Below are 56,469 nucleotides of genomic sequence, written 5' to 3'. Positions count from 1 at the left end.
CTTTCCAGATCGCGGAAGTGTTCAACCACGGTGGTGTTTTGACGGATCAGCGCCAGCTCGTGGCGGCTTTGCTCAACCAGCTGCTGGAGCGGATCGTGAATGAGGACGGCATTTTCCAGATCGAGACGCCATGCGCGCGGATTCAGGTTATTCCCGGTAATAAGCAGCCATTCGTCATCTACCCACATGCCTTTAAGATGATAGCTGTTCTCGCCGTCTTTCCACAGGCGAACCGTCAACTGGCCGTTAGTGACGTAATATTGCAAACGGCTCAGGAAGCGGCGCAGGTTGATCTCATACAGGTAAGGCAGGGCACCGATAATCTTGAACGGCTGATCTTCAGGGATGTAGAAGTCATTCGCCGTTTTATCCCCGACGATGATCTCAACTTCGCGGCCCTGACGCAGTAACCAGATAATGTTGCGCACCAGGATGGCGGGCATATTGAAGTACGGAGTACAGAGCGTCAGCTTTTGCTCAGCACAAGGCATCAGGTGGAAGATGGTTTTGTTGAGCAGGCTGCGTTTGCCCAGCCCAACTAACGGAGTCACTGCCAACTGTTCATTGTTGGCATCGCCTTCGAACTCATAATCAAACCCGCGCAGATCCTGGCGGAACTGACGAGTTTCATTTTTGATTTCCGGACTTTTTGGCCGCTCATGCTGATCGAGACGATGCACCGCTTCAGCCTGGATAAGGTTGGTTTCTATCCAGTCGAACATGGTGTTAGCCAGCGTGGGATTGGTAATCAGCTGATAGCGGTCATAACGGTATTTATCATGCTGATGCAGATAGACGTCATTGAGGCTGGCACCGGTATAGAAAAGGGTATCATCGATGATCGACCCTTTCAGATGCAGCACGCCTAAGGCTTCACGGGTATTTACCGGCACGCCATAAACGGTGATGTGAATGTCAGGGTGAGCGTCTGCCAACTCACAATACCAGTCGGCATTGGTTGCCGTACGCGCTGCGCCAATACGACCACGCTGTGCGCGGTGCCAGTCCACAAGGACACGGACATCCAGCTCAGGGCGAAGGCGTTTGGCTTCATACAGCGCGTTGAGAATGCTGCGACCACCGTCATCGTTTTCCAGATAAAGCGCCACAATACAGATACGATGTTTCGCACCGGCGATTTTCTCAAGCAAAGTCTTACGGAAATCAGCCGCTGAATACAGCGTCGTGAAGTCAGCAGCCGACTGAGACAGTTTTGGCAGTTGCGCAAGGTGCTGTTGGTGTTTATTACGTTTGAATTTAGACAACATCACAGTGCGTATCTTCTCTGTTCATAGAATGGCCTTTTGCCATAAAATCATCACCCTAACCGCGAATATTACCATTAGTCGGGCCCGATGGTTTTAGTTTTACGTTTCCAGACATTATCAGGGTGGCGAAAAAGGCAGCGAAAGGGCCACAATGCCGTCTTCAATCTGCACATCAACCCTAAATCCCAGTTTGCGTGCCAGCGTAATCATCCCCTGATTGCCCGGCATGGTAATACCGTTTAACTGCTGTAACCCATGTTGACGGGTATAGATAATCATCTTCTCCAGCAGCCGCCGACCCAGGCCCAGCCCTTTAAGATCGGAACGTACCAGCACGGAAAACTCTGCATCGATGTTATCGGCATCGGAAATAGCACGCGTCACACCAATGATCTCATCACTGCCATTTTGCTGACGGACAGCAACAAAGGCCATCTCTCGATCGTAGTCGATCTGCGTCATGTTAGCCAAATCGTCATGAGTGAACTCATTGATCTCACTGAAATAGCGATAATAAAGATCTTCCTTCGTCACCCGGCTAATGAACTGGCGCAACAACGGCTCATCTTCCGGCAGAATCGGTCGGAACAGGCAGCTCTCGCCATTTTTCATCTCTACCCATTCTTCAAGCGCATGAGGATAAGGGCGAATAGCCAGACGCGCTTCGGGATCGCCGACAAAATCAGCCAGTTGCATGGTGACATCCAGCAGTGAGAATTCAGACCCCGACGCCAGTAGAGGATGAATGTCCAGCCGCACGATCTCAGGGCAATCAACGATCAGGTTGGAAACCTGCACGAGCACCTGGCTGATGCCGGCAATATCCAGCGGCTGGAGCGCGCTGCGGCTGCGGATTTTACCGCTCTTGATGGCCTGAATAACCAGATAGCGCGCCAGCGTCATATTCAGCGGCGGTAAAGCAACCACCGCCTGTTTGTCGGCTTGCCACTCAATGCCACCTTCTCCCAGCATGATCATCGGTCCAAACACCGGGTCCTGTTCTACCACAATTCTTAACTCCTGGGCTCCGGCACGGTTGGCCATGCTTTGCACTAAAAGCCCATGAATATTTGCCTGCGGCAAGGCCAGTTTGACGCGATCGATAATGGCTTCTGCTGCCTGCTCAACTTCGCTGGCGGTGCGCAGATACAGCATCACACCCTGAACCTCCGACTTATGGGGAATGTCCGGCGACCGCAGTTTCAGCGCAACGGGATAGCCAATCTGACCGGCGATGTGCACCGCTTCGGCACTGTCGCTGGCAATCCAGGTTGGCAATGTATTGAGCCCATAGGCGCGTAAAATGGCCTGAACTTCATGCGTGTCGAGCGTAATGGCGCCATCTTCCAGCGCCTGGCGGATCAAATGATGAGCCTCAGCGGTATTCGCCGTCAGGTTCGGCGGCAGAGCCGGCGTTTCACGCAACTGCTTCTGGTTGCGACGGTACTCCACCATATGCATAAAGGCGGTGACCGTCCCTTCAGGCGTGCGGTAGGTTGGGATACCGGCATCACTGAACAACCGGCGCGCATCCAGTGAAGAGAACTCTCCGCACCAGTTGGTCAACAGAGAAATCTGTTTGGCGCGGGGATGTTTAAGGATGGTTTCAATCAGCCTTTGTGCAGTCAGCGTGGCGGGTGCGACAGCGCTGGGAGCGTGAATAATCATCAGCGCGTCAATGTCCTGGCTATCCAGCAAGCGCGAGACCACCTGAAGATAGCGATCCGGTGTGGCATCATCCTTTAAATCCAGCGGATTACCTGCGCTGATCTCATCAGGCAGCAGGCTTTGCAGGTCAGTGAGCAGTTCCTCACTTAATTGTGCCAGCTTGCCGTTTCTGGCATCCAGCGCATCAAGCGCAAGTGCCGCGGGGGCCGCGCCATTACTGACGATCATCAACCGCTCGCCGCGCAACGGGCGCATATGGCTAAGCGTTTCTACCGCTGAGAACAGCTCATGGGTGTCCTGTACCCGCAACAAACCCGCGCGCTGGATAGCGGCATCCCAGGCGGCATCAAGGCCGGCATGGGTTTTCAGTAATTGTTGTGCCTGCTGACTGCGACCGCTTTTGATCACCAGAATCGGTTTATTCCTTGAAGCACTGCGCGCCGCAGAAACAAAGCGCCGGGCGTCGCTGAGATGCTCCAGATAGAGCAGGATCGCGCTGGTTTTGCCATCTCTGGCGAGGAAATCCAGCAGGTCGTCGGCATCAATATCCAGGCTGTCGCCAAGTGCAATAAACCAGGAAAACCCGAGTTGCCGTTGCTGAGCCCAATCCAGAATAGTATTAGAAACCGCGGCAGACTGAGAGATAAAGGCGAGTTTTCCCTGTTGAATCGGGACAGGTGAGAAGCTGGCGTTTAAGCCCTGCCAGGGAGCCAGCAGGCCAAGACTGTTGGGGCCAAGCAGACGAATTTGCCATTCGCTGGCGCACTGTTTTAACGCATCAAGCTGACTGGCGGGCGCCGAAAGGATGATGCAGGCCTTACAGCCGCGTTCACCCAGCGCTTTCAGCAAGTCAAGGTTGCGGCTGGCATGGGTACAGAGGACCGCAAGATCGGGTGATAAGGGCAGGCTGGCGATATCAGGCCAGGTGAGCACGCCACAAACGGCTTGGTATTTCGGGTTGACCGGCAGGATTGGACCGTTAAAACCGCCCGCCAGCAGGTTACGCATCATCAGATACCCTGCGCGATCCGGTCGTGAAGAGGCACCAATCACCGCAATCGATTTAGGTCTTAACAGCGCTTCTAATCCGCGTTGGCTCATTTCCCCTCCCTTCGAAAAGATTCATCCTGATTCTAACGCTTTCTGGCCAGTCTGCCGCACTCAGCCGGTAAACACCGTTAAGGATAAAGCGATCAGGGAATAACTTCCTCGTGCGAAGCCGCATTTTGATGAAGTGGGTGATGCGGTTTGCCGGCTAAATAGCGATGGCGGAACAGGTCGAAATGGCGGAACAGCGCTTCACCGGCCGCAGTATCACCTGCCTGAAGCAGCAGCTCGGCCGCCACTTCCGCGGTACAGTGCTGACCTTCGCCATGCACTTCACGCAACTGATAGTTCGACGGTCTGGTCAGCGTCAACGACATCACCGGGAAGGTATCCAGCCAGGGGCTTTTACGGAACATCTTACGGGCTTCAGTCCAGGTGCCATCGAGCATGATAAAGAGGGGCGGTTTGCCTGTCATCGGCGGGATGTTCATCACCGGACGCCCGGCATCGGCATAGGACTCGGGGAAAACGACTACCGGCTGAACATCGGGATTTTGCACCGCCGCCAGCAGTGCCGGATCGGGATCGATGCGTGACCAACCAAAGGCTTGCGTGTCCGGCAGTATATCAGCAATTAAGCGACCGGTATTGCTTGGCTTCATTGGTTCTGTATCAAACATCACCAGACAGAAACGGCTGCGGGCTTGCTGCGGCGCCATCGTTGCGCACAGGCAGTTTTTCCTCGGCAGCAGGCAGCGTTGGCAACGAATGGTACGGTTTCCGCGTGCCAGGAAGGGGCGAGTGGCGCGAGCAAGGCGTTCGGCGCGCAGGCGCAGGACAGCGTTTTCAGTCATGAGCGTTAATCTGAGGAAAACGTCATTCTAACGGAATTGGCGGTTAAGCAGTAGTGGCCAGGCAAGCCTGACCACGGAGGGAAGATCAGATGTTTTCGTTCAGCCATTCATCGAATTGCGTCTTCGGCATTGCGCCATTGAGCATATCGACCATCTTGCCCTGCTTATACACCATAATGGTAGGAATACTGCGGATACGGAAACGGGCGCTAAGCTCAGGCTCCGCTTCGGTGTTCACCTTAATAAAGCGCACTTTACCGTTACGTTCGTCAGCGACGTTTTCATAAACCGGGGCGAAGTTGACGCAAGGGCCACACCACGGCGCCCAGAAGTCGATCACCACAGGCAGTTCATCCTGCAGATATTTATCCAGCGTGGCGGCAGTGGCGTTAACCACTTCACCGGTAAATAATTCGCTGCCGCAGCGGCCGCATTTCGCGCCATCAGTGATACGCTCTGGCGGAACGCGATTCGTCGCCTGGCATGAAGCACAAACCGTATTCATTGATTCACCTCGGTGATGAGTAGGGGGTAAGCATTCACTTACCGCATTCCTGAGTAAAAGTGACGATAATTATGGTTGAGAGAGTCTCAGCCAACAAAGTGGTTTGTTCAATGGGTATAATAGGCTGTGGCTGACAGAATTTTCAGCATCTTCAACCCGGGAGAAGCGCGCTCTCTGCCCGGATAACGCGTGCAACGCGGTTTTAGTGGAAGTTGATAGCTAAGCGCCGCCACATCAGGTACTCTGCGCGCTTCGCGCTCAGCCAGGTGGAGGGAAAATGAACGACGAATTTAAAGGTAAAAGCGGCAAAGTCAAAGTGATGTATGTCCGCGGTGATGACGAGAGTAGCAAGGGCGGGCAAAATCCCCGCACGGGTAAAGGTGGACCTCGTCAGGATGGCAGTCGTCGTCCTTCTTCACGTAGTAACACAGACAGCAAACCGCGTGGCGGGCGCGATCGCGACGTAGCACCGGGTGATTCACCATGGCGTACGGTTTCACGCGCTCCGTCTGCAATTGATGACAGCAAACCGGATCACGGTGGCATCAGCGGAAAAAGCTATATCGACCCGGAGCAGATCCGCCGTCAACGTTTGGAAGAGACGCGTGTGTATGGCGAAAACGCCTGCCAGGCCCTGTTCCAGAGCCGTCCTGACTGCATCGTGCGTGCCTGGTTTGTCCAGGAAGTGACCCCGCGTTTCCGCGAGGCGCTGAAATGGATGGCGGCTAACCGTAAGGCTTATCATGTGGTGGACGAGGCCGAACTGGTCAAAGCGTCCGGCACAGAGCACCACGGTGGCGTCTGCTTCTTGATCAAAAAACGTGTCGGAATGCCAGTCAGCGAATGGCTTTCAAACGCGGGCGAGAAAGATTGTGTTGTTGCTTTAGAGCAGATTGGTAATCCACACAACCTGGGCGGCATGATGCGCAGCTGTGCGCACTTTGGTGCGAAAGGGTTGCTGGTGGATGATGCTTCTTTACTGGAGTCCGGTGCCGCAGTGCGCACGGCAGAAGGTGGAGCAGAGCATGTTCAGGCCATCAGCGGCGAAAGCTTTGCTGAAGGGTTGAATGCATTCCGTAAAGCGGGCTATACCATCGTCACCACGTCAAGTCATAAAGGAACCCCGTTAGCGCAGGCTGAACTGCCAGCGAAAACGGTACTGGTTCTGGGGCAGGAACGTGATGGTCTGTCAGACAGCACCTGGCAACAGGGCGATCTGAGCGTCTCTATCGGCGGCACCGGCAACGTTGAGAGTCTTAACGTTTCGGTAGCGACCGGCATTCTGCTGGCAGAATGGTGGCGTCAGAACGCTTAAGCTGTTGCTCTAAAGAAAAACGGGCCCCGCAAGGGCCCGTTTTTTTTGGCTGAAACTCAGCAATCGTCAGTGTGCGCCACTGCCGCCACCGCCAGCACCAAATGGCGGACGGGCGAACCAGATCAATACCAGCAGGAACAGGAACACCGCCGCCGACGCCCAGAAGATCTCATTGGCCGAGATAATCAGCCCCTGATTGGTGATCTGTTGGGCAATCCAGGCCGAGGCCTGATCGTGGGTCATTCCCAGTTGCTCCAGCTTGGTATACATCTCCTGCGAGTTAACGTTGTAAGCGTTCACTGACTCGCTAAGGTAGCTGTGGTGCATCGATTCCCGATCGGTCCACATGGTTGTGGTGATCGAGGTGCCGATGGAGCCCGCCAGGGTTCGCGTAAAGTTCGACAGGCTTGAGGCCGCCGCCATCCGATCGGGAGGAAGCCCGGAAAGGGTGATGGTGGTCAGTGGCATAAAGAAGCAGGCCACCGCAAAGCCCTGAATAAATTGCGGCCACGCCGAGGCGCCAAAATCCATTCCCGGTTCAAACGTATACGCTCGCCAGTAGAAGCAGACGGCATACATGATGAAGCTGAAGGTCACCAGTTTTCGCATATCCAGCTTATGCGCGAACCGGCCGATAATCGGCGACAGGATCACCGGCAATATCCCCACCGGTGCCGAAGCCAGCCCCGCCCAGGTTGCCGTGTAGCCATAGACTTCCTGTAGCAACTGCGGCAACAGGACAATCGAGCCGAAATAGAGCATATAGGCCAGACTGATCGACAGGCAGCCAATGGTGAAGTTTCGCGATTTGAACAGCGATAAATCCACAATCGGATGGTCATCCGTCAGCTCCCACACCAACAGGACAAGCAAAGCGATGACCGCCACCACCGTCAACACAACTATTTCTGGTGAGCTGAACCAGTCCAGCTCTTTACCCCGGTCCAACATCACCTGCAGGCAGCCTATGCCAACGACCAGCAACACCAGCCCGACGGTATCTATCGGCCTGATCACGGTCTCCGTTTCCCGGTTTCGCAAGGTTTGCAGCGTCAGCATCACTACCACCACGCCAATCGGCACGTTGATAAAGAAGAACCAACCCCAGTGATAGTTATCACTGATCCAGCCACCGAGGATCGGCCCGCAAATGGGCGCCACAATCACCGTCATCGCCCATAACGACAGGGCGACGCTTCGCTTCGCTGGCGGATAGTTGTTGAGCAGCAAACTCTGTGAAAGCGGGATTAACGGGCCTGCGACCACACCCTGAACCACGCGGAAGAAGATCAGCATGGTCAGGCTGTCGGACATGCCGCACAGCCAGGAAGCCACGGCAAACGCCGCCGTGGACCACAGGAACAGCTTCACTTCGCCTACGCGCTTGGCCAGCCAGCCGGTAATCGGGATGGAGATGGCGTTAGCCACCCCAAACGACGTGATAACCCAGGTTCCCTGAGAGTTTGAAGCGCCCAGGTTACCGGCGATGGTCGGGATAGCCACGTTGGCGATGGTGGAGTCCAACACCTGCATAAACGTGGCCAGCGACAGCGCGATGGTCATCAGAACAAGCTGAGTACCCTCAAGCGGTTTTTGTGCCATAACAGCCTCCCGCTTGCTTAACCTGCATTGGCGCGGATGATTTCAGCAATCATCTTGTCCGCAGGCGCCAGATCCAGAGCCAGCGCATTGGTTTCATAAGCTGGCGCAGAGCGCACGCTGGTGGCCAGCACGCCGCCATCGGTATTGGTGGTATCGACCGTCACCAGCGTAGACAGACCTATACGCAGTGGATGCTGGGCGACTTCCTTCGGATCCAGCTCAATACGCACCGGCAGACGCTGAACCACTTTGATCCAGTTGCCGGTGGCGTTCTGTGCTGGCAGCAGCGAGAAGGCGCTACCGGTACCCATGTCCAGACCGACCACTTTGCCGTGATAAACCACGTCGTCACCATAAATGTCGCTGACAACGGTGGCAGACTGACCGATGCGAACGCCGGCTAACTGAGTCTCTTTGAAGTTGGCATCGACCCACAAATTGTTGGCCGGAACGATGGCTAACAGCGGCGTGGTGGAGGAGATTTGCGAACCAACCTGCACGCTACGGCGGGAAACATAGCCATCAACCGGACTAACCACTTCGGTACGTGCTAATGCCAGCCAGGCATCACGCAGTTCAGCCGCGCTCTGTTTCACCGCCGGCTGATTTTCCAGCGACGTGTTGAGGATCATTGCCTGATTTGCATTGTATTGCTGCGTGGCAACATCCAGCTGAGCTTTCGCGGTGGCGACGGCATCACGCGCATGTTGCAGGTCCTCACGGCCAATCAGGTTCGCAGCCCCTAAAGGCTCGCGACGTTTTAAATCTGACTGAGCCTGTTCCAGCGCGGTCTTTTGCAGATCGATGGTGGCCTGATACTGCTTACCATAAATGATTAGCTGGTGAGTCTGACGAACCGTTGTCGCCAGAGCGGTCTGCGCTTTTTCAAATGCCTGTTGAGCATCGGTTTTATCCAGCGTGACCAGCACATCGCCTTTTTTGACATAGTCGGTATTGTCGAACCACACCTTATTGACGCTACCTGAAACCTGCGCCATCACCTGCGCCTGGTTGCCTGCAACATACGCATCATCGGTATCCTGATAATGGCGCAACACCATAAACCAGTACACCAGGTAAGCCACCCCGATAACAATGAACAGCACAGCAAGAAAAAGTAACGCTATTTTACGTGTTTTCTTCTTTTTAGCCGGCGGTTGCGGGTTTTGGATCTCCGCATTTGCACTCATGGTCTTCTCCACTTATCCATGCCAACCGGGCATGGCTCAAATGAGTCATGCCCGGATTCTAAAATGCCAGCGGGTTAGCGCTGGCATAAATCAAAAATTTGCGGTCTAAAATAGCGGTTACTGGCAGGCAGGTTGTCGCACAATATGCTATTGAAGGAAAGGTTATCTGGAAAGGGCGGTGACCACTTCCTCTTCGTCCATTTGATCCAGTCGGGTCAATAGCTTACGGGTGATCCCTTCGAGCTGAGATTTTTCTGAAGGATTCAGTGAAGACCACAACAGCTGCAGACATTTATGCTGAGGTGGCAGCAACTGACGCAGGAACTCATTCCCTTTATCGGTCAGGTGCAGGTGCAGGCAACGGCGATCGCTGTCGCTTTCACGGCGTTCAATCCAGCCGCGTTTTTCCAGTTCATCGGCAATGCGAGTCGCGTTGGTGCGGGATGATCCCAGCGCAGCGCTAAGTTCTGAAGGCTGAATGCTGTGATTTTCCTGCGCATCAAGGGTAATCAATGCCATAAACAACGTCTCGTTAATTCCCTGAGCCTTGAGCATTTTGTTGCGGTTTTCCAGCAGTTTGCTCTGCATGTGCATGCACAGACGCGTCAACATGATTTCCTGCAAAGGGAAATCTTTCTGGCGGTTAGCGCGGAAATTTAGCATCTGTTCAATGGGAGAAAACGAACTTTCCATCTGGGACCTCATAAGTTGCAACTGGTATCGTATCGATGGTGATAAGTCAAAACATCAATCCTGTCGGCAGGGGTTGTTCACATGCCGGTGGACACCATCAGTAATTTCCAGGTCACTCCATAACCCAGGGCGCTCAGCAGCATCAAAAAGGGCGATACTGCTGGTGTTATAAAAGGTAATACCTGATAAGCCTAAGCCCCTGAGGGTAAGCTCAAACGGTCATCAATCTGAACAAGCCCGAAAACGCCAGTTAACAGCACTCTGCTGGTTGGCGCGACTCGGGCTCTGCTCAGTTGCAGACCGGTAATCCCCCACCATCACGGCGGAGTTGATTTATTGGTGTGCGGTAATACCGCAAAGAGCGAATCAAACAGCGACGCTCCAACCCGCACACTCAGTAACAAGATGGTCGTATTCTTGCCGGGTCCTTTACTCTGCTGTGGGGATCGACACCACCGCTCAACGCAAAGCACCGGGACGCAATAATGTGGTTAAAACAAACAGGCTGGTTGCTGCGAGCAACACACAATAGAAGAAGATCACGTGCAGCGAGCGGGGCAAATTGTCGGGACATTCTGAACGTCTTCCTGCCTGTGACTTAATAGTTTCATACGAAAAAATAACTAACCTGTATAAGTGCAGACTAACCATACCAGAGTGTGTAAACGCATAACAGGGCAGTCACCCTGAAATTTACGCAATTTACTATTTGCAGGCTAAGAAGTAGCCTGCTCATTATGTGCGCCGCGCCACCAGCTTAAAATATTAAGCAAAGTTAACAAAGCACCGGCACTACAAACGCCATACCAGCCAGCATGTTGAAACGCGGTCGCGGAAACCAGCGAGCCCACGGCACCGCCGATAAAGTAACTGGTCATATATCCGGCGGTTAAGCGGTTGCGTGCTTCGGGCATCTGCCGGTAGATAACACTCTGATTTGTAATGTGAACGGCCTGCACCGCCAAATCCAGCAGGATGATACCAATGATTAATGCAATCAATGAGTGACTTCCCAGCGCGGTGATCCCCCAGGAACACAGCATAATCGCCAGCCCGACGGTGGTGGTTAAGCGGGCTTTGCCTTTGTCGGCCAGCGTGCCGGCTTGTCTTGCCGCCAGTGCGCCCGCTGCACCCACCAAACCCAGTAACCCGATGGTCCCTTCAGAATAACCATAAGGCGGAGAAGCCAGCAGGAAGGCCATCGATGTCCACAGCACGCTGAAGTTGGCAAAGGCGAGGCAGCCGGTGATGGCGCGGGTTCTTAACAGAGGGGAATGCGCATACAGGCTGAAAATAGAGTTGAGCAACTGTCCGTAGTTTAACGGAACCGATTGCTTGTAGCGCGGTAAAAAGCGCCATAAGGCCAGGGCCATCAGCACCATAAGGACGCTGGCGACCCAATACACCGTGCGCCATCCTCCGAGTTGGGCAAGCCCACCGGCGACGGTTCTGGCTAACAGGATCCCCAGCAGCAAGCCGCTCATCACCGTGCCAACCACCTTGCCGCGTTTTTCCGGCGCGGCCAGCGTGGCGGCTAAAGGCACCAGAATCTGCGCCACCACCGAGAAGAGTCCGGTGAGCACGGTGCCCAGTAACATTAAGGGAAGTGTCGGAGAAAGGGCGGTGATCACCATTCCTCCCGCTGCCAGCAGGCTCATGATGACAATCAGGCCACGGCGTTCCAGCATATCTCCCAGCGGCACCAACAGCAGGAGTCCGGCGGCATAGCCAAGTTGGGCGGTGGTAACGATAAAGCCGGCTTGATTAACGGAGAGGTGAAACGTGCGGGCGACGGTCTCCAGCAAGGGCTGTACATAATAGTTACAGGCAACCGACAGACCTGTTGCTACGGACATCAGGGCAACCAGAGAGGGAGTAAGACCAGCTTGCGGGGATTTCATCGCGCTCAGTATGGTAGTAAAAATCTGAGGGGCAATGGTAACTCAAATTACTATTTCACTCACAGATTAATTAACAGGACAAACCAGTACGAAAAAGGGGCGACGCCAGCGCCACCCCTTTCTACCGCGAAGAATGCAGTTTATTTCGCTGCAGACATCGCGTCTTTCACCCAACCATCAAACTGTGCCTGGTGACCTTTGATCCAGCCATCAACGTGCGCGTTAATGTCGGCTTCAGAAGACTGGCCCTGATGCATACGGGAGTTCTGTGCATTGATATCCGCAATAGGCAGCTTCATCTCTGAGAACAATTTCGCCGCTGCCGGGTTTTTCTCAGCCCAGGCTTTGTTGGCGACGATATGCATGGTGTTGACCGGGAAACCGTAGTTCGCGCCGTTCGGCAGCTTGGTATCCACATCTTTCTGTGCGCCAGGCATAGAAGAGAAGGGTACCTGCAGCCAGACGGTATCGCGGCCCGGAACCAGCACATCGCTCACCCAATAAGGCGTCCAGGTGTAATACAGGATCGGTTTACCTTCTTTGAAACGGGTGATGGTATCGGCAATCATCGCCGAATAGTTACCCTGGTTATGCACCACGGTATTGCTCAGGTCATAGGCTTTGATCTGGTGGTTAATCACCGCTTCACAGCCCCAGCCTGGCGTACAACCCGTCAGGTCAGCCTTGCCATCGTCGTTGCTGTCGAACAGCTTCGCCAGCTTAGGATCTTTCAACTGATCGATACGGGTAATGTGGTATTTCTCGGCGGTTTTCTTGTCAATCAGGTAACCCTGTGCGGCACCCTGAACATAGGTGCCTTCACGGAAGAACTTCTTATCGCCGCCGGCTGCGTTGTACATATCATCATGCAACGGCTTCCAGTTAGTGGCGATAAAGGTGCCGTCACCCGCAGCGATAGTGGTATAGGCGACGTTGTAATCCACTTCACTTGGCTGATCAACGGTGTAACCCAGTTTTTCCAGCGCACGGCTGACCAGCAGGGTCTGGAAGGTTTCTTCTGAAATGGTGCTTTGAACCGGCTTAACGGTAATGCCTTTGCCTGGCAGATCGGCGGCGGAAACCTGAGTGGCGACCAGGGTAGTCAATGCGGCGGCTAACAATGCTGTCTTACGCATGGGATATCCTTTTTTGAGTTATCGTAGCTTGGGCTGCCGGTGGCGCGGCGGGCACGCCACCAGCAGCAGAAGGTGTTACTTGATAAACGGACGGGTAAACAGGCCCAGTGGTCCGGTGTTGTACCAGCGGCGAGCGCCCCGGCTGCGGCTGTCGCGGCCAACGGACTGCGTCAGACGGTCAAGGATAATGGCGAGGATAACGATGCCCACGCCACCGACGGTAGCCAGACCCATATCCAGACGACCAATTCCGCGCAGAACCATCTGGCCCAGGCCGCCGACTGCGATCATCGAGGCGATTACCACCATCGACAGTGCCAGCATCAGCGTCTGGTTTACGCCAGCCATAATGGTGGGCATCGCCAGCGGCAGCTGCACTTTAAACAGCATCTGACGTGGGCTGGCACCAAAGGATTCACCGGCTTCAATCAGATCGGCGGGCACCTGCTTAATCCCCAGGATGGTCAGACGAACAATCGGCGGCAGTGCAAAGATAATGGTGACCACCACGCCCGGCACGTTGCCGATACCGAACAGCATGACAATCGGCACCAGATACACGAAGGCCGGGGTGGTTTGCATCGCATCCAACAGCGGCCGGATAATTTTCGCCGCGCGGTCAGATCTCGCCAGCCAAATGCCTAAGGGCAAACCGATCAGAATACAGAACAGCAGGGCGGTGAGAACCAACGCCAGCGTGACCATCGCCTGTGACCAGGCACCAATCGCCCCAATCGCAATCAGTGAGACCAGGGTGGCGATACCCATTCCAAGGCTGGACATCTGCCAGGCAATCAGGGCAAAAATCACTATGGCGACCGGCGCCGGCATACCCAGCAGCAGTTGCTGGAAAGCGCTGAGGATGTAATCCACCGGCACACGAATGCCCTGGAACACCGGACGGAAGTGGGAAACGATCCAGTCGATACCGGTGGTCACCCAGCTGTCCAGCGGGATCAGCGTTTTGTGGAACGGGTCGAGAATGTTGAAGTGCTCGGCTTGTGGCGCCGGCGTGCTGTTTAACCAGTCGCTGCCGCTGGCCGCCGCAGCATCATGACCCCCTGATGGCGTTCCCCATGCATCGCCACCGCCTGTGGGTGCTGCGTCTGTTGGGGCAGACGTTGCGGAACCGCCGTCAGCAGGGGCTGAAGACGTGGTGCCACCATCAGAAGGCGCGGCGGTAGACCAGGGATCGCTGCTGCTGGCGGCAGACTGGGTGCTGTCAGTCGCCGGTGCGCTGGTGGCTGCAGGGGCGTTCGTCGCAGGCGTGCTCGAGGCCGCCCATGGATCGGTTGCGGTTGTTTGTTCACTCATTGCTGGCTCCTTCGCGGTCTAATGCCTGTAGTAACGTGCCTTTGGAGATAATCCCGATGTACTGATGGTCTTCACCGACAATCGGCACGGCACACGGTGCCTGAGCCACGTGAGTCAGCAAGTCGCTCAGCGAGGTATCGCCAGGAACGGCGGCAGGAGTTGCAAGGATGGCGCCATCCAGACCCTCACCGGAAGCCAGCGCGGCTTTCAGGGAGTCGGTGGAAACCACACCAACGAAGCGTTGTTTTTCAAGAATGTAGCCGTATTCACGGTCAGCATCCTGCAACAGCTTAAGCGCAGAGCGAGGGCCAAAGCCGGGGGCTTTACGCATCAATGCGCCCGCGCTGCGACGGGCAATATCTTTCGCGCTGTACACGTGGCTGATATCCACGCCGCGGAAGAAGGTGCGGACATAGTCATTCGCCGGATTATTCAGGATCTCATCCGGGGTTCCCACCTGGATGACTTCACCGCCCTGCATAATGGCAATTCGGTCACCAATGCGCATGGCTTCATCAAGGTCATGGGAAATAAAGACGATGGTGCGCTGGTGGCGCGACTGCAGTTTCACCAGCTCATCCTGCATTTCGGTACGGATTAACGGATCAAGTGCTGAGAAGGCTTCATCCATCAATAAAATATCCGGATTAATTGCCAGAGCGCGGGCTAATCCAACACGCTGACGCATACCGCCAGATAATTCGTCCGGGTAAGCATGAGCATAATTATCCAGGCCCACCTGACGTAGTGCATCAAGCGCTTTTTCCTGACGCTCCTGCAGCGGAACGCCAGCTAATTCCATGCCAAATGCGGCATTATTCAGAACTGACATATGCGGCATTAATGCGAATGACTGGAATACCATGCTGATTTTATTTCTGCGAACTTCACGCAGCGCGCTGTCGGATATTTTGGCAATATCGACGCCATCAATGATGACCTGACCCCTGGTGGGTTCTATCAGACGATTGAGAAGGCGAACCATGGTTGATTTTCCTGAACCGGACAACCCCATGATCACGAATATCTCGCCTTCTTCAATGGCCAGACTGGCATCTTTCACCCCGAGAGAGAGTCCTGTTTTCTCGAGCAGTGCTTCTTTGCTGATCCCCTTCTCGATGTGCTTAAACGCACGATCGGGATTTTCCCCAAATACCTTATATAAATTCTTAACTTCTAGTTTAATTGCCATGCAATATTTAAATTCCTTGTTAGCGGTTAATTTCTTATATTTCTTCTTTTACCTGGTTGAATATTAGCGGGCTATACCGTAGCACACTGAGATTCTGAGACAACCCTTCAGGCGCAGTGCGAAAATTATCACTGAGACAGCGATCTCCGAAAAATTCAGTAGGGGTAAGGGATTGCGGCGAATTGAGGTGCGGGAAAATAAATGAATATTTCGCTCAGGATCATCCGGCAAACCGCCGAATTATTGCCTCAGCAACAGTGATTTGTTGTCAAATATGCCACACAAAACTGCCATTAATCTGTCATTCAATTTTTGTTGAACGACTGATTAATAAAAAATAAATGACGGGTGATGAGAGGAAAGATGGCTGCCGGGCGCAGCCATCTGGCAGGCAGTTAAAAATTCCAGTCTTCGTCTTCCGTATCGACCGCTTTGCCCATCACATAGGATGACCCCGATCCGGAGAAGAAATCGTGATTCTCATCGGCATTAGGCGATAGCGCGGAGAGGATGGCCGGGTTCACGTCGGTCATTTCTGCCGGGAAAAGGGCTTCATAACCGAGGTTCATCAGCGCCTTGTTGGCGTTGTAATGCAGGAATTTTTTCACCTCTTCGCTCCAGCCCACGCCGTCGTACAAGGCTTCGGTATAGGCCAGTTCGTTTTCATACAGCGCCAGCAGTAACTCTACGGCAAATTGCTGCAGCTCATCCTGACGGGCTGGGCTCTCTTTTTCCAGCGCTTTCTGGTACTTATAGCCGATGTAATAACCGTGCACCGCCTCATCTTTGATGATCAGACGGATCAGGTCGGCGGTGTTGGTGAGCTTGCCGCGGCTTGACCAGTACATCGGTAAATAGAAACCGGAATAGAACAGGAAGGACTCCAGGAACACGCTGGCAATCTTCTTCTTCAGCGGATCGTCATGATGGTAATGTTCCAGAATGATTTCTGCTTTGCGCTGAAGCGGTTGATTGTCCTCGCTCCAGGCATAGGCGGCATCCACATCGGTGGTATGACAGAGCGTTGAGAAGATCGAGCTGTATGAGCGGGCATGCACGGCTTCCATAAAGCTGACGTTAGACATCACCGCTTCTTCATGTGGCGTGACCGCATCCGCCATCAATGCCGGTGCGCCAACGGTATTCTGAATGGTGTCCAGCAAGGTGAGCCCGGTAAATACGCGAATGGTCAGCTGCTGTTCATCCGCATTCAGGCTGTTCCAAGCGGGAATATCATTGGAGAGCGGCACTTTTTCTGGCAGCCAGAAGTTGGAGGTCAGACGGTTCCAGACCTCCAGATCTTTATCATCTTCGATCTGGTTCCAGTTAATAGCGTGTACACGTTTTAAGGTCATATTTTTTTCTTCCGGGGCGCGTTTTCCGCCCCTTAGGGTGAGCTTACAGCGAGCAGGAAACGCAGCCTTCTACTTCAGTGCCCAGCAGGGCCATCTGACGCAGGCGAATGTAATAAAGCGTTTTAATGCCTTTCTTCCAGGCGTAAATCTGCGCCTTGTTGATATCGCGCGTGGTGGCGGTATCGCGGAAGAAAAGCGTCAGAGAAAGCCCCTGATCGACATGGCGCGTGGCCTCGGCATAGGTGTCAATAATCGCTTCGGGACCGATATCATAGGCATCCCGGTAGAACGCCTGATTGTCGTTATTCATAAACGGTGCCGGGTAATACACGCGGCCAGTTTTACCTTCTTTACGGATTTCAATCCTCGACACGATCGGGTGAATGCTCGACGTCGCATGATTGATATAGGAGATAGAACCCGTCGGTGGGATCGCCTGAAGATTCTGGTTGTAGATCCCGTGCTTCATCACCGCTTCACGCAGTTCCCGCCACTCTTTCTGGCCCGGTAAGGTAATTCCCGCGCGGGCGAACAGCGCGGCGACTTCTGGTGTTCGTGGCTGCCAGCGTTGCTCAACGTACTGAGCGAAGTATTCACCGCTGGCGTAACGCGATTCTTCGAAACCGGCAAAGCGCTCTCCACGCTCCTGAGCAATCAGGTTAGAGGTGCGCAGGGCGTGATAGGTGATGGTATAGAAATAGAGGTTGGTGAAGTCCAGCGCCACCTCAGAGCCATATTGAATGCCTTCGCGTGCCAGATAGCCGTGCAGGTTCATTTGCCCCAGACCAATGGCGTGCGACTGGGCATTGCCACGTTCAATGGAAGGAACCGAATGGATATGGCTTTGATCGGACACCGCCGTCAGACCCCGCACCGCAATTTCCACCGTGCGTGAAAAATCTGGCGAATCCATCGTGTGAGCAATATTCAGTGAGCCAAGATTACAGGAGATATCCTTACCGATACGGCGATAGCTGAGGTCGTCATTGTATTCGGTTGGCGTGTTCACCTGCAGGATCTCAGAGCAGAGGTTGCTCATGTTAATCCGGCCTTTAATCGGGTTCGCGCGGTTTACCGTGTCTTCAAACATGATGTACGGATAGCCGGATTCGAACTGGATTTCCGCCAGCGTCTGGAAGAATTCACGCGGATTGATAAAGGTGCGGGTGATACGGTCGTCCGCCAACATCTCTTCGTATTTTTCGCTGATGCTGATATCCGCGAACGGCAGGCCGTAAATACGCTCAACGTCATACGGCGAAAACAGCGCCATCTGCTGGTTAGTCTTGGCCAGATGGAAAGTGATATCGGGAATCACCACGCCCAGCGACAGCGTTTTAATACGGATTTTTTCGTCGGCGTTTTCGCGCTTGGTATCCAAAAAGCGCAGGATATCCGGATGATGAGCATGCAGATAGACCGCACCTGCACCCTGACGCGCGCCAAGCTGATTGGCGTAAGAGAAGGCGTCTTCCAGCATTTTCATCACCGGGATCACGCCCGATGACTGGTTTTCGATACGCTTTATTGGCGCACCCGATTCACGCAGGTTGGAAAGCAGAAAAGCGACGCCGCCACCGCGCTTGGAGAGCTGTAAAGCGGAGTTCACCGAGCGGCCAATTGACTCCATATTGTCTTCAATACGCAGCAGGAAGCAGGAAACCAGCTCGCCTCGCTGCTGTTTTCCACAATTGAGGAAGGTCGGCGTGGCCGGCTGGAAACGACCAGACAGCATCTCTTCCATCAACGATAAGGCCAGCGACCGTTCGCCTTTGGCCAGCGTCAACGCCACCATGCAGACGCGCTCGGTAAAGCCTTCCAGATAGCGTTTACCATCAAAGGTCTTCAGCGTGTAGCTGGTATAAAACTTCCACGCGCCAAGGAAGGTCTGGAAGCGGAAATGGCGTTGATACGCCTGCTCAAAAAGTGAACTGACAAATTCAAACGGATAAGCATTCAGCACGTCGGCTTCGTAGTAGCCCTCTGAAACCAGGTACTGTAAGCGCTCACCAACGGAATCAAATTTCACGGTGTTCGGCAGAACATGTTGCAGGTAATACTGACGCGTGGCTTCTTTATCTTTCTCAAACTGAATGTTGCCGTCGGCATCGTACAGATTGAGCATCGCATTCAGCGAGTGATAATCCAGCGCGGCCGGATTCGGGGTTATGAGTGTGCTTTCTGTCGCTGCCAAAATTCGGTTACTCCCTGATAAACGTTGGCGATGTCGTCGGCGGTGCCCAGTAGCTCGAAGCGGTACAGGCATGGCACCTGGCATTTCTGCGCAATGATGCTGCCGGCCAGGCAATAGGCTTCGCCGAAATTGCGATTACCGGCGGCAATCACTCCGCGGATAAGTTGGCGGTTACTGACATCGTTTAAAAACTGGATGACTTGCTTAGGCACCGCGCCCTGACTGGTGCCGCCGCCGTAGCTGGGCACCACCAATATATAGGGTTCATCCACCTGCAAACGCTGCGCGGCATCCAGTGGAATGCGGCGCGCAGGCAGGCCGGTGCGGATGACAAAACGGTGCGTGTTTTCAGACTGGCTGGAAAAATAGACCAGCGTCGACATCGTCTTAACCCTGCATCGCCGTGAGTGGGCGAAGCGCGGAGATTTTGTCCGGGCGGAAACCGCTCCAGTGATCTTCTTCCGCCATCACGACGGGCACCTGGCGATAACCCATGGATTTCAGCGTTTCAACGGCAGCCGGCTCGTGGTCGAGGTTAACCAGTTGGTAATCGAGGCCGTGCTTGTCCATGGCGTTTTTTGTCGCATTGCACTGGACACAGTTGTTTTTTGTGTAAATAATAATGCGCATGATTCGTATTTACCTTGTTGTCTGGTTGACGTCTCGTCTGGCACGCTTTTTGCTGCAATCCGCTGCCGTCGTTTAACCACATGTAGTGGCTGAGTTGATGGGGTAAATACTAGATATAGTGTTTAGATATTGCAACCACACAATATCCAGGTATAAGAATTTTCTTGATGAGGAAAACGGACAGGCCTTGTCAGGCGCGGGATGCAGCGTTTTAAGACCGGCAAAAAAAAAATCCCCACACCATCAGGTGCGGGGATTTGTCTGAAAAGTAAACGAAACTAGTTACGCGATGAGGTGGTCGTTGCAATCAACGCCCCAACAAAAATACCTAATGCAGTACCAATCCCAACTCCATGCCACGGTTTGTCACGCACATAAGAGTCAACTTGCCCACCGGCATCTTTTGCCGCCTGGGTCACACGGTTATTGCCGTGGAGTTTGGCGCGAGTCTCTTTCAACATCGCTTCTGCGCGGGAACGTGCACCGTCGACTTCATCTTTAGTCTTACTTCCGTAAGATTTCAGCAGATCGTCAAGGGTATCGGCCAGCTGATTGACGTCCTGATTGATATCAATGTCTTCATTTTTAGTGTTTCGGTTAAACATTTTTCTCTCCCTTGGAAATGAAACGTACTATTAACTATAGACCATCATGCAGATTTTTAGTGACCCGGACCGGAAAGCAGGGCGTTTATGGATTATTCCGAAAGCGCTTAACCTTCACGCTGTTGTAAGGTTGCAGGGTTGGCACGTTTTAGAGGAATGAGTATGTATTTACGCCCTGATGAAGTTGCTCGCGTACTGGAAGGTGCGGGATTTGAAATGGATGCGGTCACCGCAAGAGCCTATGGTTACCGTCGAGGCGATAACTATGTCTACGTTAATCGTGAAGCGCGCATGGGCCGTACCGCACTGATTATTCATCCTACCCTGAAAGAAAAAAGCCACGGCTTTGCGCATCCGGCCTCCGATATGAAAGCCTGTGAAGAGTACGTGCAGTTTCCGATGTATCTGGCTGGAGATAACCAGGATCACTACGGCATCCCCCACGGTTTTAGTTCCCGCGCGGCGCTGGAACGCTATATCGTAAACATGTTTGGCTGAGTAATCAGCCCGTTGAGTTTTCGGCGCACGCGTTGGTCGCGCTGAAAATCTCGCCCCCGCACGATCATCCCTCACACTCAGTAACGTTGCTTTCACCGGCCAGAATCGGTATAACGCTGACCCCATGTAGAAGTTTAGACGTCTAAACGGATAAATCAGCGATGCAGCAAAGCAAGCCCGAGACAACTCAACAATTCAAGCGCAGCATGAAAGCCCGCCATCTGGTGATGCTCTCGTTAGGCGGCGTGATTGGCACCGGCCTGTTCTTCAATACTGGCTATATCATTTCCACCACGGGTGCAGCTGGCACCTTGCTGGCCTATATCATTGGGGCGCTGGTGGTCTATCTGGTGATGCTGAGCCTTGGCGAGCTGTCGGTGGCGATGCCAGAGACCGGGGCTTTCCATGTTTATGCGGCCCGCTACCTGAGCCCGGCGACGGGTTACACCGTTGCATGGCTTTACTGGCTGACGTGGACGGTCGCCCTTGGCTCAAGCCTGACCGCTGCGGGTTTCTGTATGCAGTACTGGTTCCCGCAATCGCCGGTGTGGCTGTGGTGCTTACTGTTTTGCGCGCTGATTTTTATGCTGAACGTGGTCTCTTCCCGCTTCTTCGCGGAAGGGGAGTTTTGGTTCTCGGTGATCAAAGTGGTCACCATCCTGGCCTTTATACTCCTCGGCGGGGGAGCCATGTTCGGTTTTATCCCGCTGAAGGATGGCAGCAGCGCGCCGTTCTTCCACAATCTCACCGCCTCTGGCTGGTTGCCGCACGGCGGCCTGCCGATCCTGATGACGATGGTGGCCGTCAACTTTGCATTCTCGGGTACCGAGCTGATTGGCATCGCGGCGGGTGAAACCGAGAATCCGCACAAAGTTCTGCCAATGGCGATCCGCACCACGGTCGCACGGTTGATCATTTTCTTTGTGGGTACAGTACTGATCCTGGCAGCGCTGATCCCGATGGATCAGGCGGGGATCGTCAAAAGCCCGTTTGTGATGGTCTTTGAAAAGATCGGTATTCCGTATGCGGCCGATATCTTTAACTTTGTGATCCTCACGGCGATCCTCTCGGCGGCGAACTCAGGATTATATGCTTCGGGCAGGATGCTCTGGTCGCTGTCGAATCAGAATACCTTGCCGCGCTGCTTTGCCAAATTGACCTCCCGCGGTATCCCGCTGATGGCGATTTCAGTCAGCATGCTGGGAGGCTTGCTGGCGCTGTTTTCCAGCGTGATTGCGCCGGATACGGTGTTTGTCGCGCTGTCGGCTATTTCGGGTTTTGCGGTGGTGGCCGTCTGGCTGAGCATCTGCGCTTCCCATTTCTTCTTCCGCCGTGAGCATGTGCGGGCGGGTAAACCGCTGACAGACTTGAAATACCGCGCGCCCTGGTATCCGGTGACGCCGATCCTCGGCTTCCTGCTTTGCCTGCTGGCCTGCGTTGGGCTGGCGTTCGATCCGGAACAACGCATTGCGTTATACTGCGGCCTGCCTTTCGTAGCGCTGTGCTACGCGGCCTATCATTTCACTCAGAGACTGAAAAATCGCGAGCTGGCAAAGGAGAGTGTGCGTGTTACCGAATAAACTTTCTGTAGAACAACAGGTGGCCGCGGGGCTGGTGCTGGATGGCGCAATGGCCACCGAACTTGAAGCGCGCGGCTGCGATCTGACCGACGCGCTGTGGTCGGCCAAAGTGCTGATTGAGAACCCTGAACTGATTTATCAGGTGCACTACGACTATTTCAAGGCGGGCGCGCAGGTGGCCATTACCGCCAGCTATCAGGCAACCCCGCAGGGCTTCGCCAAACGTGGGCTGAGTGAAGAACAGTCGCTGACGCTGATTGCCCGCAGCGTGGAGCTTGCCAGCCGTGCCAGAGCGGATTACCAGGCTGCTGAACCGCAGGCCGGCAATTTGCTGATTGCCGGCTCAGTCGGGCCCTACGGCGCCTATCTGGCGGATGGATCCGAATACCGGGGTGACTACAGCCTGCCGCAAGCAGAGATGATGGCTTTTCATCGCCCACGTATTCAGGCATTGGTTGCAGCTGGGGCGGATATCCTCGCCTGTGAGACGATGCCATCCTTTGCAGAGATTCAGGCGCTGGTGGCCTTGCTGGCCGAGTTTCCCGGCACTCCAGCCTGGTTCTCTTTCACGCTGCGTGACGGGGAACACCTGAGTGACGGTACGCCATTAAGCCAGGTCGTCAGTGTGCTGGAGAGTTGCCCGCAGGCCGTTGCGCTGGGACTGAACTGTATCGCGCTGGATAAAGTGACGGCTGCGCTGCAGACCCTCAGCTCATTGACCAAAAAGCCGCTGGTGGTCTATCCCAACTCCGGCGAGCAGTACGATGCGATCAGCAAAACCTGGCACAGCGATGCCTCAACCTGTACGTTGATCGACAATCTTTCTGCCTGGCAGTCTGCCGGGGCTAAATTGATCGGTGGTTGCTGCCGGACAACGCCAGCTGATATCGCCGCGATCGCCCAGCGCTGCCATTCACGATAAGCCGCTAAAAATTTGTCTTATTACGCCCGCAATGGTCGGGCGTAATTAATGAAAACCCGTCAGACTCCGCTTAGACTATTCTGAATATTTAAATTGGCAGGAATGCATATGAGAAGGCTTTTGCTGGCGCTGGCTTCAGCGTGGTTATTGAGCGGATGTGCCACCATCGTTGGCGATCAGACCCAGGACGTTTCCATCCAGACCTGGCCTCAGGGCGTGAAATTTGTGGTGCAGGATGAAACGGGAAGGGCCGTTGCAGAAGGAATTACCCCTAAAACAGTCTCACTGCTGAAGTCTGACGGCTCGTACCTTGGCAAGAAAAAATATACGCTGCAACTGGAGCGCGCGGGTTATGTGCCGCAGACGATCCCACTGGAAGAGAGAGCCAACCTCTGGTACATCCTCGGCAACATTCCGCTGGGTGGCATTCCTGGCTGGCTGTTTGTCGATCCGTTTAATGGCGGCATGTACAACATCCATCCGGAAAAGGTGAATACCATTATGAATCCGGTGGGCGCACGCGGCTAGATGCGGACAACCAGAGGAAGATCGCTCTTCCCCTGATAGCGCGTTCTGACGGGTTCAAAACCGTCCCGACGCTATTGCGCCGTCGGGTTCAGCATCACGTGTGCGGGTTTATGTTTTGCCAGATACTGCTGTTGGAAAATGCACATGCGAATGGTGTTACGGTATTCGCCGTTAATAAAGAATTCGTGGATAAGTTCGCCTTCAATATCGAAGCCTAATTTGGTGTAGATGTGAATGGCTTTCTTATTTTCTTTATCGACGATCAGGTAAAGTTTATACAGGTTCAGCACGGAAAATCCGTAATCCATCGCCAGCTTGACGGCTTTACTGGCAAGGCCTTTCCCTTGATGGCTGGGGGCAATGATAATCTGAAATTCAGCACGTCGGTGAATATGGTTAATCTCAACCAGTTCAACCAGTCCCGCTTTATCCCCTTCAAATTCCACCACAAACCGACGTTCGCTCTGATCGTGAATATGCTTATCGTAGAGATCGGACAGTTCCACAAACGCTTCGTACGGCTCTTCAAACCAGTAACGCATAACGCTGGCGTTGTTATCAAGCTGGTGAACAAAACGCAGATCTTCACGTTCGAGAGGACGCAGTTTTAAGCCATCTTCGGCAGGCATGGGAGACATATAAGTTCCTTTTATCAGATGCAATATTGCTGAGGAATTATACGTCTGACGGGAGGAAATGGCACGGCGTAAGCGTAGAAACAATGACGCCAGCACGGTTTCCGGTGCTGGCGTTTAGAATGTGTTTAAGGCATCAGAAGTTGTAGCCAGCGACCAGGTAGTAACCCCAACCGGTGGATTTCACTTCAAACTGACCGTTACCGAAGTTCAGCTCCTGGCCATCAGCCCACTGTCCGCCGTTGTGGAAGTAACGCGCCACGAACGAGTAATGCCAGTGATCGTAACCCAGCGAGAGGATATGGCTGGAAGCGATAGAGTTGCTGGTACGGGACGGGCCGGTCTCATCACGCAGATCGGAGCCCCAGTCAAAGTTGGTGAAACCGATGTAGCTCAGATTTCCGCCCCACAGGCTGGTAATCGGCACGAAGTATTTCACCTTAAAGCGATAGCCATCCCAGCTGTTTTCGTTCGCTGCACCGTAGTTTTCCCACTGGTATTTGGCATACACGTTCAGTGAAAGGCCAACATCTGAGTGGGTATCGATATCGGTACCCAGACCCATAAACCAGGTGTTCTGGCGGTTATCGCTGTTACGGCCCATATCGTAGATATAGTTGTTCGCGAAGTACCACTCTTTGAACGGGCCGAAGCTCAGGTCCGTGTTGGTCAGCTTGTCGATAGAGAAACGAGGTTCGATTTCCATAAACAGCGGGGAGCCATGGTCAAAGATACCGTTAGCATTGGAGTTACCCACGCCGAAGAAGTTAGTCGCATCGATATAGCCGTAGAAATCGAACCAGTCTTTTTTAGCGAACGCTTCGTATTCCAGATACACGTCGTTATTGAACTGAGGTCCGAAACGGGTGTGGTAGCTTCCCACCACGTTGACGCTCTGATGCCACCAGTCGGAAACATACTCCGGCGAATCGGTAGCAGCAGTTGAAGAGGCACTATAAGAGAGCGCTGCGAGTGCGCCAGCCATCAGAATTTTATATTTCATTATATTACCACAGGCTTAATGACCCTTTTATGAAGCCACTGCGAAGGTCTTATTAAGTCGTCAACAGAAGAGGAAAGGGTGACTGTTTTCACAGCAAAAAACACCCGCGATGAATGCTGCGGCAGTGTGCCGTCATCCGCGCTTAAGGAAATAGATATCGCTCACACTTGTCAAACCTTGTTTCATTTCACTTTAGGTAAAGTGTGATGGGTGTCACAAATATGTTTGACCGGATGGTCTGAAAGAGGATTGAGGACAGGAAGGGGGTTTTTTGAGCCAGGTAATCGTTTGCATCGCTGTTTAAGGTAGAACAGGCAAAAAGCGGAGGTAGAATTAGCGATTCTGCCGTGGGAAGAGAAGGGGAATGGCAGCGGCTTATAATAAGGTAAGCTTATGGATAGTGGCGTTTTTAGCGTCGCGTCATCCCTGGCGAGATGAGCCCTTTTTGGTTTCATTAAGAAGATCGCGGGGAGTGATCTCCTTAATAACACCTGCAAAATAGCCGCAGAATTTTACCGGGGCAGAATCATCTACTCTTCGTCGCGTTCTTTATTTGCCCGCTGACGTTCGTAATAGTCATCTTCCGCCGTAATGATTTCATCCATCAGCGAGTCCATATCGACTTCATGAATCTCTTCAACGAACAGTCCTGTCAGCGGCGTTTCTGGGGTTAACTTGCCGTCTTCATACAGCAGCCAGATTTCTTTCGCATAACGGGTTTTAAGCAACTGCGGAGCAAACTGACCGTAGTACGCCGTGATGTTATTCACGTCACGCTCGAACATGGCTTCAGCATGGTTATTCGCTGCAGCATCGACAGCCTGAGGCAAGTCGATAATGACCGGGCCTTGCGCATCGAGCAGTACGTTAAATTCCGACAGGTCACCATGCACGATACCGGCACACAACATGCGTACGATATTACGGATCATGGTATGGAAATCAGTCACCGCGCTTTCTTCGGACATAGTCACATCGCTAAGACGTGGAGCCACCATGCCGTCTGCATCCGTCACCAGTTCCATCAGGAGCACGCCGTCGATACAAAGATAGGGCTGAGGGACACGTACGCCCGCTTCTGCCAACCGGAACAGCGCATCCACCTCTGCGGTTTGCCAGGACTCTTCCTGCTGCTTGCGGCCGAATTTAGAGCCTTTCTGCATCGCACGGGAGCTACGTGAGTTACGGACCTTGCGGCCTTCCTGATACTGCACGGCCTGCTTAAAGCTGCGCTGTGTCGCTTCCTTGTACACTTTGGCACAATTGATCTTGTCACCGCATAACACAGTGTAAACGTCGGCTTCCTTTCCGCTTTTAAGGCGTTGGAGCACATCGTCTATCAGGCCATCATCAACCAGAGGTTGGATTCGGTTTGGGATTTTCATGCGGCTTTATACCTTATTTCAGCCAGGTTACGAAAGATATCAGGCACAAAAAAACCCACAAGGTTTTCACCGTGTGGGTTCTCAGGACTTCATCGAGTGGGTCTGGTAACCATCGACCAAGAATTTGGTGGAGCTGGCGGGAGTTGAACCCGCGTCCAGAATTACTACACCGTCGGCACTACATGCTTAGTCCAGTCTTTACATTCGCCGGTTAGCTGCGAACGGACACGCCACTAACCAACTAGCCTGATTAGATTTAGTGTTTCAGCCCCAGGCAGGACATCCACACGAGTTCTTTTGTTTTTGACCTCTCTTGATCCCCGTCCTAAGAACGGAGGCTAGGGAGAGAGGGCTCTGAGCAGGTTATTAAGCTGCTAGTGCGTAGTTTTCGTCGTTTGCAACTATTTTTTTGCGGCTTTTAACGAGGCAAACCGCCCCTCGGCATGCTCCTAGGGCTTCGCAAATCCTGTCGAATCCAGAATCAGCCCCAAGTACTACTGTGAAGCAGTATAACAGAAAAACCTGTCGCTACGCCATAGGCTTAGCGATTTGCGTGTTTCATAATACGTGCTTTGTCGGTCTTCCATTCGCGATCTTTGATGTCACCGCGTTTGTCGTGCTCTTTCTTACCTTTGGCTACGCCAATCTTCAGCTTGGCCCAGGCATTTTTCCAGTACAGCGATAATGCGACAATGGTGTAACCATCGCGGTTGGCTTTATCGAACAGGATTGCCAGCTCGCGCTCCTTAAGCAGAAGCTTGCGGGTGCGGGTAGGGTCGCAGACCACATGCGAGGATGCGCCAATCAACGCCTGGAAGGTTGCGCCGAACAGAAAGGCTTCGCCATCACGCAGCATAATGTAGCTTTCGCTGATGTTGGCCTTTCCTGCGCGGAGTGATTTGACTTCCCATCCCTGGAGCGACAGTCCCGCTTCGAATTCATCTTCAATGAAGTATTCATGGCGGGCCCGTTTGTTCATGGCAATGGTAGCGGAACCGGGTTTATGTGCTTTTTTCTTAGTCATAGTGCCACTTAGTTTACATGAAGCAGTGATTGATGGCATCCCCTGTAACAAACCAGACGGGGAAAAGCGCTATTTTAGCAGAACGCTGGCGGCTGAGAATTTTTGTTTGCCTGCCGGCGATGGTATTATTGAAAAGTTGAAGATTAACAGGAAACGTTATGTCTCAGATTAGTCGTTCCGCGTTGGTGCCCTACAGCGCAGAGCAGATGTTCCGGTTGGTAAACGATGTGGATGCCTATCCGGAATTTCTTCCAGGGTGTACCGGTAGCCGTATTCTCGATGCCAGCGAACAGCAGATGACCGCGTCAGTGGATGTCTCTAAGGCTGGGATCAGTAAAACGTTTGTCACGCGAAATACGCTGACGGATAACCAGAGCATTGCTATGCAGCTGGTTGATGGCCCGTTCCGCAAATTGAACGGTGGCTGGAAGTTCACCGCGCTCAGTGATGATGCCTGTAAGGTTGAGTTGAGTCTGGACTTTGAGTTCACCAATATGCTGGTTGAACTGGCCTTTGGACGCATCTTCAAAGAGCTGGCAAGCAGCATGGTGCAGGCGTTTACTAAACGCGCGAAAGAGGTCTACAGTGCCTGATATCGCGGTTGAAGTGGTCTATGCGTTGCCAGAAAAACAGTATCTGTACACGGTTAACGTGGAAGAGGGCGCGACTGTCGAAGACGCTATCAAAGCTTCCGGCATTCTTGAACTCAGAAGTGATATCAATCTCGCCAGTAACAAAGTGGGTGTTTTTAGTCGTCCGGTAAAACTGGGGGATGAGGTACACAGTGGCGATCGCATTGAAATCTATCGCCCGTTACTGGCCGACCCGAAAGAACTACGCCGTCAGCGCGCCGAACGCGCGGCAAAAAAATAAGGCGCCTTAGCGCCTTACGATTTCATCAACAAGCCTGCTGTTAACCGCTTTTCTTGCCGCTCAGGGTTGGCTTGTTATCAATGTTGGTCAGGGTACCGCTACCATCAAAGGTCAGCGTCAGCGTCTGCTGAGTCACAGGCTCATGGCCTGGCTCCTGGCGGAACACGTAATACCAGACGTTGCTACCAAACGGGTCGCGCATCATCGGCGTGCCCAGGGTGTAAGCCACCTGCTGTTGCGTCATGCCGGTATGAATTTTGGAAACGTCATTCGCAACCAGGTAATTGCCCTGGTTGATGTCCGGGCGGTAAACCACTCGCTCCAGAGTGGAACATCCAGCAGTCATCATCAGAAGAACCACCGCCGCAGCAGTCAGCGTTTTACAGCGCATAAGTATCTCTATTCCTTTTCGGGCCAACAATCTGGCTGCATCGAACGTTCGCTACGATTACAGCGTAAGAAGACGATGATAATAAACCTTTCCGCAGTTTGAAACCTCTACGGAGCAAGGATATGACCACAACAGGCCAAAAAAGTGCGGCAATCAGGCTGCTAAAAGCTCCTTTGCGTTCGCCAGCGTGTTGCGAGTGACCTCGCTACCGCCCAGCAGACGGGCCAGTTCCTGCAGACGGGCACGTTTATCCAACGGGATCATATGGGTTTCAGTCATTTCGCCATCGGTCTCTTTACTGACGTAGAAATGATGATTTCCACAGCCCGCTACCTGCGGAAGGTGGGTCACACACATAACCTGCGTGGATTCCCCTAACTGACGCAGCATCTTACCGACCACGGCTGCGGTAGGACCGCTGATACCCACATCCACCTCATCGAAAATCAACGCTGGCGTATCCATCTTACGGGCTGTAATCACCTGAATGGCGAGGGCAATACGCGACAGCTCACCGCCAGAGGCCACTTTCGATAATGGTTGAAGCGGCTGACCAGGGTTAGTGGTCACGCGGAAATCGATACGGTCTGCACCCTCAGCGGTCAAATGGTCAGCGTTAAACAGCACCTCAATCCCCAGCTTACCGTGCGGCATGGAGAGCGCATGCATGCTCTCACCAATCAGGCGGCTCAATTCTTCTGCGAAATGCACACGGCGCTGATGCAACTGCTCAGCACAGGTCATTGCCGCACGATGATGGCGGGAAACGGTCAGCGTCAGATCTTCCTGATCGCTCTCCTGCTGATCGAGCAGACCTTGTTCTTCCAGCAGCTGCTGGTGGAAGACCGGCAGTTCTTCAGGGGAGATGTGGTGTTTGCGCGCCAGAGCGATCTGTTTAGATATCCGCTGTTCAAGCTCATGCAGACGGTTTGGATCGAGATCCAGACGTTCGCAGTAGTGACGGAGTTCATCGCTGGCTTCACTGATTTGAATGGATGCTTCATCCAGCAGCTTATAGACCCCGCTGAGCTTGTCATCCATCGTCAGCAGCTCGCTAAGCAATTGCTGAGCGGTATACAGCTGATTCTGCAACGTGGCATCTTCGCCATCAGCCAGCAGCATCAGAGCTTGTTGACTGGTGGAGAGCAACTGCCCGCTGTTGGCCAGACGCTTGTACTCTTCATCAATCGCTTCATATTCACCGGTCACGGGTGCGAACTCGTTCAGCTCTTTCAGCTGATATTGCAGAAGCTCACGACGAGCCTCGCGCTCCTGAGAGAGTTGCTGATGCTGTGCCAGCACGCGGCAGCTCTGGTGCCATGCACGATAGCTGGTCGCCATTTCCTGCATCAGGCCGGTTTCACCGGCGTAACCATCAAGCAGCGTTTTCTGATGTTCGGGTTTCAGCAGAAGCTGGTGAGCATGTTGACCGTGGATCTGGATCAGCAACTGACCGAGGTCGCGTAGCTGAGAAAGGGGAACCGCAGTGCCGTTGATAAAGCCGCGTGAACGGCCGTCACTGCTGATCACCCGGCGCAACAGGCACTCGTTACCTTCATCAAGCTGGTTTTCAATCAGCCACGTTAAGGCAGAAGGAGTATCTTTCAGAGAGAAGCGCGCACAAATATCGGCGCGGGAAGCGCCAAGGCGAACCATATCCGCTTCCGCCCGACCGCCCAGGCACAAGCCGAGCGCATCAATAGCAATGGACTTCCCTGCGCCGGTCTCGCCGGTGATGGCCGTCATGCCACGCTGAAAATCGATTTCAAGTTCACGAACAATCGCAAAATTACTGATGGTCAGTTGTGCCAGCATAGTGGGTATTCCTGTACGTAAACACAGATATGGTTTTTCATACAGTATATACTGGTTTTATAACCAGTAAAGTAGCTGGCGTTGGTTTTTAAAACAATTTTTTCGACCAGGCGAGCTTAGAGCTCAGCGTATTGAAATAATTATAGTTTTGTGGATGGATGAGATTGAGGTGATCGTTATTGCGGCGGATCAACACGTCTTCACCTTCCTGAATTGGCAGGGCAATCTGGCTGTCACAGCTGACTTCCAGGTCGCCGCGCATATGGGAAAAGCGCAGGCGAATGGTGCTGCTGCTGTTAATCACTAGTGGCCTTGCGGAGAGCGTATGCGGGAACATCGGCACAATCGCGATGGCATCCAGAGACGGCGTTAAAATGGGGCCGCCTGCGGAAAGTGAATACGCCGTTGAACCGGTCGGCGTGGAGATAATCAAGCCATCGGAGCGCTGAGAGAAGGCGAACGACTCATCAATGTAGACTTCGAACTCAATCATATGGGCGACTTTGCCCGGATGCAGCACCACTTCATTAATGGCCGTGCCGATGCGCGGCTCACGTCCCTGGCGGCACACCTGCGCTTCAAGCAGGAAGCGGCTTTCTGTAATGTACTTACCTTCCAGCACGTCGGCTAACTGCTGCTGGGCATTATCCGGATCGAGGTCGGTCAGAAAGCCAAGATTGCCACGATTGATCCCAATCACTTTGATATCGTAACGGGCCAGTACGCGCGCCGCGCCCAGCATATTGCCATCACCGCCGACCACTACGGCAAGGTCGGCTCGCTGACCAATTTCCGCCAACGTGCCGGTTTCAACGTCCGTCAGATTCAGCTCACGGGCGATCTGCTGCTCGATAATCACCTCGTAGCCTTTGGTTGTCAGCCAGCGATAGAGCATCTCGTGTGTCGTCAACGCGGTAGGATGGCGCGGATGGCCCACAATACCGATACAGTTGAAATGTTTGTTCATGATGCTGGCGTTCCTCATGAGGTAAACTACCTCAGACAATGTGACGGGTTCCCTTGAAACCGCAATTCTGATCCCCATAATAAGCGAACCAGCGAGATGAATGTGCATAAACGCGGAGAAATTCATGAGTAGTAAAGAACAGAACACCCCAAACGAGCAAGTCTCAGACGATATCGAGATGGAGCAGGCGCAGAATCAGGGCGCAGACACAGCCGAAGCGGTCGATCCGCGTGATGAGCGTATTGCCGAGCTGGAAGTCCAGCTGGCACAGTCTCAGGGTGGCGTACGTGAAGCTCAAATCCGTGCCCAGGCTGAGATTGAGAACATCCGTCGCCGTACCGAACTGGACGTCGAAAAAGCGCACAAATTTGCGCTGGAAAAATTTGCCAACGAACTGCTGCCAGTGATCGATAGCCTGGAGCGCGCGCTGGAAGTGGCTGACAAAAGCAATCCTGAACTGAACTCAATGGTCGAAGGGATTGAGCTGACGCTGAAATCTTTGTTGGGCGCAGTCCGTAAATTCGGTGTGGAAGTGATTGGTGACATTAACGTGCCGTTCAACCCTGAATTGCACCAGGCGATGTCGATGATGGAATCTGAGGATGTGGCGCCAAACCACGTTCTGATGGTGATGCAACGTGGTTACACGCTGAATGGCCGTCTGCTTCGTCCGGCGATGGTTGCCGTAGCGAAAGCCAAAGCGTAATCGCGCTGACCCAGTAAAAAAGCACCCTCGGGTGCTTTTTTTTATGCTGTTATTCCGGCAAAACCGGCTGCCAGTCGATCGGTTTTTCGCCGTGCTGCTCCAGCCATTCGTTGGTGCTTGAAAAATGACCGCTACCAAAAAAGCCACGATGGGCTGAGAGTGGGGAAGGGTGAGGTGCCAGCAACACATGGTGCCGCTGACGATCGATAATGCTGCCTTTCTTTTGCGCATGTGCGCCCCACAGCAGGAATACCACCCCTTCGCGATGTTCGTTAATCGCAGCGATCACTCTGTCGGTAAAGGTTTCCCAGCCAAATTTCGCGTGTGAATGGGCATTGCCGCCTTCAACAGTTAAAACGGTGTTGAGCAACATCACGCCCTGACGTGCCCAGCTCTCGAGGAAGCCGTGCTGCGGACGGATGAAACCGGGAATGTCTGTAACCAGCTCTTTGTACATATTCACCAGTGATGGCGGCACAGCCACGCCAGGCAGCACTGAGAAGGCCAGACCATGTGCCTGATTGGGGCCGTGATAAGGGTCCTGACCGAGGATCACCACTTTGATATCCCCTAATTCCGTCATTCTTAGCGCGTTGAACACATCTTTCTGAGGCGGATAGACGATTTTGCCCGACGCACGTTCATGAGCCACTTTGGCCAGCGTTTCAATGAAATAGGGCTTCTCTTTTTCCTCTGCCAGCACGTCGTGCCAGGTCAGTGTGTTGGCCATTATCGCCTCCTTAACATTTAAGCCGTGTAGCTTAACGTGGAACCGCGATCGGTAAAACTTAAAATATTGTTGATATTTTACAAAAAAATATGAAGCGGGAGTTTGACGAAAATTGAGCTAAATCATTAAGTTGTTCAGGGATGCATTTTCATCCGCGGCAGAATATTGATTTTGGTCAAAGAGGCACCACCTTCGGGCTGATATACAGATCGGATATGAGTCAATCCTGCTCCATTATCCTTGCTGATAGTTATCAGCCCTGAACTGCCTGGAGGCACAATCATGATTACCGGAATTCAAATTACTAAAGCATCCAACGCCGGTCTGCTGAACTCATTCTGGCTGCTGGACGACGAAAAAGCTGAAGCACGCTGCGTGTGTGCCAAAGAAGGTTACAACCAGGATCAGGTTGTGCCGGTCAGTGAGTTAGGCCAAATCGAATACCGTGAAATTCCGTTGGAAGTGAAGCCGGAAGTGCGTGTGGAAGGCGGTCAGCATCTGAATGTTAACGTGCTGCGCCGCGAGACGCTGCAGGATGCTGTCGATCATCCCGAAAAGTATCCTCAACTGACAATCCGTGTTTCTGGCTATGCTGTGCGTTTCAATTCATTGACGCCAGAACAGCAGCGCGATGTGATCGCCCGTACCTTCACAGAAAGTCTGTAATAATCGGGGAAAATTACCCCTGTTATCGCCATGAAAATAGGACGCGTGTTGAAAAGTGCAGCAGCGCTATTTTCATTGTAATCTGATGAAAGTTAATGAAAATAGGGGGTTGTTATTTCAGGGTTAAATTGGACTGAGGCAACAATGCCCATTTTCAGATTGAAAAGTTGTTGGAACCGTTATTTTTCTGCATCACAGACATAAAAAAACCGCCTGCTAAGGGCGGTTTTTTGTTATGCGGTGCAATTATTCAGCACTGTCCGGTTTGGCCACTGCGGTAGGCTTACGACGCTTACCAATGTTCTTGGTATCGCGATGGCGCTCTTTCGCACGCGGCTGCGCTTCTTTCGCTTCCGTCTGTTTAAGCTCTTTGCGCTTGGCCAGCACTTTCTTCGACGGCTTGCCGTTCAGCTTCTCACTCGGCGGACGAGTGGTTGGACGCAGTTCGTCAATGGTGCGGGATTTCAGCGGCTCCTTGATGTAGCGAGTCACTTTACCCAACAACACGTTGTCGTGTGCTTCAACCAGCGAAATCGCGATGCCTTTCTTACCCGCGCGGCCAGTACGACCAATACGGTGCAGGTAGGTGTCGGAGGTGCGTGGCATATCGAAGTTGAACACGTGGCTGACATCTTCAATGTCGATACCGCGCGCGGCAACATCGGTTGCGACCAGCACGTTTACACGGCCATCCACCACACGTTTAATCGCTTCGTTACGCTTGAACTGCTCCAGTTCGCCTTCCAGATAGCTGGTGTTAATGCCCGCTTCACGCAGCCAGCCACACAGCTCGTGCACACGCTCACGTTTACGCACAAATACCACGGAGCGGGTGACTTCAGGCTGTTTCAGCATGTGGATCAACAGCGCGGTTTTATGCTTAACGTCATCTGCGCGGTAGTACCACTGCAGAATTTTTTTACGTTCGCGGCGGGCCGGATCGGCTTCAATTTCTTCCGGCTCGTTCAGCAGACGTTCAGAGAAGTCTTTAATTGCATCGCCTTCCAGCGTGGCCGAGAACAGTAATGTCTGTTTGCGCCAGCGGGTTTCAGCCGCGATGGTTTCGATATCCTGGGCAAAGCCCATGTCCAGCATGCGGTCCGCTTCATCGAGGATCAGCGATTCTACCGCGCGGCAGTCAAAGTTCTCTTCTTTGATGTACTGCAACAGACGGCCGGTGGTGGCGACCACGACGTCCTGGTTTTCGCTGAACACTTCCGCGTGGTTCATGTACGCAACGCCACCGGTTATCGTCGCGATATCCAGATGGGTGTATTTAGCAAGCTCACGGGCCTGATCGGCAACCTGCATCGCCAGTTCGCGCGTCGGCGTTAAAATCAGAACGCGCGGCGGTCCGGATTTTTTACGGGGGAAGTCGAGCAAATGCTGAAGCACGGGCAGCAGATAAGCCGCCGTTTTGCCTGTACCGGTTGGTGCCGAACCCAGAACGTCACGACCCTCCAGTGCAGGCGGGATCGCAGCGGCCTGGATAGCCGTAGGGCGTGTATAGCCCTTCTCCTGCAATGCTTTCAGCAGGCTTTCATCTAGTTCGAGTTCGGAAAAAGTGGTTACAGTCATGGTCTACCTCAGTTTGGGGCGCTGATTATAGACAGATTGAACACGATCTTCATCTGTTTGTGTGGTCTGAATGACTTTTCCTTACGAGGATATTGTCCTATGCTAGCGCCGTTTCCATTTCAGGTCAGTCAAATGTCTCAACAGAAAGCGGTCCTTCGGTCCAACGGATTTACCTTCAAACAGTTTTTTGTCGCCCACGATCGCTGTGCGATGAAGGTTGGAACCGATGGCGTGTTGCTGGGTGCCTGGGCGCCAGTCGCAGGTGCGCAACGCGTGCTGGATATCGGCACCGGCAGCGGGTTGATTGCACTGATGCTGGCTCAGCGAACCGGGCAGGACGTTGAGGTTGATGCCGTTGAGCTGGACGAGCAGGCCGTTGGTCAGGCGCGGGAAAATGCCGCCGAGTCCCCCTGGGCAGACAGAATTCACGTCTGGCAGGACGACATTGTTCACTGGTCAAAAAACGCTGAGCAGCGTTACTCGCTGATCGTCAGCAATCCGCCGTATTTTGTGCCCGGAACAGACTGTGCCAGCCCTGAGCGCGCATCTGCTCGTTATACCACGGATTTAACGCACGATGTGTTGCTGAGCTGCGCGGAAGAATTAATTACCGAGGAAGGCTATTTCTGTGTGGTGCTGCCAGCCTCAGCGGGAGAAAAACTGGTTGAGCTGGCTCAACAGCGCGGCTGGCATCTGCATTGCCGTACGGATATATCGGATACCGAAATGCGCCCGCCGAATCGCGTGCTGTTGGCACTGTCACCCAAACCCGGCGAACCGTTTGTTGATCGTATGACGATTCGCGGGCCAGACCACAATTATTCCGAAGCGCATTGCAGCCTGACGCGCGATTTCTATCTGTTCCGCTAACTCACTACGGCGAGAGAAGGGTAGGCTTCGCCTCATCCAGCAGCTCGGGATAATCGAGCGTGAAATGCAATCCACGGCTCTCCTTTCGCTCCATCGCACAGCGGACAATCAGCTCCGCAACCTGCACCAGGTTACGCAGCTCCAGCAGGTTATTTGAGATGCGGAAGTTAGCGTAGTACTCGTCAATTTCCTGTTGCAGCATATTGATGCGGCGAAGCGCGCGCTCAAGACGTTTCGTGGTGCGCACGATCCCCACGTAGTCCCACATCAACAGGCGAAGCTCGTGCCAGTTATGCTGGATCACTACGCGTTCATCAGAATCATCGACCCGGCTTTCATCCCACTGCGGCAAGCTTTCCGGCATGCTGACGTCCTGCAGATGCTGATTGATGTGCTCCGCTGCCGACCAGCCGTAAACCAGACACTCCAGTAGCGAATTCGATGCCAGACGGTTCGCGCCATGCAGACCGGTATAGCTGACTTCGCCAATGGCATACAGCCCGGTGATATCCGTCAAACCCTGGCGATCGACGACCACGCCGCCGCAGGTGTAATGGGCGGCAGGAACAATGGGGATCGGCTCTTTGGTTAGGTCAAAGCCCAGCGTTTGCAGTTTCTCATCGATCATCGGGAAATGCGCACGGATGAATTCAGCCGGTTTATGGCTGATATCCAGATACATGCAATCTGCCCCCAGCCGCTTCATTTCGTGGTCGATTGCGCGGGCGACAATGTCGCGCGGGGCCAGCCCAGCGCGTGGATCGAAGTCGGGCATAAAGCGACTGCCATCGGGACGCTTGAGGATCGCGCCTTCGCCACGCAGCGCTTCCGTTAAAAGGAAATTACGGGCGTCGGGATGGAACAGGCAGGTGGGATGAAACTGGTTGAATTCAAGATTGGCGACCCGACAACCCGCACGCCAGGCCATCGCGATGCCATCCCCTGAAGCCACATCCGGATTGGTGGTGTATTGATACACCTTGGCGGCGCCGCCCGTGGCCAGCACCACAGAACGTGCCCGGCAGGTTTCCACCTTTTCGCGCTTACGGTTCCAGATGTAGGCGCCGACCACGCGGCGTTCGCCCGGCAGACCAATTTTGTCAGAGACAATCAAATCCACCGCATTGCTGCGTTCAATAATATGAATGTTGGGATGGCTCAATGCCTGGCTGACCAGTGTGGTTTCGACCGCACGACCGGTCGCATCCGCACTGTGCAGAATTCTACGATGGCTGTGGCCACCTTCGCGGGTCAAATGGTAACGACCTTCCAAAGCGTCCGGGTTTTCTTTATCAAACAGCATGCCGTTATCAATCAGCCACTGAACACAGTGGCGCGCATTGCTGGCGATGAACGAGACCGCGTCCCTGTCGCACAGGCCGCCACCGGCAATCAAGGTGTCTTCAACATGAGATTCAATGCTGTCCGTCTCATCGAAAACGGCGGCTATTCCGCCCTGAGCATAAAAGGTTGAGCCTTCGCTAACCGGGCCTTTACTCAATACGGTGACCTGATGCTTTTCCGCCAGGCGCAACGCTAAGGTCAGGCCCGCGGCACCGCTACCAATGATCAACACGTCACAGCTGTATTCAGGAGAAGAAGTCATAGTGTTTAATTTACTAAACAGGTTGTTTGCTGAGCATAGCACTCAACTTCGGGACGAAAAAAGGCTTTTTCTTTGTCAACAGGCAGAGTGTGAGCTGGTCGAGACTTTCGCAAATGTAAGAATTAAGTCAATTTGCGTCAATTAAGCGAGGATAAGGTTTAATATTGAGAACAGCCTTGGATTACCGTGATTTTAAGGTGAAAAAGCGGGCTCCATGGGGTACTCTGCGGCGTTGACGGGGCACTTTTTGCTAACATGCGAAAGTGCAAAGGGGGGCAGTGGCTGCTTAATCAGTCAGAAATCATAAAAATGATCGCTGATTTATCCTTTTCCGGCAGAACATCACAAATATAATGGCGCAACGGAACTTTACTCATGATGATCACTCAAAGCGGATGCTTGCTCGAAAAATATGAGTTATTGCGGGTAGTTCAAGAACGCGTGGAACAAGATTTGGGGAGACATTACCTCGGATGAGCGAGCAGTTAACGGATCAGGTTCTCGTTGAGCGAGTACAGAAAGGAGATCAGAAGTCATTTAACTTACTGGTGGTTCGCTACCAGCACAAAGTGGCGAGTCTGGTTTCCCGTTACGTCCCCTCCGGAGATGTGCCTGACGTAGTGCAGGAATCCTTTATAAAAGCCTATCGTGCGCTGGAATCTTTCCGTGGCGACAGTGCGTTTTATACCTGGCTCTACAGAATCGCCGTCAATACGGCCAAAAATTACCTGGTTGCTCAGGGGCGTCGTCCACCGGCGAGTGATGTGGATGCAATAGACGCCGAAAACTTCGAAAGTGCAGGAGCACTGAAAGAAATTTCGAACCCTGAGAACTTAATGTTGTCTGAAGAATTGAAGCAGATAGTTTTTCGCACCATTGAGACGCTGCCTGAAGATCTCCGTATGGCGATCACCCTCAGGGAGTTGGATGGTTTGAGCTACGAAGAGATAGCCGCCATTATGGATTGTCCGGTCGGTACGGTACGTTCCCGTATTTTCCGTGCGCGAGAAGCTATTGATAATAAAATTCAACCGCTTATCCAACGCTAGTCATAGCGTACACAGGAAGGGTACTGAGGCATGCAGAAAGAACAACTTTCCGCTTTGATGGATGGTGAGGCTTTAGATAATGAAGTTTTATCCGCATTGTCTAAAGACGCTACGCTGCAGAAAAATTGGGAAAGCTATCACCTGATCCGCGACACTATGCGTGGCGATGTGGGTCAGGTTATGCATTTCGATATTGCCGCACGCGTTGCCGCCGCCATTGAACTTGAGCCGGTCAACAAAACCACGACGCTGATCCCTGAAGCGCAACCCAAACCAGAGCGCTATGAAAATATGCCGTTCTGGCACAAGGTGCGTCCATGGGCTGCCCAAATCACTCAGATTGGAGTTGCTGCGTGTGTGTCATTGGCCGTGATTGTTGGTGTTCAGCATTACAACCAGCCGCAGGATGGCCAGCCACAATCCGATTCGCCGGTGTTTAACACGCTGCCGATGATGGGGCAGGCGTCACCTGTTAGCCTTGGTGTACCTTCTTCTGAAAGTGCGACCAACAACACCAATGCCAGCCAGCAGGTGCAGGACTCGCGTCGTCGCGTGAATGCCATGCTGCAGGATTATGAATTGCAGCGTCGTTTGCATTCCGACCAGCTCCAGTTTGAGCAGGCACCCGATCAGCAAGCCGCTGTTCAGGTTCCCGGTAATCAGTCGTTAGGAATTCAGCAGCAGTAATGAAGCAACTTTGGTGTGCCGTCAGCCTAATGGCTGGCAGCCTGATGTACTCCAGTGTCGCCCCGGCGGAATCAACCACCTCCGGGGCGCTCTTGCAACAGATGGAGCAGGCCAGCCAGTCTCTCAGTTATGAATTCGCCTATATCAACGTTTCTCGGTTAGGGATTGAATCCTTACGCTATCGTCATGCAATGCTGGGCAACAAAGTCTACGCTCAGCTGCTGCAGATGGATGGCCCGCGCCGTGAGATTATTCAGCGTGGGAGCGAAATAAGCTATTTCGAACCTGGCCTGGAGCCCTTTACCCTGCCTGGCGACCATATTGTCGATTCACTTCCGTCCCTCGTGTATGCCGATTTCCGCAAGCTAGCCGACAACTATGATTTTGTTGCGGTTGGGCGTACCCGTATCGCCGATCAACTGTGCGAAGTGATCCGCATTGTGGCGCGTGATGGAACCCGTTACAGCTATATAGTCTGGCTGGACAGCGAAACCAAACTGCCTTTGCGGGTTGATTTGCTGGACCGCGATGGCGAAACGCTGGAGCAATACCGCGTGATTAGCTTTGCGGTAGACGATGGCGTGAAGAACGTGATGAAGGTGCTGGAAAAATCCACGCTTCCTCCCGCGTTGTCCGTGCCACCCAGCGAGAAAGTGGCATTAAAGTGGAAAGCCGACTGGTTACCTACCGGCATGAAAGAAGTGACACAGAGTCGCCGACAGATCCCCTCAATGAATAAACCGGTTGAGTCGCGTCTATACTCAGATGGCTTGTTCAGCTTCTCCATCAACGTCAGCGCAGCGGATAAAAACAGTTCTCCGCAGCTAATGCGCACTGGGCGTCGTACGGTGCAGACTGAAGTGCGTAATAATGCGGAAATAACTGTCGTTGGCGAACTGCCACCGTCAACCGCCAAGCGTATTGCAGATGCGGTCAATTTAGGATCAACACCATGATGAGAGAATGGGCCACTGTGGTCTCCTGGAACAACGGCATTGCTACGCTGCATTCAGAAATCAAAACCTCCTGCAGCAGCTGTTCTGCGCGGAAGGGGTGCGGCAGCCATATGCTGGATAAGCTTGGGCCGAAAAATGCGCACGTAATGAAAGTCGCCAGCGCCGAGCCGTTAGCTGCCGGTCAGCGGATTGAGCTGGGGATTGCCGAAAAAAGCCTGCTCAGTTCAGCGCTGCTGGTCTATATGACGCCGTTGGTCGGACTGTTTATCGTCGCTGGCCTGTTTCAGGCATTGTTTCACACCGATATTGCCGCAGTATCTGGCGCGTTGCTCGGTGGGGTTGGTGGCTTCATCCTGGCGAAAGGCATCTCCACGTATTTGGGGAAATCGGCCTCATTCCAGCCTGTTATCTTAAGCGTTGCTCTACCACCTGATGCACTGCGCGTAGAGACAGATCGCTAAGCTTGCCAACCTGCCGTGCTAACGGCGGGTTTCTCCTTTCTGCTTCTCATCTTGCCGATAAAGTGACGCCGATCTCACTTTTCTTACGCTCCCTCTGAAACATTACGAAATCCCCGGACACATGTTGTTTTCAATTTGCTAACGTCGTAGCATGCTGACTCTTTGATGATAATGATTATCATTACTTTTTCTGGGGTAAGTCATGCAACATCGTTTGGCCAGGTTCTGTGTCTTTGTTGGTTGTCTGTTATTTTCGGTCTCTTCACTGGCAGCGTCTTTTGTGGTGGAAGATGTCAGTGGTCGAAAAGTCGAAATAAAATCGCCGGTTAAAAGGATTATCCTCGGGGAAGGGCGGCAGATTTTTTTGCTGGCTGCTTTTGATACCGAAGCACCTTTCCAGCGTGTTGTCGGCTGGCGTGACGATCTGCCGAAGGCGGATTTCGACAGCTATCAGAATTACGAAAAGAAATACCCTCAGATCAAAAATCTGCCCACCTTTGGCGGGGCGAAAGACGGCACCTTCAACATTGAACAGGCGCTGACGCTGAAGCCCGATCTGGTGTTGATGAACCTCGAATCTAAAGCGGCAACCGATGAAGGCCAGCTGATTGATAAGCTGAGCAAACTGGGCATCCCGGTAGTCTTTATCGATTTCCGTGAGAAGCCGTTTGAAAATGCGGAGAAGAGCATTCACATCATGGGACAGCTGGTCGGCAATCCGAAAAGAGCAGATGAAATCATCGCTTTCCGCCGTCAGCAGGTCGAGATCGTCACCGAACGTCTGAAAAACTATCAGGGTAAACGTCCTTCAGTGATGTTGGATCGCGCCGGTGGCTACACGGAAGAGTGCTGCATGTCCTTTGGCGATGAAAACTTTGGCCGGATGGTGGAGGTTGCCGGCGGCCGGAATATCGCCAAAGGGCTGATCCCAGGCACCTTTGGAATGCTCAACCCTGAGCAAATCATCAGCTCAAACCCGGATGTGGTGATTGTGACGGGCGCTAACTGGAAAAACTACAACACCGCCAACGGTTGGGTGGGTGTGGGGCCAGGCGCCGACCAAAAGGAAGCGATTAAGCGTCTGCAAGCGCTGATGGAACGTCCTGCCTTCAGAACCTTACCGGTCGCCAGCAATGGCAACGTTCATGCTATCTGGCATCAGTTCTATGACAGCCCTTATAACTTTGTGGCGATTCAGGCGATGGCCAAATGGCTGCACCCGGATTTGTTCAAAGATATCGATCCCGATGCCACCTTCCGTGAATTCCATCAACGCTTCCTGCCGCTGGCGTATCAGCCAGGTTATTGGGTGACCTTACCGGCAAAGAATCCACCGGCAACGCCATAACCGCTTTTCATTATCTGAATAAAGGCCGCCATGCGGCCTTAATTGATCGTGACAGTCCAAAGCGCCTATTTTGGTTACGCCATTGCGCTTTACAGAGAGATTTTGTTTATAAAATGACACCTCCGGTTGCGAATTTGATGTCCGGCTATGTATGTGAATTCTTTCGTGCAAGGGGCTAACAGTGTAAGATGCGTGCTCATTGATGGCGGGTACATTGCATGAAGTGTTAATAGCTATGTCCACCGCGAGAATTAAACCGAACGTTTAAGCGAAAATATTCATATAAATGAAGCATATAAGAAACTTTTCTGTCATCGCTCATATCGACCACGGCAAATCAACGCTCTCCGACCGTTTGATTCAAATTTGCGGTGGCCTGACCGAACGTGAAATGGCCGCACAGGTTCTGGATTCCATGGATCTGGAACGTGAACGCGGTATTACCATTAAGGCGCAAAGCGTAACCCTCGCGTACCATGCGCCGGACGGTGAAACTTACCAGCTCAATTTTATCGACACCCCAGGCCACGTAGACTTCTCTTATGAAGTCTCCCGCTCGCTGGCGGCCTGTGAAGGTGCATTGCTTGTGGTAGATGCGGGTCAGGGCGTTGAAGCCCAGACGCTGGCAAACTGCTACACCGCAATGGAAATGGATCTGGAAGTAGTACCGGTGCTGAACAAGATCGATCTGCCCGCGGCAGATCCGGATCGCGTTGCCCAGGAAATTGAAGACATCGTCGGCATTGATGCCACCGATGCGGTGCGCTGCTCGGCAAAAACCGGCGTTGGCGTACCGGACGTGCTCGAGCGTTTAGTGCGTGACATCCCACCACCAGAAGGCGATCCGGATGGCCCACTGCAGGCGCTGATTATCGACTCATGGTTTGATAACTACCTTGGCGTTGTGTCGTTGATCCGTGTGAAAAACGGCACGCTGCGCAAAGGCGAAAAAGTCAAAGTCATGAGCACCGGCCAGACCTACAACGCTGACCGTCTGGGTATCTTCACGCCGAAGCGCGTGGTTCGTGATGCCCTGAACTGCGGTGAAGTTGGCTGGTTGGTATGTGCCATCAAAGACATTCTTGGCGCACCTGTCGGCGATACGCTGACGCTGGCGCGTAACCCGGCAGACAAAGCACTGCCAGGCTTTAAAAAAGTGAAGCCGCAGGTTTATGCCGGTCTGTTCCCAATCAGCTCTGACGATTATGAAGCCTTCCGTGATGCGCTGGGCAAACTGAGCCTGAACGATGCTTCGCTGTTCTATGAGCCAGAAAGCTCTACGGCGCTGGGCTTCGGCTTCCGCTGTGGCTTCCTGGGTCTGCTGCACATGGAGATCATTCAGGAACGTCTTGAGCGTGAATATGACCTTGAGCTGATCACCACCGCGCCAACCGTGGTTTATGAAGTGATCACCACCTCAGGCGAAACCGTCTATGTTGACAGCCCGGGTAAACTGCCGCCGCTGAACAACATCGAAGAGCTGCGTGAGCCGATTGCCGAGTGTCATATGCTGTTGCCACAGGAATTCCTCGGCAACGTTATCACCCTCTGTATCGAGAAGCGCGGCATGCAGACCAACATGGTGTATCACGGAAACCAGGTTGCCCTGACGTATGAAATTCCGATGGCTGAAGTGGTTCTCGACTTCTTCGACCGTCTGAAGTCGACCTCGCGTGGTTACGCCTCGCTGGATTACAACTTCAAGCGCTTCCAGACGTCTGACATGGTTCGTGTCGATGTACTGATTAACTCTGAGCGTGTTGATGCGCTGGCGCTGATCACTCACCGTGATAACGCCCCTTACCGTGGTCGCGATCTGGTTGAGAAGATGCGTGAGCTGATCCCTCGCCAGCAGTTTGATATTGCGATTCAGGCAGCGATTGGTACCCATATCATTGCCCGTTCTACCGTTAAGCAGCTGCGTAAAAACGTCCTGGCGAAATGCTACGGCGGTGACGTCAGCCGTAAGAAAAAGCTGTTGCAGAAGCAGAAAGACGGTAAGAAACGTATGAAGCAGGTTGGTAACGTTGAGCTGCCACAGGAAGCGTTCCTTGCCATACTCCATGTTGGTAAAGAAAGTAAATAAGCCCTAAGGCTACGAGGGAACTGGAATGGCTAATATGTTCGCCCTGATTTTGGCGATTGCGACCTTGATCACCGGGATAATCTGGTGCATTGATAAATTCAAGTGGGCACCAGCCCGCAAGGCCAGGTTGGCCGAAGCTACCGCAGCTGCAGGTAGCACAGGGGAGCAGGATAAAGCCACTAAACAGCCAGGTTGGGTAGAAACGGCAGCGTCCGTCTTCCCGGTGCTGTTGCTGGTGTTTGTGGTGCGTTCGTTTATTTACGAGCCTTTCCAGATCCCGTCCGGTTCCATGATGCCAACGCTGTTGATCGGCGATTTCATCCTGGTTGAGAAGTTCGCTTATGGAATTAAAGATCCGATCACCCAGACCACGCTGATCCCAACCGGGCATCCTAAGCGCGGCGATATCGCGGTCTTTAAATATCCGAAAGATCCGAGCATGGATTACATCAAGCGTGTAGTAGGCTTACCGGGTGACCACGTGGTTTATGACCCGCAGAGCAAAACCGTCACCATCAATCCCGCTTGTGCCCAGCAGAGCTGTGATAAAGCGGTGCCGGTGACCTATTCCGATGTACAGCCAAGTGATTTTATCCAGACTTTCAGCGGCTTTGACGGTAACGAAGTGGGCAACGGCTTCTACGAGAAACCGCAGGGCGAATCAATGCAAGGTGGCCTTCGTCTGGCGACCCGCAATGAAACGCTGGGTGACGTAACGCACCGTATTCTGCTGGTCACTCAGGCACAAAGTCAGGCCAGCTCGTACTATCAGCAGCCTGGTCAGCCTCAGTCAAGCTGGGTCGTGCCGCAGGGCATGTACTTTATGATGGGCGACAACCGTGATAACAGCGCAGACAGCCGTTATTGGGGCTTCGTACCGGAGAAGAATCTGGTAGGCAAAGCGACAGCCATCTGGATGAGCTTTGACAAGCAGGAAGGGCAATGGCCAACCGGCGTTCGCCTGAGCCGCATTGGCGGTATTCACTGAGTTTGTCGGTAGACATGTTCAGTTAAACGGGTGGTTGCCCTGCGGGGCAGCCACTGCACACGAAACAGTTTCGTGTTGGCCTGGCCAGCCCTGTTCCGTGTGCAGAATTATTGACGCATTCAGATATTGGTAACACATGAACCCAATTGTAATAACCAGGCTCCAGCGGAAGTTGGGCTACACTTTTACTCATCAGGAACTGTTGCAGCAGGCGCTTACTCACCGCAGTGCCAGCAGCAAACATAACGAAAGACTGGAATTTCTGGGCGACTCGATCCTCAGCTACGTGATTGCCAATGCGCTTTATCAACGTTTTCCCCGTGTGGATGAAGGTGATATGAGCCGCATGCGCGCCACGCTGGTGCGCGGTAACACGCTGGCAGAAATGGCCCGTGAGTTTGACCTGGGCGAATGCCTGCGTCTTGGGCCTGGCGAGCTGAAAAGCGGCGGATACCGTCGTGAATCAATCCTTGCCGATACCGTCGAAGCGCTGATTGGTGGCGTCTTCCTGGACAGCGATATTCAGAACGTTGAAAAGCTGATCCTCGAATGGTATGCCAGCCGACTGGAGCAAATCAGCCCAGGCGATAAACAGAAAGATCCAAAAACGCGTCTGCAGGAATATCTGCAGGGTCGTCATCTGCCGCTGCCCTCCTATCTGGTGGTGCAGGTGCGTGGCGAAGCGCATGACCAGGAATTTACTATTCACTGCCAGGTGAGCGGCATGGCAGAACCGGTTGTAGGAACCGGCTCCAGCCGTCGCAAAGCCGAGCAGGCAGCCGCTGAACAGGCGCTGATTAAGCTAGGACTTGAATGAACGAAGAAACTACCCATTGCGGCTTTATTGCTATCGTAGGCCGTCCAAACGTCGGGAAATCCACCTTACTGAACCAGTTACTGGGGCAGAAGATCTCGATCACCTCGCGCAAGCCACAGACCACGCGCCACCGTATTATGGGCATCCATACTGAAGGGCCTTACCAGGCCATCTATGTGGATACCCCCGGCCTGCATATGGAAGAGAAGCGGGCGATCAACCGTCTGATGAACCGTGCAGCCAGCAGCTCCATCGGCGATGTTGAGCTGGTGATTTTTGTGGTTGAAGGCACCCGCTGGACAGCGGATGACGAGATGGTGGTCAACAAGCTGAGAGACAACCGCGTACCGGTTCTTCTGGCGATCAACAAAGTTGATAACATCACTGACAAGAGCATTCTGCTGCCCCATATGCAGTTCCTCAGCCAGCAGATGGACTTTATGGACGTGGTGCCAATCTCTGCCGAAAGCGGCAAGAATGTTGATACCATCGCCAGTATCGTGCGTAAGCGTCTGCCGGAAGCGGTTCACCACTTCCCGGAAGATTACGTTACCGACCGCTCGCAGCGCTTTATGGCATCAGAAATCATCCGTGAAAAACTGATGCGTTTCCTCGGTGCTGAGCTGCCGTATTCGGTGACCGTTGAGATTGAGCAGTTTGTGACTAACGCCCGTGGCGGTTATGACATTAATGGCCTGATTCTGGTTGAGCGTGAAGGCCAGAAGAAGATGGTTATAGGTAACAAAGGCACCAAGATCAAAACCATTGGTATCGAAGCGCGTAAAGACATGGAAGAGATGTTCGAGCAAAAAGTGCATCTTGAACTGTGGGTGAAAGTGAAGTCTGGCTGGGCGGATGACGAGCGTGCTCTTCGTAGCCTGGGCTACACCGACGACCTTTGATCCCTATGGAAGGCTGGCAGCGCGCATTCGTCCTGCATGGACGTCCCTATAGCGAAACCAGCCTTCTGCTCGACCTGTTTTCTGAGAATTACGGCCGTATTCGGGTGCTGGCCAAAGGCGCCCGAGGCAAACGTTCCAGCCTGAAAGGGGCATTACAACCTTTCACTCCCTTACTGGTCCGTTGGGGCGGGCGCGGCGAAGTTAAAACGCTTCGTGGCGCTGAGCCCATCTCCCTTGCTTTGCCTCTTTCTGGTCTGACGCTCTACTGCGGCCTGTACGTTAACGAGCTGCTGTCACGGGTACTGGAGCAGGAAACCGCGTTTACCGAACTCTTCTTCGATTATCTCTATTGTCTTCAGGCACTGGCTGCGGTCACTGGCTCACCCGAACCGGCACTCCGGCGCTTTGAGCTGGCCATGCTGGGTCACCTGGGCTATGGCGTTGACTTCATGCATTGCGCCGGCAGCGGGGAAGAAGTGGCCGATGGAATGACCTATACCTATCGCGCGGAGAAAGGCTTTATCGCCAGCCTGGTGATGGGCAATAACACCTTTACCGGTCGTCAGCTGCGCGCGCTGGAAGAGCGGTCATTCCCGGATATCGATACCTTACGGGCGGCGAAACGCTTTACCCGCATCGCGCTGAAGCCCTATCTCGGCGGAAAGCCACTCAAAAGCCAGGAGTTGTTCCGTCAGTTTGTGCCGAAAAAACGCGCAGACGTGCTGCCGGACGAAGAGTAAAGCCATCAGGCCGTTCCGGTCAGCGTGCCGAACGTTGTACACTGCTTTCACTCATTGCAAAAATTCCGAGGATTGTCATGGCTGAGTTGTTGTTAGGCGTCAATATCGATCACGTTGCAACCGTGCGTAATGCGCGTGGCACAAACTATCCCGATCCGGTGCAGGCAGCATTCGTCTCCGAGCAGGCAGGTGCCGATGGCATCACCGTGCATCTGCGTGAGGATCGCCGCCACATTACCGATCGCGATGTGCGCATCCTGCGTCAGACCATCCAGACCCGCATGAATCTTGAAATGGCCGTCACCGACGAAATGGTGGATATCGCCTGCGAAATCAAACCGCATTTCTGCTGCCTGGTCCCGGAGAAGCGTGAAGAAGTGACCACCGAAGGCGGTCTGGACGTAGCCGGACAGCTGGAGAAAGTCACCTATGCGGTGACGCGTCTCGCTGAAGCCGGGATCCTGGTGTCGCTGTTTATCGATGCGGATCATCGCCAGATTGATGCCGCTATGGCATCCGGCGCGCCGTACATTGAAATTCATACCGGTGCGTATGCGGAAGCCGAAGAAGGGCGCGAGCGTCACGCAGAATTTATCCGCATCAAAGATGCTGCAGCCTATGCCGCAGGCAAAGGGCTGAAGGTCAATGCGGGTCACGGTCTGACCTATCACAACGTCCAGCCTATCGCCGCGCTGCCGCAGATGCATGAACTGAACATCGGCCACGCGATCATCGGCCGTGCGGTAATGAGTGGTCTTGCGGACGCGGTTAAAGAGATGAAAGCGCTGATGCGGGAAGCGCGTCGCTAATGGCTATTCTGGGCCTCGGCACCGATATCGTGGAGATCGCACGCATTGAAGGGGTGATTTCCCGTTCCGGCGACCGGCTGGCAAAACGCGTGCTGAGTGACAATGAGTGGGCGCAATACCAGGCTCATCAGCAGCCGGTGCGTTTTCTGGCCAAGCGCTTTGCGGTAAAAGAGGCGGCAGCAAAAGCCTTTGGCACCGGGATCCGTGGTGGCCTGGCGTTCAACCAGTTTGAAGTGTACAACGACGAATTGGGTAAACCGGGACTGCGTTTCTTCCTGCAGGCGCAGGAAGTGGCGAAAAAGCTGGGCGTGGCGCATGTCCACGTCACGCTGGCTGACGAAAGGCATTACGCCTGCGCGACGGTCATTATCGAAAACTGATCAACAGCCCGGGTGAAGCACAGCTTGCCCGGCTGCTTCCTTTATCCCCCGTGATGCAACACCACAAATTTCTCCCACAGCAGCTCATTGCTTTCACGATGTGCAGGATCGGTGATGATGGTATTCACGATAGGGCAAACTTGCTGGCAGGTTGGCGTGTCGTAATGACCCACGCACTCGGTACAGCGATCGGCATCAATCTGGTAGATGCTGTCACCCATCGAAATGGCCTGATTGGGGCATTCCGGCTCGCACATGTCACAGTTAATGCATTTTTTTGTGATAAGCAGCGCCATAAGTCTCTCAATCAGTAACAGGATAAAGTGCGCGGGTATTATACGCCGCTGATGTTATCAGACCAGCTTTTTCACCAGCGCTTCGCTATGGCGGATATGGCTGGAGGCTCTTTCGGGATCGCGCTGCACCAGCGCCATAAACAGCAGATCGGTCAGCGTCAGCTGGGCGGTGGTTGAAGAGATGGCGGCGCTGCGGGTGGTTTGTTCTTCCGCCACCGTATACAGGCAATGCGTCGCGCACTGTTGCAAGGTATTCGGCGTGAAGCCGGTAAAGGCCAGCACATTGGCGCCCGCCCGCTGCGCTTCCTGCGCGGCCAGGTTAATCTCGCGCCGTTCGCCGGTATAAGAGATTGCTAACAGCAGATCGCCGGGATTCAACGCCTGCACGCTGGCCAGCAGCGCATGCATATCCTGTTCTGCCACCGCGTTAATACCGATTTTCATCAGCTTCCAGGAGAAGTCCTTCGCCACCAGGCCGGAAGCCCCAATGCCCACCAACACAATGCGGTTGGCGCTGCGGATCAGCCGCAACGTCTCCAGCAGCATCTCTTCACTGTTGATATCAAGGGTGGCGCGGATCGCCGACTGCTTTTCCGTCAGCAACTTCTCGCCGACCAGTTTTAGCGGGTCATCGCTGAGAATCAGGTTGTGCACGGTGATGGCATCTTTATCTGCCAGCGATTCGCTGAGCGCCAGCTTCAGTGCGGGGAAACCTTTATATCCGAGCTTTTGAGCAAACTTCACCACGCTCGACTGGCTGACACCCGACTCCTCCGCCAGCTTCTGCGAGCTGAGATGACGTGCACGATCCGGCTGCGACAGCAGAAAATCGGCCAGACGCCGTTCGTTCATGGCCAGGGACGGATACAGCTGGCGAATACGCAGCAGGGAACTCATCGGTCTACCTCTAAATAAAAATGCCAACAGCTTGAATTCTATGGACAGATAATAGCTTGCTGTACGATAAGCGGTAAGTTTATCGGCACATTTATCACAATCCATGATTAAAATTAGGTAATTTCTGTTTTGCAGTGAATATAATATTCAAAATTTACTCTATTTTTAAGAATTAAAAATTCATAAGTGAGGAAACATGGATCTTGGCGCACTGGTTTCAGAAACGCGTAACCCAGAGACGATGGATTTGGACAACCTGTCCACGCTTGAGATGGTCACAAAGTTTAATCAACAGGATGCCACCGTGGCCGAGGCGGTGCGGCTGACCTTGCCGGACGTGGCCAAAGCGGTGGATGCTGCGGCGGTGTCGTTATCGGCGGGTGGGCGGCTGATTTATCTGGGGGCCGGCACCAGCGGGCGTCTGGGCGTGTTGGATGCGTCTGAATGCCCGCCAACCTTTGGCGTCCCGCACGGTCTGGTGGTCGGACTGATTGCCGGTGGTCCGGGTGCGTTGCTGAAAGCGGTTGAAGGTGCGGAAGATAATGCGCAGCTGGGCGTCAGCGATCTGCAGGCGCTGGAACTCAAGCCGCAAGATATGGTGGTCGGTATTGCCGCTTCCGGCCGCACACCGTATGTGATTGGCGCACTGCGTTACGCCCGCCAGCTGGGCTGCCATACCGCAGCGGTCTCCTGCAATCCCGCGTCACCGATCGCCCATGAAGCCGAAATTGCTATTTCCCCGGTGGTGGGCCCGGAAGCCCTGACCGGTTCGACGCGTCTGAAATCGGGTACCGCGCAGAAGCTGGTGCTCAACATGATTTCAACCGGCGCGATGGTGCGAATTGGCAAGGTGTACCAGAACCTGATGGTGGACATGCAGGCGACCAACATCAAGCTGGTGGATCGCGCCTGCCGCATGGTGTGTCAGGCCACCGGCTGCTCAGCCGAAGAGGCGGAAACGGCCCTGAAGCAAACCCAGTACGAGGTAAAAACCGCCATTCTGATGGTGCTGAGCGGCCTCGCGGCTGACCAGGCCAAAAGTTTGTTAACCAGGCATAAAGGATTCCTGCGCGCAGCGCTTCAGGACAGGGGATAGGCGATGGATAAGGCGATGACGCTGGCTGGCCACCTGTTGCAGGGGATCGGCGGGGAGGAGAACATCACCCGGCTGGAAAACTGCATGACAAGAGTACGTATTGAAGTGAATGACGATGCGCGTCTGGATCTGACCCGACTACGTCAGCTCGACGGCGTGAAGGGATACGTCAAGCAGGGAAGCCAGCATCAGTTCATCGTCGGGCCTGGTACCGCGGCTAAGGTGGTGGAGGCGATGCGCAGTCTGATGGCTTCCGCGCCGTCTCAACCGCAGTCGATCGATCGGACCAAGGCGCAGGTGAAGCAAAAGTACAAAGCACCGATGAGCGACGCACTGCGCCAGTTGGCCAACGTTTTTATCCCGCTTATTCCGGCATTCATCGCCTCCGGCCTGATAACCGGCATCATCAACATTCTTAAACGCCCGGATATCGTCGGGGATTTTGCCACCCATTATCCCAATCTGTTAGGTCTGGCGGCAATTTTCGGCAGCACCATTTTCACCATCATGAACATTCTGGTTGGGGTCAATACCGCCAGGGTGTTTGGCGGTTCGATCGCACTCGGCGGGGTGATGGCGGGGATCCTTTCCAGTCCGGCGCTGGCGCAAATCAGTTTGTTTGGTGAAAATCTGCAACCCGGCCGGGGTGGGGTCATTGCCGTGCTGCTGGTGGTTGTGCTGATGTGCTGGATTGAAAAAAAGCTGCGGCAGTGGCTGCCAGAAGCACTGGAGCTGATCCTTAACCCACTTCTGACTACACTTATCACGGCAACGCTGGCGATTGTGGCATTACAGCCGCTTGGCGGGATCATGTCAGATGCGATTGCGCACGGCGCAACCCTGGCCATCGATCGCGGTGGCATTCTGGTCGGTGCGCTACTGGCGGGCACGTTCCTGCCGTTGGTGTTAACCGGTTTGCATCAGGGCATGGTGCCGATTCATGTCGAGCTGGTTCAGGCGCATGGCTACAACGCGCTGCTGCCAATTCTGGCAATGGCCGGGGTAGGGCAAGTGGGCGCTTCACTGGCGGTATTGCTGAAAACCCGCAATGCGCGACTGAAAAAGCTGGTGAAGGGGGCGCTTCCGGTGGGGATTTTGGGTATCGGCGAGCCGTTAATCTTCGGCGTCACGCTGCCTTTAGGCCGGCCATTTATTGCCGCCTGTCTGGGCGGTGCGGTCGGCGGCGCGGTGATCAGCTATGCCAAGGTGGCGACGGTGATTACTTTTGGTATTTCGGGTCTGCCGCTGGCGCTCACTATCATCTCTGGTAAGGTAATGCTCTATCTCGCAGGGTGGCTTGCCGCGGTAGTCTGCGGTTTTCTCTTTGCCTGGTTTATGGGATTCAATGACCCTGAGGAGTAATTTTTGATAACTGGTCAGGAACGACGCGTGGTGTTTTTTGATTTAGACGGCACGCTGCATCAGCAGGATATGTTCGGCACCTTTATGCGCTATTTACTGAAGCGCCAGCCGTTGAACCTGCTATTGGTGGTGCCGTTGCTGCCGGTGATTGGCGCCGGTTTACTGATAAAGGGACGGGCGGCACGCTGGCCGATGAGCCTGCTGCTGTGGTCGATCACCTTTGGCCACAGCGAGGAAAGCCTGACGGCGAAGGAAAATGCCTTTGCGCAGTGGTTCCGTCAGCGCGTCACGGCCTTCCCGGTGGTTCAGCAACGGCTGACGGACTATCTGAACAGCTCGGATGCGGACGTCTGGTTAATCACCGGTTCACCGCAACGGCTGGTGGAGCAGGTCTATTTTGACTCGGCTTTCCTGCCGAAGGTAAAGCTGATCGCCAGCCAGATGAGCCGCGGTTTCGGTGGCCGGGTGCTGTCGATGCGCTGCCTGGGGCATGAAAAAGTGGCCCGACTGGAAGAGAAGATCGGCACGCCACTGCAGCTGTACAGCGGCTACAGCGACAGTAAGCAGGATAACCCGCTGCTGTTCTTCTGCCAGCACCGCTGGCGCGTCACGCCGCAGGGCGAGCTGCAACAGCTTGAGTAAAACAGGTATACTGTGCCGCGTTTTTTAGCTGGAGACTCAGGTGAGCGACAAAGTAAGCGATGAATTCTGGATGCGCCATGCCCTGATGCTGGCGCGTCGTGCCTGGGAAGAGGGTGAAGTGCCGGTCGGTGCGGTGTTGGTACAGGGCGATAAGGCGATTGGCGAAGGCTGGAACCGCCCGATCGGCCACCATGATCCCACTGCGCATGCCGAGATTATGGCGCTGCGTCAGGGTGGGAAAGTGCTGGAAAACTACCGGCTGCTGGACACCACGCTGTACGTCACGCTGGAGCCTTGCGTGATGTGCGCCGGGGCGATGGTGCACGGACGGATCGGCAGGCTGGTGTTTGGCGCAAGGGATGAGAAAACCGGCGCAGCAGGATCGCTGATCGACGTGTTGGGCCACGCAGGCATGAACCATCAGGTTAAGGTGGAAGAGGGGATGCTGGCGGAAGAGTGCGCGGGCATGCTGAGTGATTTCTTCCGTCACCGTCGCGCAGAAAAAAAGGCACTGCGCCTGCAACAACGCGAGCAGGCTGCCGAAGACGACCAGTGAGTTGCGGCCTGTTGCCCCGGAATGCCGTTAGTTCAGCGCAATTTTAGGGGCCACAGCCGGATAGCCTTCCCCCATCTCGGCTTCATAAGCCGCCTGCTGTGCCAGCTTCCGCTCCTGATCCTGCAAATAGCCCACCAGGCTTATCTGATACAGCCGGATGTTTTCCACGTAGTTATAGGCTTCCTGACCACGGGCATAGCCATAGTTGGTCTGACTGTAATAGCGTTTCTGGCTCAGCATCGGCAAACGCAGCTTCACATCTGCCCAGCTATCCGGATTCCCCTTCTGTTTTTCCGTCAGCTTACGGGCATCCAGCATATGGGCATAACCCATGTTATAGGCCGCCAGAGCAAACCAAATCTTCTCATCGTCTGGGATGGTTTGCGGCACTTTTTCCATCATTCGCACCAGATATTCACTGCCGCCACGGATGCTTTGCTCGGGATCGGTGCGGTCACTGACGTTCAGACTTTCAGCCGTGTTGCGGGTCAGCATCATCATGCCGCGCACGCCGGTCGGGGAGGTTGCCTGAGGATTCCAGTGCGACTCCTGATAGGAAATCGCCGCCAGTAAACGCCAGTCGATTTCGCTGGCATACTTTTCAAACAGCGGGCGAATATCCGGCAGCGTGCCATCAATGGCGCGCAGGAAGGTGCGGGTATCGACATAATCGAAGGTCCCCACGTGGCCGAGGTACTTCTCATCCAGACGGGCCATCGCGCCTTCTTCACCCATCTGATTAAAGTAGTCGAGCATCGCTGCATTCAGGCTGTCGTCCTGATCGCGCTGCATATACCAGGTAATCGGCTCTTCATCGGTAATATCAAAGGCGACCGCCAGCTGCGGATGGATGCGCTGGAGCAGGGCGATCGACACGGAATCCCCCACCGTGTAATCCAGTTTGCCATCGGCCACCGCTTCCAACAGGGTGTTCGGGCTCTGATCGGTCGAAATCGCCCAATCCAGATCGGGATACTGATTCTGCTTAATGCCGCGCAGGGTGGAAAGGTAGGCAGAGTCGGAGGCGACGGTCAGTCGGCCATGCAGCTCACCGAGGTTTTTTGGCCGTGGCTTACCCATCCGGTAAACCAGTTGCTGGGATACGGAGTAATAAGTGGGGCCAGTACGAAAGCGCGATTGACGTTCGCCGCTGTAAATTAAGCCTGCGGCCAGCACGTCAGCTTTATCATCTTCCAGGTCGTCAAACAGGTCACTGAGGTTTTGCCGGACGGTGATCTGCAGCTTCACGCCAAGATAATCAGCGAAGCGTTTCGCCAGCTCATAGTCCATTCCGGCTGGGGCTTTATTAATGGTGTAGTAAGTCAGCGGGGAAGTTAACGTGCTCACACGCAAAACTCCCCGTGATTTTATCTGCTCTATCTGGTCCTGTTGACCCCCATACCAGGGGATCGATGGCCACAGTGCCAACGCAAGCAGCACGGTAACCAGGCCGATGAAAAGATAATTAATTTTCAGGCGTTTCAAATGGTTATCTCTCGATTGCTCTCAGGTTCTGTCTGTAACGGCAGTATTTGATGTCTATAATGGTTCCTGAGCGTGGGGCATTTTGCGCAACTCGGTGCCCCTGCGCAACTGAATTCAACCTGAATTGTGTGAATTTCAGCCAATTCCCTGGTGCGATTTATTCTGCGCAAACGGTTTCGTAACCGGTGGGGATTCTCTATAATACCGCCCGCTTTCCCTGTTGCGCCCAAAGAAGCGTCGCCCGGCGCTTCGAAGACGAGAGATCTTTGATGATGGAAATTCTGCGTGGTTCGCCCGCTCTGTCGGCATTTCGTATTACTAAATTGCTGGCCCGCTTTCAGGACGCTCACCTGCCGGTGAGTGACATTTACGCTGAGTACGTCCATTTTGCTGACGTCAGCACGCCTCTGGCCGCTGATGAAAAAGCCCGTTTACAGCGCCTGCTGAAGTACGGTCCCTCTCTCGCGGAACATACGCCGGAAGGGCGCCTGATTCTGGTGACACCACGTCCGGGAACCATTTCGCCGTGGTCGTCCAAAGCGACCGACATCGCGCACAACTGCGATCTGCCTCAGGTGCTTCGTCTGGAGCGCGGTCTGGCTTTCTATGTTAAGGCCCCACAGCTGACCGACGCCCAGTGGTCGTTGCTGGCTGCGCTGCTGCATG

General features: G+C 53.8%; 56 protein-coding genes and 1 other RNA gene (2 of these 57 only partly in view). 27 read left to right on the top strand and 30 right to left on the bottom strand.

Translation table 11 applies throughout. The features are described 5' to 3' along the window. From pssA to trxC, 4 genes are all read right to left on the bottom strand, one after another. Positions 1–1,268: the 5' portion of a CDP-diacylglycerol--serine O-phosphatidyltransferase gene (gene pssA / locus E2F51_RS01750; protein WP_013203471.1), read on the bottom strand. Its footprint begins 88 nt before the window's first position; the window shows 1,268 of its 1,356 coding nt (coding positions 1–1,268); it begins with the start codon at positions 1,266–1,268; its stop codon lies off the left edge, out of view. A gap of 117 nt (positions 1,269–1,385) precedes the next feature. After that, positions 1,386–4,037 (bottom strand): bifunctional acetate--CoA ligase family protein/GNAT family N-acetyltransferase, encoded by a 2,652-nt coding sequence (locus tag E2F51_RS01745; protein ID WP_134822593.1) that lies wholly within the window; start codon positions 4,035–4,037, stop codon positions 1,386–1,388. A 92-nt stretch (positions 4,038–4,129) separates the two neighbouring features. Then, positions 4,130–4,837 carry a tRNA-uridine aminocarboxypropyltransferase gene (locus E2F51_RS01740; protein WP_013203469.1) on the bottom strand — a complete coding sequence of 236 codons (708 nt, stop codon included), beginning with the start codon at positions 4,835–4,837 and terminating at the stop codon, positions 4,130–4,132. Between the two features lie 85 nt (positions 4,838–4,922). Next, on the bottom strand, positions 4,923–5,342 hold the full coding sequence (gene trxC / locus E2F51_RS01735; RefSeq protein ID WP_013203468.1) for a thioredoxin TrxC: 420 nt from the start codon (positions 5,340–5,342) through the stop codon (positions 4,923–4,925). A gap of 277 nt (positions 5,343–5,619) precedes the next feature. Here trxC and E2F51_RS01730 point away from each other — a divergent pair, with 277 nt between their 5' ends. Then, a complete protein-coding gene (locus tag E2F51_RS01730; protein ID WP_013203467.1) occupies positions 5,620–6,657 on the top strand; it encodes a tRNA/rRNA methyltransferase in 1,038 nt (345 codons plus the stop codon). A gap of 66 nt (positions 6,658–6,723) precedes the next feature. Here the strand turns inward: E2F51_RS01730 and emrB are convergent, their stop codons facing one another. The 12 genes from emrB to E2F51_RS01670 all read right to left on the bottom strand — a co-directional run bounded on the left by emrB (position 6,724) and on the right by E2F51_RS01670 (position 20,469). Continuing rightward, a complete protein-coding gene (gene emrB, locus E2F51_RS01725) occupies positions 6,724–8,259 on the bottom strand; it encodes a multidrug efflux MFS transporter permease subunit EmrB (RefSeq protein ID WP_134822592.1) in 1,536 nt (511 codons plus the stop codon). Positions 8,260–8,276: 17 nt separating this feature from the next. Continuing rightward, a complete protein-coding gene (gene emrA / locus E2F51_RS01720; protein WP_134822591.1) occupies positions 8,277–9,449 on the bottom strand; it encodes a multidrug efflux MFS transporter periplasmic adaptor subunit EmrA in 1,173 nt (390 codons plus the stop codon). A gap of 162 nt (positions 9,450–9,611) precedes the next feature. Beyond that, positions 9,612–10,142, bottom strand: a complete 531-nt coding sequence (mprA, locus tag E2F51_RS01715; RefSeq protein ID WP_013203464.1) for a transcriptional repressor MprA — start codon at positions 10,140–10,142, stop codon at positions 9,612–9,614. A 716-nt stretch (positions 10,143–10,858) separates the two neighbouring features. Continuing rightward, on the bottom strand, positions 10,859–12,043 hold the full coding sequence (locus tag E2F51_RS01710) for an MFS transporter (protein WP_134822590.1): 1,185 nt from the start codon (positions 12,041–12,043) through the stop codon (positions 10,859–10,861). 140 nt (positions 12,044–12,183) lie between these two features. Continuing rightward, entirely contained in the window at positions 12,184–13,179 is a 996-nt protein-coding gene (proX, locus tag E2F51_RS01705; protein ID WP_053144613.1) for a glycine betaine/L-proline ABC transporter substrate-binding protein ProX, read from the bottom strand. A gap of 75 nt (positions 13,180–13,254) precedes the next feature. Then, positions 13,255–14,493 (bottom strand): glycine betaine/L-proline ABC transporter permease ProW, encoded by a 1,239-nt coding sequence (gene proW, locus E2F51_RS01700; protein ID WP_013203461.1) that lies wholly within the window; start codon positions 14,491–14,493, stop codon positions 13,255–13,257. Further along, positions 14,486–15,685, bottom strand: coding sequence for a glycine betaine/L-proline ABC transporter ATP-binding protein ProV (gene proV / locus E2F51_RS01695; protein WP_013203460.1), 1,200 nt, complete (start codon positions 15,683–15,685; stop codon positions 14,486–14,488). Before proV ends, proW begins: the two co-directional genes overlap by 8 nt. A gap of 395 nt (positions 15,686–16,080) precedes the next feature. Next, positions 16,081–17,040: a class 1b ribonucleoside-diphosphate reductase subunit beta gene (gene nrdF, locus E2F51_RS01690; RefSeq protein WP_134822589.1), complete on the bottom strand. Its 960-nt coding sequence runs from the start codon at positions 17,038–17,040 to the stop codon at positions 16,081–16,083. Positions 17,041–17,083: 43 nt separating this feature from the next. Then, positions 17,084–19,189, bottom strand: coding sequence for a class 1b ribonucleoside-diphosphate reductase subunit alpha (nrdE, locus tag E2F51_RS01685; protein WP_167738432.1), 2,106 nt, complete (start codon positions 19,187–19,189; stop codon positions 17,084–17,086). A 17-nt stretch (positions 19,190–19,206) separates the two neighbouring features. Then, the gene (gene nrdI, locus E2F51_RS01680) at positions 19,207–19,617 is read right to left on the bottom strand and encodes a class Ib ribonucleoside-diphosphate reductase assembly flavoprotein NrdI (RefSeq protein ID WP_134822587.1); all 411 of its coding nucleotides are present in this window, start codon (positions 19,615–19,617) and stop codon (positions 19,207–19,209) included. A 4-nt stretch (positions 19,618–19,621) separates the two neighbouring features. After that, positions 19,622–19,864, bottom strand: a complete 243-nt coding sequence (nrdH, locus tag E2F51_RS01675; RefSeq protein WP_013203456.1) for a glutaredoxin-like protein NrdH — start codon at positions 19,862–19,864, stop codon at positions 19,622–19,624. A gap of 278 nt (positions 19,865–20,142) precedes the next feature. Further along, positions 20,143–20,469: a DUF883 family protein gene (locus E2F51_RS01670; protein ID WP_053144600.1), complete on the bottom strand. Its 327-nt coding sequence runs from the start codon at positions 20,467–20,469 to the stop codon at positions 20,143–20,145. 162 nt (positions 20,470–20,631) lie between these two features. On the opposite strand from E2F51_RS01670, the gene E2F51_RS01665 reads away from it, so the two are divergent. The 4 genes from E2F51_RS01665 (at position 20,632) to E2F51_RS01650 (ending at position 23,997) form a co-directional block, all read left to right on the top strand. Beyond that, positions 20,632–20,967 carry a DUF2002 family protein gene (locus tag E2F51_RS01665; RefSeq protein ID WP_134822586.1) on the top strand — a complete coding sequence of 112 codons (336 nt, stop codon included), beginning with the start codon at positions 20,632–20,634 and terminating at the stop codon, positions 20,965–20,967. Between the two features lie 161 nt (positions 20,968–21,128). Then, positions 21,129–22,547 (top strand): S-methylmethionine permease, encoded by a 1,419-nt coding sequence (gene mmuP / locus E2F51_RS01660; protein WP_013203453.1) that lies wholly within the window; start codon positions 21,129–21,131, stop codon positions 22,545–22,547. Further along, a complete protein-coding gene (mmuM, locus tag E2F51_RS01655; protein ID WP_134822585.1) occupies positions 22,534–23,469 on the top strand; it encodes a homocysteine S-methyltransferase in 936 nt (311 codons plus the stop codon). The genes mmuP and mmuM overlap by 14 nt, the downstream gene beginning before the upstream one ends. A 108-nt stretch (positions 23,470–23,577) precedes the next feature. After that, a complete protein-coding gene (locus E2F51_RS01650) occupies positions 23,578–23,997 on the top strand; it encodes a hypothetical protein (protein ID WP_041692100.1) in 420 nt (139 codons plus the stop codon). A 71-nt stretch (positions 23,998–24,068) separates the two neighbouring features. Here E2F51_RS01650 and speG read toward each other — a convergent pair whose 3' ends face one another. From speG to smpB, 5 genes are all read right to left on the bottom strand, one after another. After that, on the bottom strand, positions 24,069–24,626 hold the full coding sequence (speG, locus tag E2F51_RS01645; protein WP_041692388.1) for a spermidine N1-acetyltransferase: 558 nt from the start codon (positions 24,624–24,626) through the stop codon (positions 24,069–24,071). Positions 24,627–24,768: 142 nt separating this feature from the next. Continuing rightward, positions 24,769–25,635: a nucleoside-specific channel-forming protein Tsx gene (locus E2F51_RS01640; protein WP_013203449.1), complete on the bottom strand. Its 867-nt coding sequence runs from the start codon at positions 25,633–25,635 to the stop codon at positions 24,769–24,771. Between the two features lie 530 nt (positions 25,636–26,165). After that, the gene (locus E2F51_RS01635; RefSeq protein WP_013203448.1) at positions 26,166–27,020 is read right to left on the bottom strand and encodes a PA4780 family RIO1-like protein kinase; all 855 of its coding nucleotides are present in this window, start codon (positions 27,018–27,020) and stop codon (positions 26,166–26,168) included. A gap of 125 nt (positions 27,021–27,145) precedes the next feature. After that, positions 27,146–27,509, bottom strand: a transfer-messenger RNA (tmRNA) gene (ssrA, locus tag E2F51_RS01630). Positions 27,510–27,561: 52 nt separating this feature from the next. After that, the gene (gene smpB / locus E2F51_RS01625; protein ID WP_013203447.1) at positions 27,562–28,044 is read right to left on the bottom strand and encodes an SsrA-binding protein SmpB; all 483 of its coding nucleotides are present in this window, start codon (positions 28,042–28,044) and stop codon (positions 27,562–27,564) included. A gap of 158 nt (positions 28,045–28,202) precedes the next feature. On the opposite strand from smpB, the gene E2F51_RS01620 reads away from it, so the two are divergent. Both E2F51_RS01620 and E2F51_RS01615 read left to right on the top strand, forming a co-directional pair. Continuing rightward, positions 28,203–28,637: a type II toxin-antitoxin system RatA family toxin gene (locus E2F51_RS01620; protein ID WP_013203446.1), complete on the top strand. Its 435-nt coding sequence runs from the start codon at positions 28,203–28,205 to the stop codon at positions 28,635–28,637. Further along, a complete protein-coding gene (locus E2F51_RS01615; RefSeq protein ID WP_013203445.1) occupies positions 28,630–28,917 on the top strand; it encodes an RnfH family protein in 288 nt (95 codons plus the stop codon). Before E2F51_RS01620 ends, E2F51_RS01615 begins: the two co-directional genes overlap by 8 nt. Before the next feature lie 40 nt (positions 28,918–28,957). Here the strand turns inward: E2F51_RS01615 and bamE are convergent, their stop codons facing one another. The 3 genes from bamE to nadK form a co-directional block, all read right to left on the bottom strand. Then, positions 28,958–29,308 carry an outer membrane protein assembly factor BamE gene (gene bamE, locus E2F51_RS01610; RefSeq protein ID WP_013203444.1) on the bottom strand — a complete coding sequence of 117 codons (351 nt, stop codon included), beginning with the start codon at positions 29,306–29,308 and terminating at the stop codon, positions 28,958–28,960. Positions 29,309–29,461: 153 nt separating this feature from the next. Then, a complete protein-coding gene (gene recN, locus E2F51_RS01605; protein WP_134822584.1) occupies positions 29,462–31,123 on the bottom strand; it encodes a DNA repair protein RecN in 1,662 nt (553 codons plus the stop codon). 88 nt (positions 31,124–31,211) lie between these two features. After that, entirely contained in the window at positions 31,212–32,090 is an 879-nt protein-coding gene (gene nadK, locus E2F51_RS01600; protein WP_013203442.1) for an NAD(+) kinase, read from the bottom strand. 124 nt (positions 32,091–32,214) lie between these two features. On the opposite strand from nadK, the gene grpE reads away from it, so the two are divergent. Continuing rightward, positions 32,215–32,796, top strand: a complete 582-nt coding sequence (gene grpE, locus E2F51_RS01595) for a nucleotide exchange factor GrpE (protein WP_013203441.1) — start codon at positions 32,215–32,217, stop codon at positions 32,794–32,796. A 49-nt stretch (positions 32,797–32,845) separates the two neighbouring features. Here grpE and ung read toward each other — a convergent pair whose 3' ends face one another. After that, positions 32,846–33,526 carry a uracil-DNA glycosylase gene (ung, locus tag E2F51_RS01590; protein WP_013203440.1) on the bottom strand — a complete coding sequence of 227 codons (681 nt, stop codon included), beginning with the start codon at positions 33,524–33,526 and terminating at the stop codon, positions 32,846–32,848. 282 nt (positions 33,527–33,808) lie between these two features. On the opposite strand from ung, the gene grcA reads away from it, so the two are divergent. Further along, positions 33,809–34,192, top strand: a complete 384-nt coding sequence (grcA, locus tag E2F51_RS01585) for an autonomous glycyl radical cofactor GrcA (protein WP_134822583.1) — start codon at positions 33,809–33,811, stop codon at positions 34,190–34,192. Between the two features lie 246 nt (positions 34,193–34,438). Here the strand turns inward: grcA and srmB are convergent, their stop codons facing one another. Continuing rightward, entirely contained in the window at positions 34,439–35,770 is a 1,332-nt protein-coding gene (gene srmB, locus E2F51_RS01580) for an ATP-dependent RNA helicase SrmB (RefSeq protein WP_013203438.1), read from the bottom strand. 132 nt (positions 35,771–35,902) lie between these two features. On the opposite strand from srmB, the gene E2F51_RS01575 reads away from it, so the two are divergent. After that, a complete protein-coding gene (locus tag E2F51_RS01575) occupies positions 35,903–36,640 on the top strand; it encodes a tRNA1(Val) (adenine(37)-N6)-methyltransferase (RefSeq protein ID WP_134822582.1) in 738 nt (245 codons plus the stop codon). A gap of 4 nt (positions 36,641–36,644) precedes the next feature. On the opposite strand, the gene nadB is transcribed toward E2F51_RS01575, so the two are convergent. Further along, positions 36,645–38,246, bottom strand: coding sequence for an L-aspartate oxidase (nadB, locus tag E2F51_RS01570; protein WP_134822581.1), 1,602 nt, complete (start codon positions 38,244–38,246; stop codon positions 36,645–36,647). Between the two features lie 473 nt (positions 38,247–38,719). Between nadB and rpoE the strand changes: the two genes are divergently transcribed. The 12 genes from rpoE to acpS all read left to right on the top strand — a co-directional run bounded on the left by rpoE (position 38,720) and on the right by acpS (position 49,469). Continuing rightward, positions 38,720–39,295: an RNA polymerase sigma factor RpoE gene (rpoE, locus tag E2F51_RS01565; protein WP_013203435.1), complete on the top strand. Its 576-nt coding sequence runs from the start codon at positions 38,720–38,722 to the stop codon at positions 39,293–39,295. Between the two features lie 30 nt (positions 39,296–39,325). Beyond that, a complete protein-coding gene (rseA, locus tag E2F51_RS01560; protein ID WP_013203434.1) occupies positions 39,326–39,982 on the top strand; it encodes an anti-sigma-E factor RseA in 657 nt (218 codons plus the stop codon). Further along, positions 39,982–40,938: a sigma-E factor regulatory protein RseB gene (gene rseB / locus E2F51_RS01555; protein WP_013203433.1), complete on the top strand. Its 957-nt coding sequence runs from the start codon at positions 39,982–39,984 to the stop codon at positions 40,936–40,938. Before rseA ends, rseB begins: the two co-directional genes overlap by 1 nt. Further along, positions 40,935–41,399, top strand: a complete 465-nt coding sequence (rseC, locus tag E2F51_RS01550) for a SoxR-reducing system protein RseC (protein WP_013203432.1) — start codon at positions 40,935–40,937, stop codon at positions 41,397–41,399. Before rseB ends, rseC begins: the two co-directional genes overlap by 4 nt. A gap of 202 nt (positions 41,400–41,601) precedes the next feature. After that, entirely contained in the window at positions 41,602–42,747 is a 1,146-nt protein-coding gene (locus E2F51_RS01545; RefSeq protein ID WP_245174165.1) for an ABC transporter substrate-binding protein, read from the top strand. Between the two features lie 286 nt (positions 42,748–43,033). Then, positions 43,034–44,833: a translation elongation factor 4 gene (gene lepA, locus E2F51_RS01540; RefSeq protein WP_134822580.1), complete on the top strand. Its 1,800-nt coding sequence runs from the start codon at positions 43,034–43,036 to the stop codon at positions 44,831–44,833. 25 nt (positions 44,834–44,858) lie between these two features. After that, the gene (lepB, locus tag E2F51_RS01535) at positions 44,859–45,821 is read left to right on the top strand and encodes a signal peptidase I (protein WP_105760854.1); all 963 of its coding nucleotides are present in this window, start codon (positions 44,859–44,861) and stop codon (positions 45,819–45,821) included. A gap of 136 nt (positions 45,822–45,957) precedes the next feature. Next, positions 45,958–46,638: a ribonuclease III gene (rnc, locus tag E2F51_RS01530; protein WP_013203428.1), complete on the top strand. Its 681-nt coding sequence runs from the start codon at positions 45,958–45,960 to the stop codon at positions 46,636–46,638. Then, positions 46,635–47,540 carry a GTPase Era gene (era, locus tag E2F51_RS01525; RefSeq protein ID WP_013203427.1) on the top strand — a complete coding sequence of 302 codons (906 nt, stop codon included), beginning with the start codon at positions 46,635–46,637 and terminating at the stop codon, positions 47,538–47,540. Before rnc ends, era begins: the two co-directional genes overlap by 4 nt. Positions 47,541–47,545: 5 nt before the next feature. Then, positions 47,546–48,280 carry a DNA repair protein RecO gene (gene recO, locus E2F51_RS01520; RefSeq protein WP_013203426.1) on the top strand — a complete coding sequence of 245 codons (735 nt, stop codon included), beginning with the start codon at positions 47,546–47,548 and terminating at the stop codon, positions 48,278–48,280. Positions 48,281–48,357: 77 nt separating this feature from the next. Continuing rightward, positions 48,358–49,089, top strand: coding sequence for a pyridoxine 5'-phosphate synthase (gene pdxJ, locus E2F51_RS01515; RefSeq protein ID WP_013203425.1), 732 nt, complete (start codon positions 48,358–48,360; stop codon positions 49,087–49,089). After that, a complete protein-coding gene (gene acpS / locus E2F51_RS01510; protein ID WP_013203424.1) occupies positions 49,089–49,469 on the top strand; it encodes a holo-ACP synthase in 381 nt (126 codons plus the stop codon). Before pdxJ ends, acpS begins: the two co-directional genes overlap by 1 nt. Positions 49,470–49,510: 41 nt before the next feature. On the opposite strand, the gene E2F51_RS01505 is transcribed toward acpS, so the two are convergent. Both E2F51_RS01505 and E2F51_RS01500 read right to left on the bottom strand, forming a co-directional pair. After that, the gene (locus E2F51_RS01505; RefSeq protein ID WP_013203423.1) at positions 49,511–49,765 is read right to left on the bottom strand and encodes a YfhL family 4Fe-4S dicluster ferredoxin; all 255 of its coding nucleotides are present in this window, start codon (positions 49,763–49,765) and stop codon (positions 49,511–49,513) included. A gap of 57 nt (positions 49,766–49,822) precedes the next feature. After that, a complete protein-coding gene (locus tag E2F51_RS01500; RefSeq protein ID WP_013203422.1) occupies positions 49,823–50,662 on the bottom strand; it encodes a MurR/RpiR family transcriptional regulator in 840 nt (279 codons plus the stop codon). Between the two features lie 196 nt (positions 50,663–50,858). Between E2F51_RS01500 and murQ the strand changes: the two genes are divergently transcribed. The 4 genes from murQ to tadA are packed head-to-tail and all read left to right on the top strand — an operon-like array spanning position 50,859 to position 54,318. Continuing rightward, positions 50,859–51,758 carry an N-acetylmuramic acid 6-phosphate etherase gene (gene murQ, locus E2F51_RS01495; protein WP_134822579.1) on the top strand — a complete coding sequence of 300 codons (900 nt, stop codon included), beginning with the start codon at positions 50,859–50,861 and terminating at the stop codon, positions 51,756–51,758. Between the two features lie 3 nt (positions 51,759–51,761). Further along, the gene (locus E2F51_RS01490; RefSeq protein WP_134822578.1) at positions 51,762–53,120 is read left to right on the top strand and encodes a PTS transporter subunit EIIC; all 1,359 of its coding nucleotides are present in this window, start codon (positions 51,762–51,764) and stop codon (positions 53,118–53,120) included. A gap of 3 nt (positions 53,121–53,123) precedes the next feature. Then, complete coding sequence (gene yfhb, locus E2F51_RS01485) at positions 53,124–53,762, top strand: phosphatidylglycerophosphatase C (RefSeq protein ID WP_041692099.1); 639 nt, start codon at positions 53,124–53,126, stop codon at positions 53,760–53,762. A gap of 40 nt (positions 53,763–53,802) precedes the next feature. Next, on the top strand, positions 53,803–54,318 hold the full coding sequence (gene tadA, locus E2F51_RS01480) for a tRNA adenosine(34) deaminase TadA (protein ID WP_013203418.1): 516 nt from the start codon (positions 53,803–53,805) through the stop codon (positions 54,316–54,318). A gap of 27 nt (positions 54,319–54,345) precedes the next feature. Here tadA and mltF read toward each other — a convergent pair whose 3' ends face one another. Beyond that, positions 54,346–55,803: a membrane-bound lytic murein transglycosylase MltF gene (gene mltF / locus E2F51_RS01475; RefSeq protein ID WP_013203417.1), complete on the bottom strand. Its 1,458-nt coding sequence runs from the start codon at positions 55,801–55,803 to the stop codon at positions 54,346–54,348. Between the two features lie 269 nt (positions 55,804–56,072). Between mltF and purL the strand changes: the two genes are divergently transcribed. After that, positions 56,073–56,469, top strand: partial view of a phosphoribosylformylglycinamidine synthase gene (purL, locus tag E2F51_RS01470; RefSeq protein WP_134822577.1) — the 5' end (the start) only. Its footprint extends 3,494 nt past the window's final position; the window shows 397 of its 3,891 coding nt (coding positions 1–397); its start codon is at positions 56,073–56,075; its stop codon lies off the right edge, out of view.

Source organism: Erwinia sp. QL-Z3, from assembly GCF_004551645.1.
GTDB classification, from domain to species: domain Bacteria; phylum Pseudomonadota; class Gammaproteobacteria; order Enterobacterales; family Enterobacteriaceae; genus Erwinia; species Erwinia billingiae.
This window is presented reverse-complemented; position numbering and strand designations above follow the sequence as displayed.

What these genes read in the sequence shown, in the direction of transcription:
- ung (WP_013203440.1), bottom strand. Translation starts at nt 33,526, where the DNA reads ATGGCCAACACACTGACCTGGCACGACGTGCTGGCAGAGGAAAAAGAG.
- E2F51_RS01670 (WP_053144600.1), bottom strand. Translation starts at nt 20,469, where the DNA reads ATGTTTAACCGAAACACTAAAAATGAAGACATTGATATCAATCAGGAC.
- E2F51_RS01545 (WP_245174165.1), top strand. Translation starts at nt 41,602, where the DNA reads ATGCAACATCGTTTGGCCAGGTTCTGTGTCTTTGTTGGTTGTCTGTTA.
- bamE (WP_013203444.1), bottom strand. Translation starts at nt 29,308, where the DNA reads ATGCGCTGTAAAACGCTGACTGCTGCGGCGGTGGTTCTTCTGATGATG.
- mprA (WP_013203464.1), bottom strand. Translation starts at nt 10,142, where the DNA reads ATGGAAAGTTCGTTTTCTCCCATTGAACAGATGCTAAATTTCCGCGCT.
- srmB (WP_013203438.1), bottom strand. Translation starts at nt 35,770, where the DNA reads ATGACTGTAACCACTTTTTCCGAACTCGAACTAGATGAAAGCCTGCTG.
- E2F51_RS01620 (WP_013203446.1), top strand. Translation starts at nt 28,203, where the DNA reads ATGTCTCAGATTAGTCGTTCCGCGTTGGTGCCCTACAGCGCAGAGCAG.
- rseB (WP_013203433.1), top strand. Translation starts at nt 39,982, where the DNA reads ATGAAGCAACTTTGGTGTGCCGTCAGCCTAATGGCTGGCAGCCTGATG.
- E2F51_RS01505 (WP_013203423.1), bottom strand. Translation starts at nt 49,765, where the DNA reads ATGGCGCTGCTTATCACAAAAAAATGCATTAACTGTGACATGTGCGAG.
- lepB (WP_105760854.1), top strand. Translation starts at nt 44,859, where the DNA reads ATGGCTAATATGTTCGCCCTGATTTTGGCGATTGCGACCTTGATCACC.
- proV (WP_013203460.1), bottom strand. Translation starts at nt 15,685, where the DNA reads ATGGCAATTAAACTAGAAGTTAAGAATTTATATAAGGTATTTGGGGAA.
- nrdI (WP_134822587.1), bottom strand. Translation starts at nt 19,617, where the DNA reads ATGTCGACGCTGGTCTATTTTTCCAGCCAGTCTGAAAACACGCACCGT.
- recO (WP_013203426.1), top strand. Translation starts at nt 47,546, where the DNA reads ATGGAAGGCTGGCAGCGCGCATTCGTCCTGCATGGACGTCCCTATAGC.
- E2F51_RS01640 (WP_013203449.1), bottom strand. Translation starts at nt 25,635, where the DNA reads ATGAAATATAAAATTCTGATGGCTGGCGCACTCGCAGCGCTCTCTTAT.
- recN (WP_134822584.1), bottom strand. Translation starts at nt 31,123, where the DNA reads ATGCTGGCACAACTGACCATCAGTAATTTTGCGATTGTTCGTGAACTT.
- emrA (WP_134822591.1), bottom strand. Translation starts at nt 9,449, where the DNA reads ATGAGTGCAAATGCGGAGATCCAAAACCCGCAACCGCCGGCTAAAAAG.
- E2F51_RS01500 (WP_013203422.1), bottom strand. Translation starts at nt 50,662, where the DNA reads ATGAGTTCCCTGCTGCGTATTCGCCAGCTGTATCCGTCCCTGGCCATG.
- E2F51_RS01650 (WP_041692100.1), top strand. Translation starts at nt 23,578, where the DNA reads ATGAGAAGGCTTTTGCTGGCGCTGGCTTCAGCGTGGTTATTGAGCGGA.
- E2F51_RS01745 (WP_134822593.1), bottom strand. Translation starts at nt 4,037, where the DNA reads ATGAGCCAACGCGGATTAGAAGCGCTGTTAAGACCTAAATCGATTGCG.
- smpB (WP_013203447.1), bottom strand. Translation starts at nt 28,044, where the DNA reads ATGACTAAGAAAAAAGCACATAAACCCGGTTCCGCTACCATTGCCATG.
- grpE (WP_013203441.1), top strand. Translation starts at nt 32,215, where the DNA reads ATGAGTAGTAAAGAACAGAACACCCCAAACGAGCAAGTCTCAGACGAT.
- E2F51_RS01730 (WP_013203467.1), top strand. Translation starts at nt 5,620, where the DNA reads ATGAACGACGAATTTAAAGGTAAAAGCGGCAAAGTCAAAGTGATGTAT.
- E2F51_RS01710 (WP_134822590.1), bottom strand. Translation starts at nt 12,043, where the DNA reads ATGAAATCCCCGCAAGCTGGTCTTACTCCCTCTCTGGTTGCCCTGATG.
- murQ (WP_134822579.1), top strand. Translation starts at nt 50,859, where the DNA reads ATGGATCTTGGCGCACTGGTTTCAGAAACGCGTAACCCAGAGACGATG.
- acpS (WP_013203424.1), top strand. Translation starts at nt 49,089, where the DNA reads ATGGCTATTCTGGGCCTCGGCACCGATATCGTGGAGATCGCACGCATT.
- rnc (WP_013203428.1), top strand. Translation starts at nt 45,958, where the DNA reads ATGAACCCAATTGTAATAACCAGGCTCCAGCGGAAGTTGGGCTACACT.
- rseC (WP_013203432.1), top strand. Translation starts at nt 40,935, where the DNA reads ATGATGAGAGAATGGGCCACTGTGGTCTCCTGGAACAACGGCATTGCT.
- nrdH (WP_013203456.1), bottom strand. Translation starts at nt 19,864, where the DNA reads ATGCGCATTATTATTTACACAAAAAACAACTGTGTCCAGTGCAATGCG.
- E2F51_RS01740 (WP_013203469.1), bottom strand. Translation starts at nt 4,837, where the DNA reads ATGACTGAAAACGCTGTCCTGCGCCTGCGCGCCGAACGCCTTGCTCGC.
- E2F51_RS01635 (WP_013203448.1), bottom strand. Translation starts at nt 27,020, where the DNA reads ATGAAAATCCCAAACCGAATCCAACCTCTGGTTGATGATGGCCTGATA.
- mmuP (WP_013203453.1), top strand. Translation starts at nt 21,129, where the DNA reads ATGCAGCAAAGCAAGCCCGAGACAACTCAACAATTCAAGCGCAGCATG.
- proW (WP_013203461.1), bottom strand. Translation starts at nt 14,493, where the DNA reads ATGAGTGAACAAACAACCGCAACCGATCCATGGGCGGCCTCGAGCACG.
- trxC (WP_013203468.1), bottom strand. Translation starts at nt 5,342, where the DNA reads ATGAATACGGTTTGTGCTTCATGCCAGGCGACGAATCGCGTTCCGCCA.
- rseA (WP_013203434.1), top strand. Translation starts at nt 39,326, where the DNA reads ATGCAGAAAGAACAACTTTCCGCTTTGATGGATGGTGAGGCTTTAGAT.
- emrB (WP_134822592.1), bottom strand. Translation starts at nt 8,259, where the DNA reads ATGGCACAAAAACCGCTTGAGGGTACTCAGCTTGTTCTGATGACCATC.
- grcA (WP_134822583.1), top strand. Translation starts at nt 33,809, where the DNA reads ATGATTACCGGAATTCAAATTACTAAAGCATCCAACGCCGGTCTGCTG.
- E2F51_RS01665 (WP_134822586.1), top strand. Translation starts at nt 20,632, where the DNA reads ATGTATTTACGCCCTGATGAAGTTGCTCGCGTACTGGAAGGTGCGGGA.
- pdxJ (WP_013203425.1), top strand. Translation starts at nt 48,358, where the DNA reads ATGGCTGAGTTGTTGTTAGGCGTCAATATCGATCACGTTGCAACCGTG.
- nadK (WP_013203442.1), bottom strand. Translation starts at nt 32,090, where the DNA reads ATGAACAAACATTTCAACTGTATCGGTATTGTGGGCCATCCGCGCCAT.
- rpoE (WP_013203435.1), top strand. Translation starts at nt 38,720, where the DNA reads ATGAGCGAGCAGTTAACGGATCAGGTTCTCGTTGAGCGAGTACAGAAA.
- E2F51_RS01575 (WP_134822582.1), top strand. Translation starts at nt 35,903, where the DNA reads ATGTCTCAACAGAAAGCGGTCCTTCGGTCCAACGGATTTACCTTCAAA.
- nrdF (WP_134822589.1), bottom strand. Translation starts at nt 17,040, where the DNA reads ATGACCTTAAAACGTGTACACGCTATTAACTGGAACCAGATCGAAGAT.
- E2F51_RS01490 (WP_134822578.1), top strand. Translation starts at nt 51,762, where the DNA reads ATGGATAAGGCGATGACGCTGGCTGGCCACCTGTTGCAGGGGATCGGC.
- era (WP_013203427.1), top strand. Translation starts at nt 46,635, where the DNA reads ATGAACGAAGAAACTACCCATTGCGGCTTTATTGCTATCGTAGGCCGT.
- lepA (WP_134822580.1), top strand. Translation starts at nt 43,034, where the DNA reads ATGAAGCATATAAGAAACTTTTCTGTCATCGCTCATATCGACCACGGC.
- proX (WP_053144613.1), bottom strand. Translation starts at nt 13,179, where the DNA reads ATGCGTAAGACAGCATTGTTAGCCGCCGCATTGACTACCCTGGTCGCC.
- nadB (WP_134822581.1), bottom strand. Translation starts at nt 38,246, where the DNA reads ATGACTTCTTCTCCTGAATACAGCTGTGACGTGTTGATCATTGGTAGC.
- speG (WP_041692388.1), bottom strand. Translation starts at nt 24,626, where the DNA reads ATGCCTGCCGAAGATGGCTTAAAACTGCGTCCTCTCGAACGTGAAGAT.